Source organism: Companilactobacillus insicii (assembly GCF_003946015.1).
Taxonomy (GTDB): Bacteria; Bacillota; Bacilli; order Lactobacillales; family Lactobacillaceae; genus Companilactobacillus; species Companilactobacillus insicii.
Window position 1 is genome coordinate 57672 of the sequence record NZ_RHNU01000003.1, and the last position, 57671, is coordinate 115342.

At 33.8% G+C, this 57671-nt stretch carries 48 protein-coding genes, 2 pseudogenes and 1 riboswitch (2 of these 51 cut by a window edge); of the genes and pseudogenes, 13 read left to right on the forward strand and 37 right to left on the reverse strand.

Annotated elements, in window-relative coordinates; genetic code table 11:
- The 3 genes in view from EKM79_RS01660 to EKM79_RS01670 are tightly spaced (at most 10 nt apart) and all read right to left on the reverse strand, a layout consistent with a single transcriptional unit that may run on beyond the window.
- Window positions 1-674, reverse strand: partial view of a hypothetical protein gene (locus EKM79_RS01660; protein WP_125565400.1) — the 5' portion only. Its footprint begins 28 nt before the window's first position; only the first 674 of its 702 coding nucleotides appear in the window; the start codon lies at window positions 672-674; the stop codon falls past the left edge of the window.
- Window positions 667-1059, reverse strand: coding sequence for a MerR family transcriptional regulator (locus EKM79_RS01665; protein WP_125565401.1), 393 nt, complete (start codon window positions 1057-1059; stop codon window positions 667-669). The genes EKM79_RS01660 and EKM79_RS01665 overlap by 8 nt, the downstream gene beginning before the upstream one ends.
- A 10-nt stretch (window positions 1060-1069) precedes the next feature.
- Window positions 1070-1669 carry an NAD(P)H-binding protein gene (locus EKM79_RS01670; RefSeq protein ID WP_281273194.1) on the reverse strand — a complete coding sequence of 200 codons (600 nt, stop codon included), beginning with the start codon at window positions 1667-1669 and terminating at the stop codon, window positions 1070-1072.
- A 292-nt stretch (window positions 1670-1961) separates the two neighbouring features.
- On the opposite strand from EKM79_RS01670, the gene EKM79_RS01675 reads away from it, so the two are divergent.
- Window positions 1962-2303: a Rossmann-fold NAD(P)-binding domain-containing protein gene (locus EKM79_RS01675; RefSeq protein WP_125565403.1), complete on the forward strand. Its 342-nt coding sequence runs from the start codon at window positions 1962-1964 to the stop codon at window positions 2301-2303.
- Between the two features lie 31 nt (window positions 2304-2334).
- The gene (locus EKM79_RS01680) at window positions 2335-2781 is read left to right on the forward strand and encodes a flavodoxin (RefSeq protein ID WP_164505974.1); all 447 of its coding nucleotides are present in this window, start codon (window positions 2335-2337) and stop codon (window positions 2779-2781) included.
- Between the two features lie 235 nt (window positions 2782-3016).
- On the opposite strand, the gene EKM79_RS01685 is transcribed toward EKM79_RS01680, so the two are convergent.
- Complete coding sequence (locus EKM79_RS01685; RefSeq protein WP_125565405.1) at window positions 3017-3910, reverse strand: MDR/zinc-dependent alcohol dehydrogenase-like family protein; 894 nt, start codon at window positions 3908-3910, stop codon at window positions 3017-3019.
- A gap of 136 nt (window positions 3911-4046) precedes the next feature.
- Between EKM79_RS01685 and EKM79_RS01690 the strand changes: the two genes are divergently transcribed.
- Complete coding sequence (locus EKM79_RS01690) at window positions 4047-4871, forward strand: helix-turn-helix domain-containing protein (RefSeq protein ID WP_125565406.1); 825 nt, start codon at window positions 4047-4049, stop codon at window positions 4869-4871.
- Window positions 4872-4900: 29 nt separating this feature from the next.
- Here the strand turns inward: EKM79_RS01690 and gntK are convergent, their stop codons facing one another.
- The 5 genes from gntK to EKM79_RS01715 form a co-directional block, all read right to left on the reverse strand.
- Window positions 4901-6397, reverse strand: coding sequence for a gluconokinase (gene gntK, locus EKM79_RS01695; protein WP_125565407.1), 1497 nt, complete (start codon window positions 6395-6397; stop codon window positions 4901-4903).
- Window positions 6398-6492: 95 nt separating this feature from the next.
- Window positions 6493-7722 carry a dicarboxylate/amino acid:cation symporter gene (locus EKM79_RS01700; protein WP_125565408.1) on the reverse strand — a complete coding sequence of 410 codons (1230 nt, stop codon included), beginning with the start codon at window positions 7720-7722 and terminating at the stop codon, window positions 6493-6495.
- A gap of 145 nt (window positions 7723-7867) precedes the next feature.
- Window positions 7868-9151, reverse strand: a complete 1284-nt coding sequence (locus EKM79_RS01705; RefSeq protein ID WP_125565409.1) for an MFS transporter — start codon at window positions 9149-9151, stop codon at window positions 7868-7870.
- Window positions 9144-10007 carry an oxamate carbamoyltransferase subunit AllH family protein gene (locus EKM79_RS01710; RefSeq protein ID WP_125565410.1) on the reverse strand — a complete coding sequence of 288 codons (864 nt, stop codon included), beginning with the start codon at window positions 10005-10007 and terminating at the stop codon, window positions 9144-9146. Before EKM79_RS01710 ends, EKM79_RS01705 begins: the two co-directional genes overlap by 8 nt.
- Window positions 9976-13014: a bifunctional FdrA/YlbE family protein gene (locus tag EKM79_RS01715; RefSeq protein ID WP_125565411.1), complete on the reverse strand. Its 3039-nt coding sequence runs from the start codon at window positions 13012-13014 to the stop codon at window positions 9976-9978. Before EKM79_RS01715 ends, EKM79_RS01710 begins: the two co-directional genes overlap by 32 nt.
- Before the next feature lie 165 nt (window positions 13015-13179).
- Here EKM79_RS01715 and EKM79_RS01720 point away from each other — a divergent pair, with 165 nt between their 5' ends.
- Both EKM79_RS01720 and EKM79_RS01725 read left to right on the forward strand, forming a co-directional pair.
- The gene (locus tag EKM79_RS01720; protein ID WP_125565412.1) at window positions 13180-14790 is read left to right on the forward strand and encodes a PucR family transcriptional regulator; all 1611 of its coding nucleotides are present in this window, start codon (window positions 13180-13182) and stop codon (window positions 14788-14790) included.
- 10 nt (window positions 14791-14800) lie between these two features.
- The gene (locus tag EKM79_RS01725; protein WP_125565413.1) at window positions 14801-15622 is read left to right on the forward strand and encodes an alpha/beta hydrolase; all 822 of its coding nucleotides are present in this window, start codon (window positions 14801-14803) and stop codon (window positions 15620-15622) included.
- A 153-nt stretch (window positions 15623-15775) separates the two neighbouring features.
- Here EKM79_RS01725 and EKM79_RS01730 read toward each other — a convergent pair whose 3' ends face one another.
- The 3 genes from EKM79_RS01730 to EKM79_RS01740 form a co-directional block, all read right to left on the reverse strand.
- Window positions 15776-16930 carry a M20 metallopeptidase family protein gene (locus EKM79_RS01730; protein ID WP_164505975.1) on the reverse strand — a complete coding sequence of 385 codons (1155 nt, stop codon included), beginning with the start codon at window positions 16928-16930 and terminating at the stop codon, window positions 15776-15778.
- Between the two features lie 123 nt (window positions 16931-17053).
- Window positions 17054-17656, reverse strand: coding sequence for a pentapeptide repeat-containing protein (locus EKM79_RS01735; RefSeq protein WP_164505976.1), 603 nt, complete (start codon window positions 17654-17656; stop codon window positions 17054-17056).
- 111 nt (window positions 17657-17767) lie between these two features.
- Entirely contained in the window at window positions 17768-19753 is a 1986-nt protein-coding gene (locus EKM79_RS01740) for a PTS sugar transporter subunit IIABC (RefSeq protein ID WP_125565416.1), read from the reverse strand.
- A gap of 239 nt (window positions 19754-19992) precedes the next feature.
- On the opposite strand from EKM79_RS01740, the gene EKM79_RS01745 reads away from it, so the two are divergent.
- The gene (locus EKM79_RS01745; protein WP_125565417.1) at window positions 19993-22704 is read left to right on the forward strand and encodes a glycoside hydrolase family 65 protein; all 2712 of its coding nucleotides are present in this window, start codon (window positions 19993-19995) and stop codon (window positions 22702-22704) included.
- A 74-nt stretch (window positions 22705-22778) separates the two neighbouring features.
- Complete coding sequence (locus EKM79_RS01750) at window positions 22779-24143, forward strand: MATE family efflux transporter (protein WP_125565418.1); 1365 nt, start codon at window positions 22779-22781, stop codon at window positions 24141-24143.
- A gap of 299 nt (window positions 24144-24442) precedes the next feature.
- Here the strand turns inward: EKM79_RS01750 and EKM79_RS01755 are convergent, their stop codons facing one another.
- From EKM79_RS01755 to EKM79_RS01790, 8 genes are all read right to left on the reverse strand, one after another.
- Window positions 24443-25480, reverse strand: a complete 1038-nt coding sequence (locus EKM79_RS01755) for an alpha/beta hydrolase fold domain-containing protein (RefSeq protein ID WP_125565419.1) — start codon at window positions 25478-25480, stop codon at window positions 24443-24445.
- Between the two features lie 21 nt (window positions 25481-25501).
- Window positions 25502-26878 carry an MFS transporter gene (locus EKM79_RS01760; protein ID WP_125565420.1) on the reverse strand — a complete coding sequence of 459 codons (1377 nt, stop codon included), beginning with the start codon at window positions 26876-26878 and terminating at the stop codon, window positions 25502-25504.
- Window positions 26879-27101: 223 nt separating this feature from the next.
- On the reverse strand, window positions 27102-27956 hold the full coding sequence (locus tag EKM79_RS01765) for an AraC family transcriptional regulator (RefSeq protein ID WP_125565421.1): 855 nt from the start codon (window positions 27954-27956) through the stop codon (window positions 27102-27104).
- Between the two features lie 69 nt (window positions 27957-28025).
- A complete protein-coding gene (locus EKM79_RS01770) occupies window positions 28026-28823 on the reverse strand; it encodes a Cof-type HAD-IIB family hydrolase (RefSeq protein ID WP_125565422.1) in 798 nt (265 codons plus the stop codon).
- A 9-nt stretch (window positions 28824-28832) separates the two neighbouring features.
- Window positions 28833-29441 carry a sugar O-acetyltransferase gene (locus tag EKM79_RS01775; protein WP_125565423.1) on the reverse strand — a complete coding sequence of 203 codons (609 nt, stop codon included), beginning with the start codon at window positions 29439-29441 and terminating at the stop codon, window positions 28833-28835.
- Window positions 29442-29550: 109 nt separating this feature from the next.
- Window positions 29551-30747 carry an MFS transporter gene (locus EKM79_RS01780; protein ID WP_125565424.1) on the reverse strand — a complete coding sequence of 399 codons (1197 nt, stop codon included), beginning with the start codon at window positions 30745-30747 and terminating at the stop codon, window positions 29551-29553.
- 49 nt (window positions 30748-30796) lie between these two features.
- Entirely contained in the window at window positions 30797-31363 is a 567-nt protein-coding gene (locus EKM79_RS01785; RefSeq protein ID WP_125565425.1) for a cob(I)yrinic acid a,c-diamide adenosyltransferase, read from the reverse strand.
- A gap of 3 nt (window positions 31364-31366) precedes the next feature.
- Complete coding sequence (locus tag EKM79_RS01790; protein WP_125565426.1) at window positions 31367-32044, reverse strand: ECF transporter S component family protein; 678 nt, start codon at window positions 32042-32044, stop codon at window positions 31367-31369.
- A gap of 209 nt (window positions 32045-32253) precedes the next feature.
- On the opposite strand from EKM79_RS01790, the gene EKM79_RS01795 reads away from it, so the two are divergent.
- A complete protein-coding gene (locus tag EKM79_RS01795) occupies window positions 32254-32973 on the forward strand; it encodes an MIP/aquaporin family protein (RefSeq protein WP_125565427.1) in 720 nt (239 codons plus the stop codon).
- A gap of 35 nt (window positions 32974-33008) precedes the next feature.
- On the opposite strand, the gene EKM79_RS01800 is transcribed toward EKM79_RS01795, so the two are convergent.
- On the reverse strand, window positions 33009-34613 hold the full coding sequence (locus EKM79_RS01800; RefSeq protein ID WP_125565428.1) for an ABC transporter ATP-binding protein: 1605 nt from the start codon (window positions 34611-34613) through the stop codon (window positions 33009-33011).
- The gene (locus tag EKM79_RS01805; RefSeq protein ID WP_125565429.1) at window positions 34547-35470 is read right to left on the reverse strand and encodes an energy-coupling factor transporter transmembrane component T; all 924 of its coding nucleotides are present in this window, start codon (window positions 35468-35470) and stop codon (window positions 34547-34549) included. The genes EKM79_RS01800 and EKM79_RS01805 overlap by 67 nt, the downstream gene beginning before the upstream one ends.
- A gap of 156 nt (window positions 35471-35626) precedes the next feature.
- On the opposite strand from EKM79_RS01805, the gene EKM79_RS01810 reads away from it, so the two are divergent.
- Window positions 35627-36007 (forward strand): DUF4430 domain-containing protein, encoded by a 381-nt coding sequence (locus EKM79_RS01810; RefSeq protein ID WP_125565430.1) that lies wholly within the window; start codon window positions 35627-35629, stop codon window positions 36005-36007.
- A 58-nt stretch (window positions 36008-36065) separates the two neighbouring features.
- Here EKM79_RS01810 and ribH read toward each other — a convergent pair whose 3' ends face one another.
- The 5 genes and pseudogenes from ribH to EKM79_RS01835 form a co-directional block, all read right to left on the reverse strand.
- Entirely contained in the window at window positions 36066-36539 is a 474-nt protein-coding gene (ribH, locus tag EKM79_RS01815; RefSeq protein WP_125565431.1) for a 6,7-dimethyl-8-ribityllumazine synthase, read from the reverse strand.
- 1 nt (window position 36540) lies between these two features.
- A pseudogene (gene ribA, locus EKM79_RS01820) lies at window positions 36541-37755 on the reverse strand (GTP cyclohydrolase II).
- Window positions 37748-38353, reverse strand: coding sequence for a riboflavin synthase (locus EKM79_RS01825; protein WP_125565432.1), 606 nt, complete (start codon window positions 38351-38353; stop codon window positions 37748-37750). Before EKM79_RS01825 ends, ribA begins: the two are co-directional and overlap by 8 nt.
- Window positions 38353-39399, reverse strand: a complete 1047-nt coding sequence (gene ribD / locus EKM79_RS01830) for a bifunctional diaminohydroxyphosphoribosylaminopyrimidine deaminase/5-amino-6-(5-phosphoribosylamino)uracil reductase RibD (RefSeq protein ID WP_125565433.1) — start codon at window positions 39397-39399, stop codon at window positions 38353-38355. Before ribD ends, EKM79_RS01825 begins: the two co-directional genes overlap by 1 nt.
- Before the next feature lie 121 nt (window positions 39400-39520).
- A riboswitch (FMN riboswitch) is annotated at window positions 39521-39653 on the reverse strand.
- A gap of 82 nt (window positions 39654-39735) precedes the next feature.
- Complete coding sequence (locus tag EKM79_RS01835) at window positions 39736-40314, reverse strand: TetR/AcrR family transcriptional regulator (RefSeq protein WP_125565434.1); 579 nt, start codon at window positions 40312-40314, stop codon at window positions 39736-39738.
- Window positions 40315-40468: 154 nt separating this feature from the next.
- On the opposite strand from EKM79_RS01835, the gene EKM79_RS01840 reads away from it, so the two are divergent.
- Both EKM79_RS01840 and EKM79_RS01845 read left to right on the forward strand, forming a co-directional pair.
- Window positions 40469-41449 (forward strand): SIR2 family NAD-dependent protein deacylase, encoded by a 981-nt coding sequence (locus EKM79_RS01840; protein ID WP_125565435.1) that lies wholly within the window; start codon window positions 40469-40471, stop codon window positions 41447-41449.
- A complete protein-coding gene (locus tag EKM79_RS01845) occupies window positions 41439-42293 on the forward strand; it encodes a hypothetical protein (protein ID WP_125565436.1) in 855 nt (284 codons plus the stop codon). The genes EKM79_RS01840 and EKM79_RS01845 overlap by 11 nt, the downstream gene beginning before the upstream one ends.
- A gap of 62 nt (window positions 42294-42355) precedes the next feature.
- Here EKM79_RS01845 and EKM79_RS01850 read toward each other — a convergent pair whose 3' ends face one another.
- The 3 genes from EKM79_RS01850 to EKM79_RS01860 form a co-directional block, all read right to left on the reverse strand.
- Window positions 42356-43708, reverse strand: coding sequence for an NCS2 family permease (locus EKM79_RS01850; protein ID WP_425454016.1), 1353 nt, complete (start codon window positions 43706-43708; stop codon window positions 42356-42358).
- Window positions 43709-44013: 305 nt separating this feature from the next.
- The gene (locus tag EKM79_RS01855; RefSeq protein ID WP_125565438.1) at window positions 44014-46113 is read right to left on the reverse strand and encodes an ATP-dependent Clp protease ATP-binding subunit; all 2100 of its coding nucleotides are present in this window, start codon (window positions 46111-46113) and stop codon (window positions 44014-44016) included.
- A gap of 55 nt (window positions 46114-46168) precedes the next feature.
- Window positions 46169-46390, reverse strand: a complete 222-nt coding sequence (locus EKM79_RS01860; protein WP_125565439.1) for a transcriptional regulator — start codon at window positions 46388-46390, stop codon at window positions 46169-46171.
- Between the two features lie 143 nt (window positions 46391-46533).
- On the opposite strand from EKM79_RS01860, the gene EKM79_RS01865 reads away from it, so the two are divergent.
- Entirely contained in the window at window positions 46534-48243 is a 1710-nt protein-coding gene (locus EKM79_RS01865; RefSeq protein WP_125565440.1) for a DUF6792 domain-containing protein, read from the forward strand.
- 26 nt (window positions 48244-48269) lie between these two features.
- Here EKM79_RS01865 and EKM79_RS01870 read toward each other — a convergent pair whose 3' ends face one another.
- From EKM79_RS01870 to EKM79_RS01900, 7 genes and pseudogenes are all read right to left on the reverse strand, one after another.
- Entirely contained in the window at window positions 48270-48878 is a 609-nt protein-coding gene (locus EKM79_RS01870; protein WP_164505977.1) for a TetR/AcrR family transcriptional regulator, read from the reverse strand.
- Between the two features lie 13 nt (window positions 48879-48891).
- Window positions 48892-50284, reverse strand: a pseudogene (locus EKM79_RS01875) (Nramp family divalent metal transporter).
- A 286-nt stretch (window positions 50285-50570) separates the two neighbouring features.
- Window positions 50571-51638, reverse strand: a complete 1068-nt coding sequence (gene rsgA / locus EKM79_RS01880) for a ribosome small subunit-dependent GTPase A (protein ID WP_125565442.1) — start codon at window positions 51636-51638, stop codon at window positions 50571-50573.
- Window positions 51639-51875: 237 nt separating this feature from the next.
- Window positions 51876-52472 (reverse strand): L,D-transpeptidase, encoded by a 597-nt coding sequence (locus tag EKM79_RS01885; RefSeq protein WP_125565443.1) that lies wholly within the window; start codon window positions 52470-52472, stop codon window positions 51876-51878.
- 102 nt (window positions 52473-52574) lie between these two features.
- A complete protein-coding gene (locus EKM79_RS01890; protein WP_125565444.1) occupies window positions 52575-53396 on the reverse strand; it encodes a Cof-type HAD-IIB family hydrolase in 822 nt (273 codons plus the stop codon).
- A gap of 168 nt (window positions 53397-53564) precedes the next feature.
- Window positions 53565-54905, reverse strand: a complete 1341-nt coding sequence (locus EKM79_RS01895) for a glucose-6-phosphate isomerase (RefSeq protein ID WP_125565445.1) — start codon at window positions 54903-54905, stop codon at window positions 53565-53567.
- A 51-nt stretch (window positions 54906-54956) separates the two neighbouring features.
- Window positions 54957-55586 carry a VanZ family protein gene (locus tag EKM79_RS01900; RefSeq protein ID WP_342769514.1) on the reverse strand — a complete coding sequence of 210 codons (630 nt, stop codon included), beginning with the start codon at window positions 55584-55586 and terminating at the stop codon, window positions 54957-54959.
- 100 nt (window positions 55587-55686) lie between these two features.
- Here EKM79_RS01900 and EKM79_RS01905 point away from each other — a divergent pair, with 100 nt between their 5' ends.
- Window positions 55687-57671, forward strand: the 5' portion of a protein-coding gene (locus EKM79_RS01905; RefSeq protein WP_164505978.1) for an LTA synthase family protein. Its footprint extends 163 nt past the window's final position; only the first 1985 of its 2148 coding nucleotides appear in the window; the start codon lies at window positions 55687-55689; its stop codon lies beyond the right edge, outside the window.

The window sequence follows — 57671 nt, forward strand, 5'->3', positions numbered from 1 at the left end:
CTCATTCTAATAAGCTCAAACGAATGTTGGTTTTGCAATTTATTCAAGGATAAAGTATTATTACTCATTTTTCTTAACTCATTTAGATCCTGAAATGCCTTTGCTACTAAATTATATTCGAATAATTCAGGCCCAAAGTAAGTAGAGTAAATTCGATTTTGTTCTACGAATGGCGCACCGTATGGCTTTTCTAGTAATTTATCAAAAAACTCACTGTCAAATTGTTCCCAATCATTACCAGGATAATCTAAAACAAAATTGGCTAGTTTGGAGCTTTGAGTAGAAATAAAGGATGTCATCAAGATCCAGCTCATTTTTTGAGATGTTTGCATTTTCTTAGCCAGAGCTGTTGCTAAATAGATTTCAAATGAATATTTGGAATCTTTAATACCATACTTTAACTCCAAATCATCAATCAAAGTAAAGGCATTATCTAAATAAACATCCCCACAAGTTTTTTCATTCATAAAATCATCCATCGTTTCCTGATCATAAATGCTCAACTTGCCAATATCGATCAAATCATCTAATGATAATCTCGAGTTACCTTTTAAACTTATAAGAACACCCTTACTATCGCGTTTCAAAGTTTGAATTACTTCCCTGCTACTCTTAGTCCACGGTTGAATCAATGAATCATTCTTCATCACTGAATAATAAGTTACATTAGACATTTTCTTTTTGATTCTCTAATTCCTCTTCAAATTTTGCCAAGTGTTCATCGTAAGTATCTATCTTCATAGAAATACGATCGTATGTATTCTGCATATCATCAAGCTTAGACTTGATCAAAGAACGTTGCTCCTCAAGAATTTCCTTGCGACGAGCTACTGTAGAATCACCTTGACCAAAAAGCGAAATATATTCAGCTAATGATTCAACCGACATTCCAGACATTCTCATGCATTTGGCAAAATTGATCCAATTTTCGTCTTCTTGTGTAAAATCTCGATAACCAACATTATTACGATGAACAGGTGGGATCAAACCAACCTTCTCATAGTATCTAATTGTTGCTTCACTGAGTTCATATTTTTTAGCTACTTCTTTTATATTCATTTAAACACCTCTAAGCTCTTGATATTCCAAGACTTTCATTTTGATATAGCGTAGGTTCATTAATAATACGAGTTGCTAAATCTGCAACACTTCTTCTCGAAACATTTCTACCGACAAACGTCTCGCCCTTAAATGTAATTTGATAATTCAGGTCAGTATTATTATCGAACCAACTCGGTCGAATAACTGTTGAATCAAGATCAGATTCTTCTATAATATCTGCTGCTTTACGATAAGGAACTAATACGGGTTCAATATTTTCACTATCATTATCCGAAATTTCATTATAAATTCCCATAGAACTAATCAAAATAACTCGTTTTACCTCATTATTATGCATGGCATCCACAACATTTTGAGTAATTAATGGCAAATACCCAGTTACGCTAATAAAAACAACATCCTGATTTTCGACCGCCACATTAACATCATTAGGATCTGTGGCATCTCCAGAAAATACCGTCTCACGTTTCTCATCAATTTCTCCCAGTCGACTGGAATCCCTCACGAACAAAGTCAAATGATTATCACTCGAATTCAATAAATCTCTTCTAACTACTGAACCGATTGATCCACTAGCACCAATCAATAATACATTTTCCATTATAATCGCCTCTTGTTTCCTTCTCGATTCATTCTATGATATTAATATAAACCTTAAACTACACTTTAAAGCAAGACATTTATTTATATTTATTTATTCTAATAACTATTGCTATAAAGCCTACTTGAAGGTTTATTATTATAATGAATTATTGGAATTCATCTTTATCCTTTTTTCAAATCTGTTAACTTAGACAGACTAGCAAAACATACTTCGAATAATAATGAATGTGAAAATAATCACCATTTCATATTCTTATTGGTTTAAAATATAAATATAGCTAATGAAGGAGCAGCTTATGAATAATGTTTTAATTTTGGGAACCCCAGTAACAAATAATTCAGAAATATATAATCTAATTGATAGTCGATCTAGAACCACTATTATAGGAAGAAACTTTTTAAATCGAAATGTACTAGATCCTGCTATGAAGGGTCAAGATACTGTCATAGTAACTCTAGATGAAAGTTCCAACATAGATTTAATTCCTACGATTGTTGAATCAATGAAAATTTATCAAGTAAAAGAATTAATTTTACTTGATAAACTCTCCAACACAAATTCTAGGGTGGATAATATTTCAACTGAGTTTTTAAAATTATCAGGATTAAACTACAAAATACTAGATCCCATTGATTGATACGCTGTTCTTAATTAAAGGAGGAATTATTTTGAAATCTATTGTTATTTATTTTTCGTTATCAGGAAATACCAAAAATGCCGCTGAATCAATTGCCAAAAAAACTGGTTCTGATATTAAACCTTTAAATGTTAATCAAGCTTGGCCAACAAACTTTGATGACTTAGCTGCACTCGCACAAAAGCAACGTGACACTGACACTCATCCCGAAATTTCTAGTGAAATAAACTTAGACAATTATGACAAAATCTATTTAGGATATCCCACTTGGTACGAACAACCACCTATGGTAATAAATAGCTTCTTCGACAAATTCAACGTAAGCAACAAAACGATTGTACCATTTTCAACTAGTGGTTCGAGTACCTTCGAAATCACCGTTCCGTACGTGCAAAGAATGATAAAGGATAAAAATATTAAACTAGAAAAAGGCTTCAGAGCTAACTCTGAAGATGAAATTACAAATGGATTAAAGTAATGTTTATAATCAAAACATGAAAAAGACCAGATCGTGAAAATCTCTGAAGATTTCTCGAACTGGTCTTTTTGTATAAAAATATAGACACTATAATAACAAACTACTTATCCATTCTTTTCTTAAAATATAGAAATACTCCAACAATCAAACCTATTCGTACTATTTGAATAACCAGGTACGAACTAAAAAGTGTCCAAACTAATTGTTCTATTTCAATAATTGTCATATTTACACCCTAATACTTCAAAAGAGTTCTACCTTTCGAGTGATTATTTTTGGCCGTCGTTTGTGCTAATCTAACATCCTTATAATCATATATATTTTGAATATAGGAATGTAATTCTTTGTTTTTTAACATATCTAACAATTTTTCGTAATCCTTCGGAAAAATATTAGGTTGAATAAATTGACCTATCAAATTAGTCGCTATTGAAACTATTTTTGCATTACTTAACATGCGTGAAATAACGTTTAATAATTCTACACTACCGGCTGTATCGATAACTTTAGTAATATCCTTATTCTGTAAAAGTAGTTCAGATATATTTGTAGTGTAATCAATAGACACATCAGCCCCAACATTTTTCAAAAAATCCATATTTTCCGTATGACCAATAGCAACTACTTGAACATTTCTTAGTTTTAATAACTGTATTAAATACGTTCCAATCCCACCTGAAGCACCGGTAATCAGAACTTTATCAGGATTATTAATATTTAATTTGTTTATAATACCCAGTGCAGTATCAGCGCCACCAATAATAGTGGTCGCTGCGGATAAATCAACACTCTCTGGTACTTTAAATAATAATGGTGGAATTCTTGAATCTACAAATGTACTATTAGAACCCGACATAGTGGCACCAATTACCTTTTGACCAATCAAATTGTTACTTCGTAAGCTGCCCACATCTTTAATAATTCCCCCAAATCCATAGCCGATAACTATGGGTAATTTAACTGGACGAATAGATTTCAATTCACCATTTTCAGTCCGCCAATCATATGGCAATACCGGAGTAAATTTTGTTTCTATTAGTGCCGATAACGGACTTACTTTAGGATCCGATATCTCTTTTACTTTTAAACCTTCAATTCCATCATAAGTATCTTGAATAATTGCTTGCATTTACTATCTCTCCTTTTCTTTAGGGAAAATATAGCAATTAACATTATTTATCGATAATAAGAGTTCTTATATTCATTGCGGTTCAATTAAGACATAGTTATACTTATTTCAAAATACGTTTAAATTTGGAGATCAAATGAATAATCTAGGTGAAATTTTTAGAGCACGTAGAATTGAATTGAAATTATCACAAAAAAACACGTGTGAAAATATTTGTTCTCAACCAATGTTATCTTCCATTGAGCAAGGCAAATACATTCCCAATTCCCAAATTCTAATCTCATTATGCAAAAGACTAAAAATTGACATGAATTCATTAAGCCTTCATGATAATTATCAAATCAGCAATCTAAATGATTTTAATAATACAATTGAGAATCTTTGTAATAATCATAAGTATGTTGAATTGAAAGAATTTCTACTATCTGAAACAACAATTAAAAACATAAATAACGAACAACAGGCTCAAGCTTATTATTACTATCTAAGTATTTCATATATACAAGCAGACAATGACCTGGACAACTTTGAGTATAATTTAAAGTTAGCAATGGCTGAACATAAAAATCCTACTAAATTAACAACATTGGATAGATTAATTTTTATTTCAATGTCTACACTTTATGCTAAAAAGAAAGATAAGAATAAATCGCTGGAATATCTAACTGAGGCTTTTAAAAAATTTGAAATTTCTAATTTTGAACACAATCAGATTATAATTTTTTATTTGGCCGCATATTCTAATATCTTACTAGAAAAAAATATCGATGCCCTTAATTGGATTAACCAAGGCATCGACTTTGCTACAAAAAATAATTCTCATTATATGCTAGCTAATTTATACTACTTACTTGCAAAAACTCTAGTAATAGAAGGCAAAGATACTTTAGCTCTAAACTCTAAAAATAGAGCTGAAATATTCACCGAATTGTTCAAAGAAAAAATCTTTGAATTTAATTGATTTTTACTTAATTTGATTGCTTACGCAATTTATAAATCTTGCTGGAATTCTGTAATCATTTTATATTCTGGTTCTAGCGATTCAGTAACTCGTTTCCAAATTGGAAACAGTTTCTCATAAATCTTTGCATTATCAGCATTAGGACGCAAAACATCAGTAATTCCAATCATATTCTTTACTTCTGAAATATTATCAATATATCCTAAGCTATAAAATCCTAGAACCACCGCACCCAAACAAGAACTCTCGAAACTTTCAGGTATTGTCACATTTTGATTAAAGATATCAGCTAACATCTGACGCCACAATTCAGACCTAGCGAACCCACCAGTTGCTTGTATTCTAGCAGGCTTACCAGTAATACTTTCAATCAAACACATAACTGAATACAAATTAAAAACAATTCCCTCAAGAGCTGAACGAATCATATGAGCTCTAGTATGTTGCCGGGTTAGTCCAAAATATGATCCACGTGCATATGCATTCCAAATCAGTGCTCTCTCACCACCTAAATATGGTTGAAATAGTAAGCCATTTGAGCCGGCCGGAATTTTACTTGCCATTTTAGTCAACTGATCATAACTAAACTCTGAATTGAATAATTGATCACGAACCCAGCGAAAAACAATTCCACCATTATTGACTGGGCCGCCAATTACCCATTTATCCTTAGTAAGTGCATAACAAAATAACTTTTCATTAGGATCAATTATTGGTTTATCTACAACAACACGTACAGCTCCACTAGTGCCAATCGTTACGGCGACAACTCCATTTTCGATAGCATTGACACCTAGATTAGATAAGACTCCATCACTAGCACCTAATACAAACGGAACAGTTGAACTAATATTTAAAATATCACTATACTCTTTATTAATTCCTGTCACATAATCTGTCGTATTAACAACATCAGGCAAACGTGTTTCTTCTATATTAAGTAAGTTCAAAACTTGCGGTTCCCACTTTAAATTAAAAATATTAAATATCCCGGTCGCTGATGCAATTGAATAATCAACTTTATAAATTCCGAATAATTTATAGAAAATATAGGACTTAATATCAATGAATTTTTTAGCTTGACTATACAACGTTGGCTTTTCATTTTTTAACCACAGAAGTTTTGACAATGGGGACATGGGATGAATAGGTGTCCCTGTTTTTGCATATATCTCTGAACCAAGTCCATTTTTACTTAATTCATCTGAGTATTTGGCAGCTCGATTATCTGCCCACGTAATTGCACGAGTTAAAGGACGATTATTTTCATCCATTAAAATCAAACTGTGCATAGCCGTCGAAAATGAGACAAATTTTATTTTACTGGTATCGATATTAATAACAACTTCTTTAATAGTGGCAATCACTGCTGAAAAAATCTCATCAGGATCTTCTTCAGCCATACCTGGTTCAGTCTGATACAACTTATATCCCTTGTTGGAATGAGATATTACTTTGCCCTTTAAATCATATAACACACACTTCGTACTAGTTGTTCCAACATCAACACCAATTACATAACCCATATTTAATCTCCTAATCAACAATGTAATTTACATTTTAAAGCTAATTATCGTGGAATACAAAAAATCTATTACGATTTAAACGTAATAGATTTTTGTTAATTATTGTTATAAAAAACCCTTGTATCAATTCCATCATTCTTATGTGCAACAAGTATAGATGAAAATACATCTGAATCAACATTCAATATGGTTCTCAACATACCTACAAACCAATCAACACCTGCAAATAATGCTATGCTTTCAACCGGTAATCCCATTTGTGGAATAACTATAGCTAACGAAACCAGTGCAGCACCCGGTACAACTGCATTAGCTAGTGAAGCTAATGTTGCTAGCAGAACAATATACATATAAGTTTGCACATTATAATGAATACCATAAATTTGTGCAATGGTTATGATTGTAATAGACATATGCATAGCTGATCCATTAGAGTTTAGAGACATACCTAAACTCAAAACAATTTGAGCAATTTTATCTTTAATCCCCAATTTTTCCTTTGCATCTTCCAATTCTGTTGGAAAAGTAACTGCAGATGATGTAGTAGCTAAGGCCATCAATGACATATTCCACATATTTTTAATCAAATTTAAGAAGTTTAGCTTTGTTACTATTGTAATACATAAAATCCAGAATATTAAATAAGTCAAAGTTGCAAATCCATAAACTAATAGATACTTAATCATTGGAACAACTACCTTGATACCTAATTTTCCGATAGCTGAAGCAATCAAGGCAAATATACCAACTGGCGCTATTTTCATAATCAATGAAATCATTTTGAGGATAACTTGATTAAATTGTTTTAAAATATCTAACAATTGAAATTCATTGGTAGAATGACAAAAAGCTGATAATGCTATACCAAATATAATGGAGAAAACTATGACTTGTACAATAGATCCTTTCGACATTGATTCAAATATATTACTAGGGAAAAAGTCAGCAATGACTTTTGAAAACGACATTGATTGATTAGCCTTAATATTATTGTTTGACAATCCATTTATTGAAATTCCTATTCCAGGTTTAAATAAAATAACCATCAAGACGCCCCATAATGCTGCCAAAATAGACGATGTGAAAAAAACAATAATAGTTTGCCTAATCATTCTTCCAAATTGACTTAGGTTAATATTACCAACCGCTTCAATTACCTGACCCATAACAAGCAATATAATTCCCATTTGAATCAACTTTATAAAAATATCACCAATTATTTTCAAATTGCTAGAAAATGATTTAAAAGTTAAGCCTATTATTATTCCCAATATCATGGCAATTAAGATTTGACCTGACATTGAGATCTTTATTTTTTTAGTCATGATTTTCACCTCTCATGGCGCTAACATTCGACTGATTTAACCTTAATTAAGAACTATTAAATTACTGAATAATTATGTCGCAAAAAAGCTGATAATCGAAACACCTATCATACTTACTTCCAGAGCATGATAGGTGTTTTTTATACTATGCAGCATTTACATTATTTTTGTCACTTGTAAATCCAAATAAAATCATTCCGATTAGTAATAAGGCAGCTGCTAAATAGAATCCTATCTTCATTGAACCAAAACTATCAGAAATCCAACCTGTAACATATGGTGCTAAAATTGAACCTGACATACCAATAAAGTTATAGGCGCTTAAAGCAGTGGATAAAGATGATCTTGGTGCATTTTTTGTAACAAAGGCAACAAGAATTGGATCAATTGCCAATTTTCCAGTGAGTCCATAAACAATTAACACCAAAATTAATAGTGTCTTGTTTGTAACAAATGCAATACCAAATACTGAAATTAATGACAACGGAACTAAGAAGAACATTAAAGCTTTAGTTTTCTTTGTCTTATCGTAAATATGTGCAAATAAAATTGCACCAGGAATTGATGCCCAAGGAACTAATGAAGCAATGAATCCAACACTTGTTCCCTTAAAGCCTCTTTCAACTTGAAGAAATTGTGGTAACCAAGTAATAATAACGAAGTTAGCATAAATAGAGCAGAAACACATTATGTAAGCAAAAACTAAATTACGATTTTTAAAAAGTGAGCCAACACTGACCTTTTCAGTTGGTACTTCAACATTTTCTGATTTTTCTTTTGTCTTACCTTGATCCTCAGGTCTGATAACACGTTCTTTTAGAATGAAGTAGAACAATACACCAACAATAACAGTAGGAACTGACATAATATAAAACGGTGTTTGCCAAGACATGCCATTTTGTAGTACCAATGTACTTGATAATAAATAACCACCTGAGGTACCAAATGCCATACCACTATTGATAATAGCTGTACCTAATGTTAGATCCTTTGTAGGAATTGCTTCAGTAGATAAGGCATATTGAGGTCCATAATACGAACCTTGACCAATACCAGCAATTGCTCTAATAATTAAAAACAAAGCAAAACTAGTAACAATACCACTTACAAAGGTCATTATTCCGAATACAACAAATCCAATCATAATGACCAAACGTCTTCCAAATTTATCCCCTAGCATACCAAATGGTATTTGCGTAACAGCGTATGTTAAGAAGAAAATACTGTTAACTATTCCTAATTGAGTATTACTAATATTAAACTGTGATGCTAATTGTGTCTGTACTGGATTAAGAATCGTTCTATCTGCATACATTAATATCCAGCCAAAGAAACATAAAGCTACTACTTTCCACCAATATTTCTGTGAAACATTCATTGCTTTATAGCGATCCGTAATGCTTAATGGTTTCGTTGCTTCACTATCCATTATTGCTCCCTCCAATTATTTCATTAATTGCCAAATTCATCCCAAATAGCGTATCTGCTCCTGAAGTATGTCCCATTTGAAGAACATCTTGCATGCCATGAATTACTTCTGACTTATCATTTTTCATATTTAACATTAATTTTTTTATGTCCTTGCTTATATAGCCGTTCTTAACGGCTTCCAAGTATGCTGTACTAACTTTTGTAGTTCCAAATTTTGAAAAACTATTTAGAACACCAAGCCATCTAGAAGTTAACTCATTGCCACTGCTAATCAACACTGACGAAAAACCAACTAGCATATCATCTCCACTGGGAGTTAAGCCTTTGCCTCTACCTAACATATAACCTATCAACTGTCGTAAATCAGAATTATTTAAATCATCAATTCTATTAAATCTAGGAATTATATAATTTAGTGATATGTCATCCAAACCAATCTTGGATCTTATTTTTAGCTCTTTAAAAGAGTCTCTAACTACTACACATTCACTTAACGACAAATTAACTTTAGGAATGTTCAAATTGACTTCTTCTAAATCTAGCAAATCAATTTGAAATATTTTATTAGATGAATAAATTTTCAATACGTTATTCTTATATATAACTAAATCATCCAATGAAATATTATCTAATATTTCATTCAATTCCGTTGAATTAACGGTTATACCTAATACCGATAATCCTCCTGAGTAATTACCTATATGAAAATACAAATTTTGGAATTGGATATTAAAACTATGTTGAAAAATACTATCAATAATTCCTGACTGCTCATTCTCCACAAAAGAGCGAAGCATATTACTTCGCTCACCTTTTAATTCATTATGCTTCTGTAGCAAACTCTTTTTCATCATCGACTAAGCCCATCTTCTTACCATAAGCAACTAGTGCCTTTTCAAAACAAGCAAGTGGAGCATGAACTGTTCCGGCACCAACTTGACCAGTACCAGCAATCTTACCAGCAATACCTGTATTGATAATTGGTGTGATGCCAGTTTCAACAACTTTACAAATATCAATACCAAGTGGTGTTCCTTTAAAGTCCCAAGTAGGAATTGTGAAGTTAGGATTGTGTTCTGTACAAATCTTCATCATTTCATTGGATACACGTTGAGCATCTTCAAAACCACCAGCACCAACAAATCTTGTAACACCTGGTGCAGCAATCATTGACATACCACCAAATCCAACTGTTTCAGCAATCGCACTATCACCAATGTCTGGGTTAGCATCATCTTGACTAAATCCTGTAAAGAATAATCCTTCAGGAGTATTAACAGGAGCTTCGAACCATTTATCGCCTAAGCCACTGACTTTAATTCCAAAATTAATACCATTTCTAGACATTGTTGTCACGATAGTTCCTTCTTCTTGAACACGTGCGGCATCAACAATTGACTTACCAGTTGCCATCATGATATTTAAGAAGAATTGATCTGTGTCAGCTAAGAACTTGATAACTTGTTGTTTAATATCATCACTAATGGATAATTTGATAATCAACGGTGCAACTTCCTTAAGGAATACCAAACTGGCAGCTATATTACGTTGATGGAATTCATCACCCATTGTGATAGCTTTAGCCATCATAACTGTAATATTTAATCCACCTTCTGTTTGTTTAATTGCTTTACTCAAAGTTGGTCCAAGTACATCTCTCATCCAAATCAATCTATCAACAACTTCTTGTGAATAAGCGCCAAAACGCAATACTTTACCAATACCTTCATTTAAGGTACAGAATGCTTGATTATTCTTTAGACGATTTTCAATTACTAGAACCGGCATATTAGCAGAAGTAATTCCACCCATAGGTCCAACTGCACGAACTGAATGACATGGCATGAATCTTACTTCACCAGAATCCAATAGTTCTTTAGCTTCATCTTCATCCTTAGCCCAACCTTCAAACAAGGCAGCACCAATACATGATCCCTGCATAGGTTCAGTCATATCCTTAAATGCTATTGGAGGACCAGCGTGTAACAAGGTCTTATGATTTTCATCTGCTAATTCTTTAATAACATTTTTAGCAGGAACAACATCAACTAGGTATGGTTCTGATTTCTTGAATGAACTAAGAATCTCTTCATTTTGTTTCTTTAATCCATCTAATTGACGAACTTGTTTTAGAAGCTTAATCATCTTAGGATTACCACCGGCAACGGGCTTCCAATCAAATTGAACTGATTTTCCGTTGTATTTATTAATAGGTTCATTAAAGCTTTCAACACCAACATTAACTACACGTGGTTTTGTATAAAGTAAATCAAGAATTGCCTCACTAGATTCTGGAACTGGATCATGTGGTTGTGTGTAAGGAACTACTTCTTTATCGGGTTCATTAATATCCATTCCTACTAAATTAAGTCCATAACGAACTGCTTCAGCATTAGTATCACAAACAGTAACTCCAGCTGCTTCAAGAATGTGATGTTGTTCGTCATAATCCTGAGGGTCTTCATTTGTACCAACAATAGTTGCAACAAATGCTAATTCACGACCGTCATCATGTGCTGTTTTAATAGCTGCTTTAATTGATGGTGCTAAGGCAGATGCCATATCATCTGTAGTACCATATCCAAGAACATCATCTAGAAGAATTACACCAGTTTGTTCATCGTGTGATAATTTTTCAATTTGCTGAATTCTAATACTTGGATCAATCATTGGATGTGGACGACCCTGTGTATAAATATCATCACCTAAATCAATAACATCATATCCATCTGATTTAAGAACATAACCATTATCGGTAATAATTCCACCCAAGTTTAATGATTCTGAAATTAGCATCCCGGCTTCATATGCTAAAGTACCTCCAGAATACAATCCTTTAATTTTCTTACCTTTAAGTTTTTGATTTACATCAGTTATTGGATCAGCAGTATAATAATTTTTCTTTACTTCTTTATTCAATGAAAGATCCATGGCAATTTTTGCTGTTTCTTCCAAAGTATGTGCAAGATATACACCTTGTTCGTGGTGATCTGGTTTCTCACCCAAGAAAATGGCAACTACTGGTTTGTCAATATCGTGCAATAACTTAACTACTTCATCACGCACTTCTTTTGCTGGTGGCTTTGAAATAATTCCTAACACTTCTGAAGGATCATGATGTGCCAAGCCAACAAGAGCATCAATCATTGTACGAGCTCCAACTTTATCAGATAAATCACGTCCACCAGTACCAATGGCGTGGATAACACCACCACCCATACGTTCGATGGCAGCTGTAACTTCCTGAATACCCGTACCTGAAGCACCAACCAAACTAATATTTCCGGATCTAATAACATTAGCAAATGCCATTGGCACACCACTTATAATTCCAGTACCACAATCCGGACCCATTACTAGTAAACCTTTTTTATGTGCTTTATTTTTAAGTCTGGATTCATCTTCAATTGATACATTGTCACTAAAAACAAATGCATTTAAATTATGATCCAAAGCATTATCGATTTCATCAGCTGCATAAACACCAGGCACTGAAATCAATGCTGTATTTGCATCTGGTAATTTGTCCATTGCCTCATCCCAAGATGTGGCATGTGAAGATCCACCTGATTGTTTAGTTTTTTTATTTGAAAGATCGTCTATAAATTTATCAATAGCTTTTAAAACATCATCCATAATAGATTTATCATCTGTATCAAGGACAATCATCATGTCACTTGGTTTAGCTTCCTTAGCTTCATCAGTAAGAAGACCAGCACTATTAAAGATATCCTTGTTAGCATCAGTTCCCATCATTACTTGAACTTTATTAACACCTTCCATTTTGCTAATTTCTGTTGTTAATAACATCAAATTGATAGAATCTTGGTAACTATTATTTTTCAAAACCGTATACAACATTTGTGTCACCCTTTCTTGATTACAAATTCAATGGTAACCGCTAACATAAAAATATTCATTTACCAAAAAAGTAAAAAGAATGCCAGCCTCTTTATCCACTATGGATAAAGAAACTGGCATTCTGTGGTTTTATAATATATATATACTGGATAAGGAGATATCTATATGGACACTTCATTAGAAGAAATTTTGAATTTAGATGCTTTATCTACAGCAAAAATTATTGCTGGTAAAAGTGATATCAAAAAAAATGTCACAAATATAATGATTATGGAAGGTCATGATGTAGAAAAATGGGTTAAACCCGGATATATAATTTTAACAAGTCTTTATGGTTATACGGAAAAGAATCAAAAGGAATTTATTGATTTATTTCATAAATTATTTAATTTAAAATGTAGTGCCATAATTGTCAAACTTAATCGCGCTATAAAAATGGTTCCTCAAAAGTTAATAGATGTTTGTAATGAATTGAATCTGATTTTAATAACAATTGATGACAATATAGGTTATAAGGATATAATTCTTCCAGTTATGCAACTGTTGTTCAATCAAAACAATTTATTATTAAACCATTATAAAAATGTAAACCAAAAATATATTGAGCTAGCTGCATCAGATGCAAAAATAGAAAACTTAATTCAACAATTGGATGTTATTATTAATAATCCTGTTGGAATTATTTCGGGAATCAATTCAATAGATTATGTTATATCTAGTCGTACGTACTCCTCACAAATATTAGGTACGAGTAATGCAAAGTTACTAAGATCAGATCAATTTCAAAATTACGATTACTATGTTCGAAATATTACACAATATGATCACCTTAACCCAAATGTAAAACAAATTTTGGTTAAATTGGATAATGACGATAATAATAAACAATACCTTTGTATAACTGAGAGCAATCAAACATTAAAAAGTGAAGATTACATTGCAATTGAAATTGCTCTTAATTTTATTAATTTAGAAATTTTAAAATCAAACGCATTAAAAAATGCAAAAAAAGATACGGTAAACGAGCAATTTGACGAATTCTTATCTGGAAATCTACCTTTAAATGGCGTTGTTCCAGAGATTTTTGAAGAAAAGAATTTTCAGATGAATAAAGAATATCGTTCATTTTATTGTAAAATTTTTAATTATAATCAATCAAAAAAAAGTTTATTGAACAAAAAAATTGCCATTTCTAACTTAAAAAGTAGATGTAAAGTATACTGGCCTAAAGTTGCTTACCGAAGCTGGATGGATCAAATTTACATTCTTGTAGAAAGTGATGAATCAATCGTCGAATTCAAAAATAAAATACGTACGATAGTAAATTACATTCAAAAAACGTCTGATAGTAAACTAACTATTCAAATATCTATTAGTAACAAAGAGAAGCTACAATCTATTCCGAAGATTTCAAAAACATGCCTAAACAATCTGCAAATCGAGTCAAAATTAGAAAATGGTGATTTCATAATATCTGAGGATGACTTGGGAATCCTTCAACTATTATCACTTCCAATAAATAAAAATGAAATATTAAATCTCTTACCCAATGAACTTATATACATGAATAATAAAGAACCCGAACTGACCAATACACTTGATGCATACGTAAAAAATCAAACTAACATTACTCAAAGTGCAGAATATCTATATATTCATCCCAAAACTATGAGATACAGACTAAAAAAAATTAAATCTAAATACGCAATAGATTTAGATAATCCTAATAACATTATGAATATGGGAATAAATATTAAGTTACTAAAATTGCTTTAAGGAGGATAAAATGAAACAAATAATCATTAATCAACAACAAAAAATAAACTTTTACAAAGCAGTGAAAAACAGAAAAGACAAAACTATTATCTATATTCACGGTGGTGGTCTACTTTATGGGAATCTGAATGATTTGCCTAACGAATACATCGATTTATTTTTAAATAACGGTTATGATTTTCTATCAATGGATTACCTATTAGCTCCGGAATCAAAACTACCTGAAATACAAAAGAGTATCTTTGATGCATTCACTTGGTTTCAACAAAATTTCTCAGCCAAATTGAATTTATCGAGTTCCAAATATATACTGTTTGGGCGTTCGGCAGGTTCATACCTCTGTTATCAACTAATAGCACAATTGGATAAATCTAAATTTGATCTACCAATCGCTATGTTAGATTTTTATGGTTTTTTTGATCTAAATTCACCAAAGCTAAAAGTACTTAGTAAGTACTACCAACAGTACCCTGTCCCGCCTGATAATATTCTCAATTCATTAATTGAGGACCATAAAATATACGAGGGAGATATACAAAAAAGATTCTTACTATATGTTGCAAGTCGTCAAAAAGGCAATTGGCAGAAACTTTTATTAAACTCAACAAATGATCAAATTATATTAAACTTTAAACAAGTTCCTCCAACTTACATTGTCCATTGTACGGAAGATTTTGATGTTCCCTTTTCAATTTCTCTGAGTAAAAAATTCAAAATAGAAAATACTAATTTAGTCTCTATAAATAAAAAAAGTCATGACTTCGATCGAGAAGTAACAAATGATAATATTAAAATTTATAACGATATGATTGATTGGTTAAATAACATATAAATACGTTGGAACCGATGAGTCAACGTACATTTTCCTAGTATTTTGATTTTTAACACGAACATAACCCAATACTCCAAAAATAAATACTAATATAACGAATGATACTATAATGGTCTTTTTCTTTAAACTATTCATAATTCTGTTCCTTAGTAATTACAATTTTAAAATATACTTATGCAATACTGCTACAGACTTCCACAAAATATTCTCATCAATATCAAAATTTCCATTATGGAGTGGATAATTATGTTCATTTGGTTTTTCGGCAGTAAAAACGAAAAAAATTCCTCTAGCAAAATTAAAGTAATCAGCGGCACTGTCTCCTGATAAGTATTCACTATCAACAAGTCTTGATTCATTACCAAAAACTTCGTCACCAGCTAATAAACCTATATCTACCAAATTAGAATCACTAATTATAGGTAATATCGGTGGGTCAGTAATCTCAATTTCAATCTTTGCTTTAGTATTTTTTTGAATTTTATCAATTCCACTTAATAACAATTCACGCAATTCATTGTAATCAGACACTTTAATCGCTCTTAAAGTTCCTTCCAATAATGTCTCATCGGCAATCACATTCGATGCACGCCCGCCATTAATTCTCCCTATTCCAATGACAAAAGGCGATTCCGACTTATATTGATCATTCAAACTATATATTAAATCTAATACCTTTCGAGAAATATCAATCGTATCTACTCCGTTATCTGGTAATGCCCAATGACTGGCTACTCCTGAAATATTTATTTTGATAGAACCAATTGCAGCCGATGAAGCTCCCTTATTGAGTTCTACTCCTAATGGTGCATCATTTGCAAAGTGCAGCATAGTAAAATAATCAACCTTAGGATCACTCATTACCCCTCCATCAATCATAATATCCGTACCTTTGCCATTTTCCTCTGCCGGTTGAAAAAATACTTTGACATTATTATTTAATAATTTACGATTTTGAACGCAAACCTTCGTAGTAACGAGTACTGAAGCCATAATGGCATCATGACCACAGGCATGCATTAATCCATCATTTTTTGATTTCCATGCAAAATCATTTTCCTCTTGAACAGGAATGGCATCCATTTCGGCACGTAACCCGATTGTCTTAGCATTAGGATTATTTGACCAGATCATGGCAACTATTCCATTTTCACCGATTCTTTTTGTTTCTAATCCTAAATCATTAAGGTATTCCTCAACAAATCTTGATGTCTCTGTCTCTTGTAAACTTGATTCTGGTTGACTATGCAACTGTCTCCTCAAGTTCACCACTTCATCCTGAAATTCTTGATAGCGTATTTTATCCAATATCTTTTCTCCATTTCAAATGAATTTGACTACGTACTGTAATTATAATTGGAAACAATATAAAAGACTCCATTATTTAGAATAAAAAAATAAGCTTGCGTCGATATTCACGCAAACTTATCTTTACTCAACTTTGATACCAAATAATCCTATCAATGTTGCCGCTTGATACTGATTAACAATCAGGCCACGTGCCAACTCTGGACTAATTACTAATGTTTCAAACTCTGATTCCTTCAAATCAAATCCCTTAAGCTTAGTCTCACTGAAATTAGCTTCAGTTAGGATAGAACCTGAGTACGAGATACTCTTTTTTACTTTTAATGCTTGAAAAAAGCTGCCAGTCAAATCACAGTCAACAAAACTAATACCTTCAAATCGACTTTCTGTGAAATTAGCGTATGGCATTTTGCAATCCTTAAAATCCGTATTCTTAAAATATGAATTATTAAAATCCGCTCCTGATAATTGCATACTACTTATCTTGCAGTTATACCAATTACTTTGACTAAAATCACTACCAGCAAGTTGGCTATGATGCCATTCAACGTTTCCAAAACTAACACGACTGAAGTCAGTCTGTTCAAAATCACAATGATCAAAAATTATATCCGTATAATTCATCGTGTCACCATAAGAAGTGAAATGGCATCTTTTATACAAATATCCATCCTCAATATCATTCATAGATAGTGTCTTATCAACTACTGTTTCAATGGGTTCCATTATTTTATTGCACATCCTAACCAGTTAACTATTATTTTAGAGTATATCATTAATGAATATTTCGATAAATCAAAAAAGATTACAGACATTTTTCTGTAATCTTTTTAATTTTTAACCTTTATTAACTGCTGGCTCACGACTACCAAGTCTTACTTTGCCAACTTCATGCACATTGTCTTCCAAGTCTTGTTCCTTGAATCCAAATAAGTATGTACATGTAAATGAGACGATAATTGCAGCAGCGGATGCAATTAGGTAACCTGTAAAACTACTATCGATACCTTTAGGATTGATAAATGAGGCAAAACCGATAAGTGATCCAGCGAATCCCCACATATCAACATGTAATAATCCTGTCAGTAATCCTCCCACTGCACCACCGATATTAGCAGTCCAAAAGATTCTTCCGTACTTCAAGTTAATACCATACATAGCTGGCTCTGTAATTCCTGAAAAGGCTGAGATAGTAGCGGCACCAGCAATTTGCTTCATCCCTATATTCTTCTTGGTCTTAAAGAACACTGCCATTACGGCAGCACCTTGAGCAACCATCGTAGCTGAAACAATTGCATTTAGTGCACTATGTCCAGTTGTAGCAATTTGATTGGCAACAACTGGAATAACCGCCCAATGTAGTCCAAAGATAACCAAGCATTGATAGAATGCACCAATTATTAAACCTGAAAGTGCTGGACTGAATTTTAATAAAGCTACAATTCCCATTGCTAAGTATGAACTTAACAAAGTAATAACAGGTCCAACAATTACTAAGATAATCGCACTAACTACGAATACCTCTACTAAAGGACTCACAATCATTCTGACTGTTGCAGGAATGTGTTTTTTCAACCATGGTTCAACTATTGATGCCAACCATGCTGCAGCAATCATTGGGAAAATAGAATAAGTATAATTTGCGACATGAATAGGAAGTCCGAAAAAGTCAGCATTCATATTCATCTGAACTGAACTAGTTTTGGAAGCTAACTGTACTAATGTCGGATATGCAAGAACACCACCGATAACTCCGACTATTATCTGATTTGCACCTAAACGTCTTGCAGCTGTGAAACCTACTAATATTGGCAAGAAATAAAATACTGAATCACCCATAGCATTAATGATCATATAGGTAGAGCTAGTTGCCGACAACCACTTAGCAGAGACTATTAAAGATAATAATCCTTTTAGAATACCAGCTGCAGCAAGTAACCCAATAATTGGCATCATACTAGCAGTAATAACACCAATCAGGGAACTGAAATAATATTTAGTCTTAGGCCAGACCCCTTTGGGTGCTGGTTCTTTTTTTGCATTTGCTTCATTATCATTGGTTCCAATACCAGGCCCTAAATGATCAACAACTGCATCAAATACATCTTCAACAGCGGGTCCTATAACTACTTGATATTGCCCACCGGCTTTTGCAACATCCAAGACCCCATTGAGGTTCTTGATAACTTCATCATTGGCTTTGGACTCATCTTTTAAATAGAATCGTACACGAGTAATACAGTGAATAACATTGTCTACATTACTTACACCGCCGACATTTTTTACTATTTCTTTAGCTAGAGCATCAAAGTCGACTTTTTTATTATTCGATGTATCAGGAATTTCTTTCTCACCATTAGCAAATTTGCTAACTGTAGCAGCACTGTCACCACCGTCTACATTACCAACATGGACATTTATTTCTTTAAGAATACTAGCCGTATTAGTAATCGCAACTATAACATCCGTTACCTTACCAGCATCTTTAACTTTAGCGATATCCATTGTAGCCAGCTTTTGACCGGCTTTAATGGTATCTCCTTCTTTGACATAGACATTAAATGGCTCACCGTCCATCTCAACTGTATCTACTCCCATATGTACCAACACTTCAAGTCCATCATCGGTATCAATACCAATTGCATGTTTCGTACTTGCGACAAGTACTACTTTACCAGAAACTGGTGAAACAATATTACTATCACTAGGTACAACTCCAAACCCATCGCCCATAGCCTTTTCAGAGAACATAGGGTCGTGAACATCGGTTATCTTCACGAGAACTCCGCTGACTGGGGAGAGCATGTTTATAGTGTTTTTCATGTTAGGACACCCTCCTAGTTCTTATTTGTAAAAAGCGGCAGATAAGTTGTAATCAAGAATTCTTTTCTTATCTGTCGTTTTTGTTTACACATATAAGATACTATATTCAAAACATGTTTAAACATCATATTTGGATAAATATTTTTATAAAAACTGTACCATTTGTTTAAACAAATAATAATATAATATCAATAAGATTACATGTGTTTAAACATGTATAAAATGATTGGAGGGTAATCATGACACCACTATACTTAACCGTTACCGACAAACATATTAAATACTCATATGAAGATCAAAATACTACTGCTACGGTTCAACAAGATTACAATATTAACCCTAAGCTTCCATTAACTGAAAACTTTACCAACTTTAAATTAAAACTACCGGAATATTTTGATGTTATCGTAATTCTTAATCCTATTGACGTTGAAATGAAAGACACAATTGTCAGTTGTCAAAATCAACCTATAGATATTGGACTATATATGGAAAACATTTTTCATATTCCAACTGTTGGTATTCATCAAGTAGCTAAGTTAGGTCTTAAACAAGCAGCCTCAATTGAAGCAGAGTATGCTGGCTGGCATCTAGACTACTATGGATATGAAAGTGGCAAAACACAGTACTCTCAAGAAGCAATGCAAACATTAGGTAATGGGTATTTTGGATTGCGTGGCGCCTATGTTGAATCAAAGGCCGACAAGAATAATTATCCAGGAACTTACGTTGCAGGAGTTTACAATCAACTAACTACTAGTATTAATAGTAAAGAAATCGTGAACGAAGATTTGGTGAACCTACCAAATGCACAGTATATTACCTTCAGCATCGACGATACCGAGAAATTCAAACTCAATGGTGATGAACTAGAAGACGTCTTCCGTTCACTAGACATGAGAACTGGTCTGTTAACAACTACAATGTTATTACAGTTAAAGAATGGTAAACGTCTAAAAGTTGTTAGTCGTAAAGTCGCTGATATGAAAAACTATCATAGCTATTCATTACAGTACACCGTTCAACCTCTTAACTTCTCCGGAGAGATGAAAATCCATACAGAAATTGATGGACGGGTAGTTAACGCTAATGTTGAACGTTATAAAAATCTTGATAGCCATCATCTAGTAACGGATAAAACTATCAATGAACAAAACACGGCAATACTTCTCGCACATACACGTCACTCAAACATAAATATTGCTGTTGGTTCTAAACTAGACTCACCTAACTTAAACGATTTGAATGTCCATACCGACAAAGCACATGACAAAGTATCACAATCAGTAAAATTCGATGTCGTCGAGGGGAATTCATATACTCTAGAAAAAACAGTAAGTGTCTATACTTCTCTAGAAACCAAAGGTGATTTGGTTGAGGCGGTTAAGTCACATTCGTACCACAAAACATTCGCCGATGCAGTTAATAATTCGATGGAATGCTGGCAAGATATTTGGAGTAATGAATACCTTGAAATTGATGGAGATATTACATCCCAAAAATTACTGCATCTCAACGCCTTTCACGCGACTGTTTATGCTCAACAAAATGTTAATAAAGATCTTGATGTATCGGTTGGAGCTCGTGGTCTACACGGTGAGGCATACCGTGGTCATGTTTTTTGGGATGAATTATTTATCTTACCGTATTACAACCTACACTACCCTGATTTAACTAAGTCGTTATTAATGTATCGATACAATCGTCTAGGTGCCGCAAAAGAATATGCTAAGTCAAATGGAAATGTTGGTGCCATGTTCCCTTGGCAAAGTGGTATGAAGGGTGACGAACAATCACAAATAATGCATTTGAACCCTATTACCAATCAATGGGATCCTGATAATTCGCGTAAACAACGCCATGTTTCATTGTCAATTGCCTACAATATCTGGAATTATTACAGCATGACAAATGATGAAGAATTCATACGTGACTACGGATTAGAAATGCTTCTTAACATCACTAAATTCTGGATCAGTATGACTGATTACAATGAAGAAACTGGAAAATATTCAATATCAAATGTCATGGGACCAGATGAGTTTCATGAGGGTTATCCTGATAATGAGGAAAGTGGTTTAACTAATAATGCTTATACAAATATAATGACTAGCTGGGTATTCAAAAAAGTTGATTATTTTTCCAGTCATGAACCTCAGGATATTCTCGATGATAATTACAAACGAGCCGATTTCTCAGAGAAAGATTTGGAATTAACAAAAAAAATCAGACATAATCTAGAATTAGAGTTTAACAAGGACGATATACTCGCTCAATTTGATGGTTACTTCAATCTCAAACCAATCGATTTTGACTACTATCGCCGTCAATATGGTGATATTTCCAGAATGGATCGTATTCTAAAAGCTGAAGGAGATAATCCTGATGACTATCAAGTAGCGAAACAAGCCGATTCTTTGATGGCACTTTACGCTTTAAGAGAACCAACTTTTTTTCACATAATGTCTGATTTAGGTTATGAAATCAAAGACAAGCATGATTTCATAACAAAGAATATCGAATACTATCTAAGTCGGACAACCCACGGTTCTACCCTTTCGAGAATTGTTTACGCTATGTTGGCTCTAAAGGTTAACAACAATGACCTCGCTTGGGAACTGTTCTCACAAGCCTTAACATCTGACTACTATGATATTCAAGGTGGAACAACCGCTGAAGGAATCCACCTTGGAGTCATGGGGGCAACTCTTAACGTTGTAACTTGTTTCTTCGCCGGAATCGATTACCGCGGTCCAGAAATTGAAATTGATCCGCATGTTCCCCCATCATGGCAAAGTATCAAGTTCAACATGTCATTTAAAGGAACACACTTCTACTTCACCGTAACTCACGATCAAGTACGTGTAATTCCTGACAACGATATTGTTGTAGTATTTAAAGGCAAAAAAGTTCAATTAGATGCTCATAAAGAAAAAATGTTAAATTATTAAAACAAATTTATTGATTAACCTTCACAAAAGTATATGATAGAGTGATTGTGATTACTTTTGAGGGGGTTATTTTTATGACTGATTTAACAACTGGAAGACCCATCAAAGTTATCTTTTTATATACAATTCCATTGTTATTAGGTAACTTCTTCCAACAATTCTACAATTTTATCGACACACTCATTGTTGGTAAAACTATTAGTGTCAATGCTCTAGCCAGTGTTGGTGCTACCGGTGGCTTGACTAGCTTGGTCGTCGGATTTGCGATGGGAATGACAAGTGGTCTTACTATTCTAACGGCTCGACGGTATGGTGCCGGTGATGAGAGAGGTGTAACAAAGAGTTTTGCTTCTGGAATTTTGATTTCACTCTTTATCACTGTTATCTTTACTGCTATTGCAATGTTAGTAGCATATCCACTATTGGTAATAATGCAAACACCAAAGGTTTTGTTGCACAATGCTTTTGTATTTCTAGAAATAATCTTTGCTGGAATATTTGCATTCGTTGGTTTCGATTTCTTAGGTAATACTATGCGTGCACTAGGAAATTCCCGTGTTCCATTATTCTTCTTAATGGTAAGTACTGTTTTAAATATCTTACTTGAATTAATCTTCATTTTGTATTTACACATGGGCGTGGCTGGTGCTGGTTTAGCAACTGTCCTAGCCCAAACTATTACGATGGTTATATTGTGGTTCTATATTAGAAGAAAAATTCCATATCTAGTTATTGGATTCTCAGACTTCAAAATCGATAAGGATGAACTCAAAGAATTATTAAGAATGAGTTTACCAATGGGATTTCAATCTTCAATTATTGCCATTGGATCAATTATTTTGCAATTTATGCTTAACACCTTAGGTGCTCAAGCAGTTGCTGCCTACACCGTTGCTGGTCGTGTCGAACAAATTGCCACCCTTCCAGCCATGAGTTTTGGTATTGCCTTGGTTAACTATACCGCTCAGAACCTTGGAGCTAAGAATTACTCACGGATCTTGGAGGGTGTCAAAAAAGGACTTATCATGTCCATAACATCCAGTATTATTATTGGTGCTTTACTAGTTTTATTTGGTAGGAACATTTCACACTTGTTCATGAATGGACCCGAAACACACGTTTTAAATTTGATCCAAATTTACTATTGGTTTAACGGTACTATGTACTTTATGCTTTCAATTCTATTCATTGTAAGATATACCTTACAGGGACTAGGTAATCAAAAGGCACCAACGATTGCTGGTGTAGCAGAACTATTAATGAGAATATTTGCTAGCGTTGTTATGATTCGCTTCTTCGGATTCTATGGTGCAGCAATGGCTAGTCCACTAGCTTGGATCGGCTCCGTATTGGTTTTGGTAAGTACTTGGAATATCGAACTACGCCGACTTAAAAAACTTCAAGATGAGTCAGAACAAATTGAAAATGCAACAGACTAAAAAGAACTTTATTAACTTAAAAATAATAGTTAATAAAGTTCTTTTTGTTTGACTAATAATTAGTATTAAATATCGTTACGTAAATAAATCACTATCTTAATAGTAATAATTAACTGTAGATTGTCAGTGAAGGAACCAGCTGTGAAAATTTTGTTAGGTCGGTGATTTTTCGGCCTTACAAAATGGACGAACTTTAAGCTTTGCTTTGCAAATCTTAAAGTCGAAGTCCCAGACCGATTTTTGGCTGGGACTGGTCCCACAGCAGATGGAATCACTGACAATCGGAAGCAGAAAACAATCTACAATCTCTTAGCACACTCATAAATAGCATCTTCACTAGCAGCAGCTTTGCCAACTAAATTCAAGAATGCATGTGACATACCACCATAGCGAATATACGTTGCATCGCACCCTGCCATTCCTAATTTCTCAATAAATGCTTCATCTTGAAGGCGGAATGGATCATATTCACCAGTTAACACAGTTACCTTTTTATATAGTGACGGATCTGAATACATTGGTGAAAGTATCGGTGATGTCAAATCTATATCTTGTTCAGGCAAATACAACTCTGTCATTTTTTTATCCAACTGCTTGAATACTTCATAACTTGCATGAAGAACATCACGTTGTTCATCAATGATTGGAATACGCGAATCATCCCATAAGCCACCGTTAAGATCAGAACCATGAATAACTGTTGGATAAAATAGCAACTGACTAGAAATATCGCATATACCCATGTAATGACTTAATTGACTCAGCCCCAAAGCCATTGAACCACCGGCGGAATCACCAGCTAATGTAATATCATGTTTTGTTTTTACAACTAATGATAATACTGAGAGGCAGTCCCAAAGTCCAAATGGATATGGATTTTCTGGAGCCAATCCATAATCAACGGTGTAAATAGTTCCATTAAATCTAGTTGCCAATAGTCGCAATGGAATTAGTGAGTCTTCTGCACTACCACCGTAATAAGCACCACCATGGATATAAATTAATGCACGGTCATTATTTGCGCAGCCTTTTTTGAATATTCTTAAATAACGTACCTTACGACCTAATTCATATGAATAACGAGAATCAACACAAATATTTGGGTACTGCATTTCAGGAATTGGTGCAGGTTCTGTTCCCGCACGAAGTACAGTTAAATCATTTGATAATACTGGGTTGTCTACAACTCCCTTTAAATCATTCCACGTATTTGTCTCATATGAATGAGCGTCCACACGATCTTTGATGACCATATTTACGTCTTCTAATCTTGGAACCTCAACAGGTTCAACACGTTTGAGACGATTTAATTCAGTCAAATAATTACTTGTGATCATAATATCCTCCCTATCAATTTATTAAGCTTCAGCAACATTAGATTGATGCTTCTTTGCTTCAATCTCTTTCATTTCTTTCTTTTCATTCAAATTGTAAAATACCAAGATTCCAATGATCAAAATAGCTAATAAAATTGGAAGCCAAACGAAGTTAATATTAATGGCCAATTGAGCCTTAGCAGCTTGTGTCTTAGCAGTTGATTGGAAGCCACCCCATGTTAGAATCCATCCTGATAGAGCGCCACCAATACCCATACCAATCTTTGCTCCAACAACTGGAACTGATGATAAGAATCCTGGTTCTTCAATGTGCAAATGAGTTCTTGCATATTCAACAGTATCAGCAATCATTACGAAGGCAATTGTAAAGACGGAACCCATGGCGATCATTGCAATACCATTACCAATGAACAATAATGGTAGATTCTGTGATTTTTCACCTAAAGGCATTAGTATTTCACCGATAACGAAGACAACTAATGACATATCCATAACATCACGGTTCTTAAACTTCTTTGAAAGAATAGGAGCTAACAAGTTACCAGGTACAGCAAAGATTGTCATACCTAAGAATAAACCAACAATTGCAGGGTTCTTGTATACATAGTTAATATAGAAAACACCTGAAGCCATTCTGACTACCCAGAATGTTTGAATACAAATGAAGCTCAATGTAAGAATTACCCAAGGACGATTCTTGAATGCACCTCTGAATGATTCAATAACACCCAAATGACCTTTGATTTCTTCTTGGCCTTCTTCTTCAGCAATGTCTCTTTCTCTCAAATTTAAGAATGCAAGGAAGAAACAAGCAGCAATTACCAATCCAACAACGGCTCCCCAAATTGCGAAACCTGTTTGTTGATTCTTACCACCAAAGAAACTAACCATTGGTAATGTGATGGCACCAATAACAGCTGTACCAGTATTTGTCAAAACCATTCTGGCAGATGCAAGATTAGCACGTTCATCAGCATCATCAGTTAAACTAGGTAAGATAGCAGTAATAGGTGTATTAGATCCTGAATATACCAAACTAAAGACGGTATAAATAACACTGATCCAAATCATTTGAATAGTCTTATTGCCACCAAATGATGGGTTAAAGAATAATAGAAATGCTAGAATTCCTAACGGAATACCAAACCATAAGAAGTATGGTCTTGCCTTACCGTATTTTGAATGAGTGTGATCAATTAAAAATCCGAAGAACATTCCATCAAAGGCATCGACGAAACGAACTAATAAGAATAATGTTCCGACAAATGCGGCTGATATTCCTAAAACAGTTGTGTAATAGAATAATAAATATAATCCAACCATTTGCCAGATAAGATTTCCAGCCATATCAGTCATTCCATAAAATATACGTTGTTTCCATAGCTGTAACTTGTTCATAGTATTTCCTCCTTCCAATAGCAAGATATTAACAATTCTTTTTAAATCATCAATATCTTGATATCTTTTTCACCTACATTATATATCCTGTTTAAACATATTCAAGACGGATTGTGTAATTTTTTTTTACTGAAATTGAGTATTCACTTATATGGCGGCGTTTACATAAATATTTTAGTAAATAAAAAAGCTTGCACATGGCAAACTTTTACTAAAACATTATTTATAAAATTGGAGTCCATATTTCACTATAAGCACTTTGTTGTTCGTCTTTGAATATAGTAAACGAAAAACTAGGAATGTCTCGTATCTTAAAATCAGTTGACGGTAACCATTCTGAATAAATCCTTCCAGTAACATCCTGCATAGCTTGTGGAAATTCTCCTGTCACATAAAATACCGCCCATTTACTATCCGGTACAACTATTTCCTCTAGATCATCAAAAATGTTTTCCTCAGTAGTAGCCATCCCTATCATATGAGTTAAAGAGCCCTCCTTTTCAGGATAACTATCATCAAAATCATAAGATACATTTAATGGATGGTTAAGATCCATATCAGCTAATTGATGCATTTCATCCCTTTGTTCAGCGGTTATAGACTTTGCTAACTCCAATATACTATTATTCTCACCCTTAAATTGCATCGGTATTTTTCTAGATACTCCCACAATATTAAACTTTGGCATTGATTTGATTTTGTATTCCATGGGTATTCCTCCTTTAATATCAATGAAAAACACAAACTTCGGTACCTCTTTTTGAATTTTGTTTTTCATAACATCTGAAGGTAAGAAACCGCTCCATTCTTTGAACGCACGAGCAAATCCGTCAATGGACTGATAACCATATTTATATGCAACATCAGTGACTCGACTACCAGAAATCAGTTCTCTATTAGCTGAAGACAAACGACGATTTTTTATATACTCATAAAAACTCATATTAGCTAAATAAGAAAACATTCTTTTAAAATGATAACTCGACATCCCTACTATCTTTGATATATCATCATCCAAAATTTTTTCTGTCAAATGTTCTTCAATGTAATCCATCAATTGGTTAAATTCCTTAAGCATTATCTTACCCCCATGTATTACATTTTAATTCGAACATTAATATCAAACTCGACAATTAATGAACCAGATTTATCGAATTATCATCTTACGAATATAGTCCACGACTCCATTTTGATTATTGCTATTTGTAACATGACTTGCAGCACTTTTTACCTCATCCGTTGCATTACCCATTGCAACACCATCACCAACATACTCCAACATTTCAATGTCATTTCCACCGTCTCCAAAGGCACACATTTCTTCAGGACTAATGTTCAAAAGCTCACTTAGTTTCTTCAATCCTGTGGCCTTATTGACTCCCGGTTTAATAATATCAATTGAACCATGACCACTAGATACTGGTATAGCAATACCGTCCAATGAAACCATCAACTCAATAACCAATTTATCGGTTACTTCATTCGGACAGTTAGATGCAAATTTCAAAATTTCATCATCTACGTCTTTAAAGCTCGTAACCTTTTTCAATCTAAAATAATACTTATTAATGTCCTTAAATAATTCATCGGAAATAGTATCTAAGACATACGCACTCTTCTTACCACATGCCACCAATTGTAAATTTGGTATTTGTGAAGCAATATCAACAACTTTCATATAATTAATTGGTGTAAAACTTGATGACCAGTATTCTGTACCATTGAACATTATCAACGCACCATTTTCGGAAACGTAGATTGTTTCAGGATATTTCTCAAAAAAAGAACGTAACTGAAAATATTGATTTCCACTGGCCACAACAAACTTTATATCATTGGCATCTATTAACTTGTGCACTTCTTCAAATGACTCAAAATCATAACTGTTCTGGCTATTCAAAAAAGTCCCATCCATATCAGTTGCAATCAATTTAATTTTAGACATTAGTTACCTCTAATTCTCAAAATATTTTTGCTTTTCCAATTCCCAAGTTTTGTGATCTTCTTCAGTGATTTCCCGTAATACGCGGCATGGATTTCCAACGGCAATAACATTATCAGGAATATCTTTAGTAACTACTGAGCCTGATCCAATAACAACATTACTTCCAATAGTAACTCCTGGATTGATAATGGCACTAGCACCAATCCAGACATCATTTCCAATCGTTATTGGTTTCCCATACTCATATTCTTGGTTACGAACAATTGCATCGATAGGATGTCCAGCCGTATACAGTCCAACACGTGGACCAAACATTACATTATTACCAATTGTAATGGGTGCAATATCTAGAAATATACAATCATAGTTCGCATAAAAATCCTCACCAATAGTTGTATGAATTCCATAGTCAGTATGAAATGGTGGTTCAAAATAAATATTTTCTCCAGTTTTTCCAAATAACTTTTTAAGTATATCTTTACGAATCTCACCGTCATCTTCAGTCGTACGATTATATAAACGAGTTAAACTTTTTGCGCGATGTGAATCACTCGCTAATTCAGGATCACTGGCAATATAAAGATCACCAGCTAACATTTTTTCTTTTTGTGACCGCATATTCTTCTACCTCTCATATTTGTAAATCGGTTACATTTTAAATTCTATCATTTTTGGGCAAAGAAAAAACACCCACAATTGTGAGTGTTTGGATACTGAAGTATTCTTATTAATCTTTAACTAGCAATGAAGTAAATGCTCCAAGCAACAATGAAATCGCCATAAAAATAAAGGCATTAGCAAAGTTACCACCAGATTGTTGAACAATACTACCAATCAATATTGGAGCAATAAAACCACCTAGTGTACCACCAGTACCAACGATTCCTGAAGCGGATCCAATGATTTCCTCAGGAAAAATCTTCTGTGGCCATGAAGCAGTGGCCGCAAAAGTAGAAACAATAAACATCCCACTTATTGCAACACTTATAATTGCAACGACCAGACTCTTAGCCAAAATCAGACCAACAATTCCGATTACGGCAATAATTGCACTACCAATAATAAATTGTTTCTGTTTACCTGCGAAAACTCTTGTCAAAATAATACCAGTTCCCAAACTACCAATAATTTGCATAATAGCACTAACGGCCATAATTGCTCCAGCTTGAGCAACAGTCAAATTAAAAGTATGAGTCAAATAACTAGGCATCCATGACATAGCTCCATAGGTAACGATATTTTCAAGTAGTAATATTATAAAAATCAGAATCACACTGCGATTTTTAATCGTCTGACTAAAAGGCATTTTCTTCTGTATTTTGACCTCAGATCTAACCTCACCTGAATCATTTGGAAGCATAAATAAAACACAGATGAACGCTATAACGAATAAGGTACCCAGCATATAATATCCATAACGCCAATTAGCAGAAATAACATTTGCACCTAGTGTATAAGCTAAAATTCCACCAATACCAGTTGTCGTTAAAATACCGGACTGTGCAAGAACTCTCTTCTTTGGTTCAAAGTTCTCAGCAATAGCCTTAGAAGTAGATGGCGGATAACCTCCGTGACCCAATCCTGCTAAAAATCTAATACCTATAAATAAGACCAAACTACTTACAATACCAAAGAAATACGAAGTTACTGCAATACTTGCTAATGATATTAACAAGATTCTCTTAGCTCCAACTTTATCAGCCAACCATCCACCAGGGATTTGCATACATGAATATGCTAAGAAAAAAGCACTCATGATTAATCCTGTTTCAGTAGTTGAAAGATTGAAATCTTTAGCAATTGGAATTACAGCCGTTGAAATCATGGTTTTATCCATATAAACCATCGTATAACCAATCATCAAAGCTACAATAACTTTCATATTGCTTCCCGACATTCTCGGTTTAGTTGATTCTTTTCCCATAATATCACCGCCCTTCAAATATATTTATTTAAAGAAAATCGTGTTTAGATTATCTAAACACGGGTTTGCTGTTACGATACAACACATCTTCGACGCCTTCAAGAACATTGGCATACCTGGCAGCAGCAAAGAAATAATCTGACAGGCGATTAATAAATTTCAGTACTTCACCATTAATTGACTCGTCTTGCATTAAAGATACTATTTCTCTTTCTGCTCGTCGAGTAACTGTTCTCGCCACGTGAAGATATGATGCCACAACTGAGCCACCTGGTAAAATAAACTTTTTTACTTGTGGTGCTGCAGCCATATATTTATCAATTTTTTTCTCCAACCAATCAACAGTTTCATCATTTTTGAATATATATTCATGTTTATCATCGTCATCCGGCGTTGCTAGATCTGTCCCACAATCAAATAATAATTGCTGTATTTCTTGTAATTCATCTTTTAATTCCGAAGTTTTATCATTCAAACTTGCTGCAACAAGACCAACTAATGAGTTAAGTTCGTCAACTGTTCCGTAAGAATCAATACGCTTATCAGATTTGTACAAAACGTCATTTCCAATAATACGAGTCTGCCCTTTATCACCTGTTCTTGTATATATCCTCATTAGTTACTCCTTCTTGATAAATAAATTATATTTTTCTTTGTAGTTATTAAACATTTTAATCCAACGTTTGCCGACTAACAATAATAATACTGCTGTAAATACGGCATGTATTAAATCAAAGTAAAAACTTCCTGCGATTGAAATACCTACACTTTTCCAAGTAATCGGATTTACAAATCCAATAATATAGTAAATATCCATGATCCATCCCATAATAAAACCTGAAACAAATCCCCAAACAGTCAGAACCCAACGTTGCATGAATTTACTAGACATTAATCCCGATACCAATCCAATTATCCCCAAAGCAAACATCTGCCATGGAGTCCATGCACCTTGACCAAAATACATATTAGATGTCAGGGCAATTATTGTACCCATCAAGAACCCCGTTTCCGGTCCACTAACGATTGCTCCCATAATTAAAATAAATAATTCTGGTTTGACAGATGGTAAACTTGCAAATAAAACTCGTCCTCCAACAGCTAATGCACAAATAATGGCAATAAATACTATCTCACGAGAGTTTTTGTGAGAATGCTCAAATTTTAAAAAGTAAATTCCAATAGTCAACGCTAAAAAAATAAACGATAGTAACAAATAATTCTTACTCCCAAAAATTGCTAACAATACCAAAATAATAATTGAGATGGCAATTAGTGAGATTGATTTCTTGTTCAAAAAAAGTTCCTCCTTCAATCATCATCAAATAATAGTTTAATTTAAATCAAGCCATAATTCTTAGTTTTTTTTAAAATAACTCTTAAAAATGGTAATTATGTTGTCAACTATGTATAATATCTGTAAGCGATGGCATTACTAATAAAATGGTAATTATATCGAATTCTAATATATTTTTATGCAATTATTTGCACAAAGGGGTGTATTTTATGCAAGATAGTTTAACTTTACAATTACTAGGTGAATTTATTGGAACTTTAGTTCTAATTTTACTTGGTGACGGTGTTGTTGCAGCTGTTAGTTTAAAAAAATCAAAAGCTGAGGGTGCGGGTTGGATTGCAATTGCACTTGGCTGGGGACTTGCAGTAACTCTTGGGGTTTACTGTTCTGGATTCTTAAGCCCAGCTCATCTTAATCCAGCGGTTACTTTAGGAATGGCAATTGCGGGATTATTCCCGTGGTCATCAGTAATTCCTTACATTATTGCTCAAACATTAGGTGGTATCGTTGGTGCGGTATTAGTATGGATTAACTACTACCCACATTGGGCAGAAACAAAAGATCCAGATGCAATCCGTGGTATATTTGCAACTGGACCTGCAATCAGAAACTATCCAATGAACTTCATCAGTGAGTTCATTGGAACATTCGTTTTAGTATTTGCACTACTAGCATTTACTCGTGGTAAATTCACAGATGGATTAAATCCAATGGTTGTTGGTGTATTGATCACATCAATCGGATTCTCTCTCGGTGGTACAACTGGTTACGCCATTAATCCTGCCAGAGACTTAGGACCAAGAATTGCTCATCAAATCTTACCTATCGCTAACAAGGGTGATTCCGACTGGGCATATAGTTGGGTTCCAATCTTAGGACCTATGGCTGGTGGTGCCGTGGGTGCACTTGTCTACTTATTAATTCCTTAAAACAAAAAGATATAGGACAAATTTTATTATTTGTTCTATATCTTTTTTAGATTATCCCACGTTAAAGCATCCGGAAAACTATCTCTGGATGCTTTATTTATTTCGGTTGTATAAAAAAATTTATCTTTAAAAAAATCAACTGGCTTCTTAAATTCACTTAATGTTCCATCAAACATCATTGATACATAATTAAATCTTGTAGCGAACACCAGATCATGACTATTACAAAAAAGAACTCCACCCGTTGCCAAATAGTCATCTAACAACTCATTCAACTTCAAAATCATATTAGGATCTAAGCCCTTAGTTGGTTCATCTAAGAACAATACTTCAGGATTTTTAATTAATCCGATTATCAATGCTAAAAACTCTTGTTGACCACCGCTTAAATCATATGGACTCACATCTTTTAATTTCAACAGACCATATTGCATCAGTATCAAATCAACTTGCTGCGAGGTTATTTCGGGATTATGTTGCTTAAGTTGAAATTCTATCTCTCCGAAGACAGTATCTGCAATAAACAGCAAAGCCGGATTTTGAGGTAAAACAAAAAGTTTTTTGTAAATATCGTTACTTTTATTCTTAACCGTCTTCCCATTTAAAATAACTTTTCCAGATTGTTGCTTCAGCTGTTGTGAAATAACCTTGATTAGGGTAGATTTACCAACACCGTTAGGACCAACGAGACAATAAGAAATCCCTCTCTTTAGTTTAAAACTAACTTTATCAACGATCTTTCTAGATTCAAAACCAAATCTGAACGATAGATTCTTCGCCTCTAATACATTTTCTGTATCTAACACATTTTTAGAATTATCAATATAGTGAATTTCATTTTCGTGCTTCATAAGTACTTGGCTAAATTGACTATTACTTAATGGTAAGGAAACTGAATCATTATCCAATAATTCAAGATATGCACGATCAATTTGAGATAAATAATTCTTATAAAAATCGTCTTTGAACATTTTTTTTAATGCTGAATTAACGTTATCATCCAACAATATTGATCCGTCTTCAATTATCGCCAAACGACTGGCATAAAATATATTTCGTTCCAATGAGTGTTCTACTAAAACAACCGTTATATTTAATTCTAAGTTGACCTTATGAATCATTTGGATGAGCTTCTCAGCAGAAATTGGGTCGAGTTGAGATGTCGGTTCATCTAGTAGTAAAATATCTGGACTTGTGATCAAAGCTGCAGCCAAATTTATTAACTGTTTTTGACCGCCTGAAAGTTCCTGTTCAGTTAAATCCAGCAAATCAATAATTCCAAAGTAACTAGCTACTTCAGCAATTTTCATATGGCGTTCATCTATTGAATAACCCATGTTTTCTAATATAAAGTTAAACTCATCCCTAGCACATTCAGTTATCATCTGATTATCCACAAATTGAGAAATATAAGCTACGTTCTTATCTTCTACCTGACAACTCAAATTCCCTTTAACAACATTGCCAACCACTAGACCAGACTTCAATTGCTTCAACAGAGTACTTTTTCCGCTACCAGTTTTGCCGATTAATAATAAAAAATCACCCTTATTAATTCTCAAATTAACATTATTTAACGAAAGTTTTTGACTGTTGGCGTATTTAAAACTGTAGTTCTCGAAATGTACCATTTCCACCATAAGTATTGAAACACTCCTATTAATATTGGCATTAGAATCATAATTACGTTTATTAAACAAATTACTAAAATATTACTGTTAATTAGAAAAGCAATTTTTGCTGAACCAAAATTGACTTTCCCTATTTTTAAAAATGACATTATTAAATCAAATAGGATCGCAGATCCGCTAATCAATAATAGTATATAGTCACTTATATTATTTAATATTTCTTTTGAGACCTTACTTCGATTGTTATAACCCTTAGTTATTAGTACATCCGATACATTCATAAAGTTAGCAATCGATTTATTCAACACAATTTCGATCAAATCCATCTTTTGGGTAATCTTAGCTTCATCATTGTTACTTTGATAATAACGAAAATTGTATAAATAATTAGTATTTTTAAATATCTCAATAGTCTTAGGTATGAACTTTATTGTTAAGATAAAAATAATTGCAATGCTACGAAAACTACGTGATATTAAATCAAAAATGATTTTTACATTGGTCAGCGCATCATAGATGTAAAAAGCTAATAATAAATTCACAAATGAAAATGCTAAAATACCAGCATTCATTAATGATTCAAAAGTTACTTTTAAAAAGGGTATTTGAAAAATAACATTGGTTCCCCTTTGATTGATAATTATATTAAATAAAAAAGTAGTAATAAAAATAATCAATGAAAACTTAAAATAGCCTTTTGATTCTTCCCTCTTAACGAAGTTCACCATTATCAAAAGTGATAAGAAAATTGCCATAATAATAAGCGGATTAGTAAATACAAGTGATGAAATAATGACTGACAACAAATAAATTAACATTGAAAAATTATTCGTTGAATTTCTAAAACCAAAATAAATTTTTTTCAATTATCCATCACTCTCCTATCTACTCACTAGCACTTTTAAGAATAACACAGTTCAAAGATATAATTGCTCCTACAAAATCCTTATATATTGATAAACAAATTCTCTGATATAATTAGAAACCGTTGAACAAATTTTATCTACGAGGGAGTATTAATCATGAAAAAAAGAATCACGATTTTATTAATGTCATTGTTATTGCTAGTTGGTGTTATCGCACCCGCTGCCACAACAACTGCAGATGCAAAGACTAAAAACATTAAGGTTACTTATGTTTTGAAAAAAAATAAAAAGAAAATTGCTAAGAAGACTGTCACCTTAAAGAAAAATGCTTCTGTTATGACTGGTGTTAAGAAGGCTTGGACTGTTAAAGAAAAGAACAACTTCATTACTTCAATAAATGGCAAAGCTCAAAATAACAAGAAAAAGATGTACTGGACATTTACTGTAAATGGTAAAAAAGTAAATGTTGCTGCTAATAAGAAAAAATTAAAGAACAAAGATAAAGTTACCTTTACACTTGCAAAATATAACGGTTAATAAAAAGATAGCAGGAATAACTTTAATATAGTTATTTCTGCTATCTTTTTTTTGCAATTTACTTCAATTCATCTATTTGTGATTCTACACTAAGCATTTGTACGATCCCAATAGCACATTCAGTCCCCTTATTACCTGACTTACCACCAGCACGGTCAACAGCTTGAGCTAAAGATTCAGTCGTTAAAACACCGAACATAACTGGAACATCACCCTGTAATGAAACCTGACTTAATCCTGACGCCGTTTCTTTGCAGACATAATCATAATGGTTAGTTTCACCTCTAATAACTGCGCCTAACGCAATGATTCCATCAACTAGGCCGCTCTTTGATAATTTTTGAACAACTCGGGCTAATTCCATTGCACCAGGAACATGTACAACTAGGATCTGATCCGAAGTGACAAAATTTTCTTTGAGTTTCTGAACAGTACCCATTAACAATGCATTAGTAACGATACTGTTAAAATCCGCTACCACAATTCCTATTTTTTTAGAATTTTTAATTTGTTTAGTAGTAATTTCTTGCATTTTAATTTACCTCATTCAATATATGATGAAATTTTTCTTTCTTGGTTTTTAAATAAGATTGATTTTCTTTAGTTAGACCAACTTCTAATGGAATTCTTTCAACAACTTCAATCCCCAACTCCTGCAATTGATTGATCTTATCAGGATTATTGGTCATTAGTCTTATTCGGCTAACACCCTTAGATTTGAGTATTTTAGCAGCGAGATCATAATGGCGAGCATCTGCTGGTAATCCAAGCACATGATTAGCCTCAACTGTGTCCATACCCTGATCCTACAAATGATAAGCTCGTAATTTATTAGTCAATCCTATTCCACGACCTTCTTGTCGCAAATATATAACTGCACCACGTCCTTGTTCTTCAATTCTACGCAAGGACTCTTGTAACTGTGACCCACAATCACAGCGAAGTGAACCTAGAGTATCACCAGTCAAACATTCACTGTGAACGCGTACTAATAATGGTTCCTCACCGGTTATATCTCCCTTGGAAATTAGTAAACTTGGTTCCTTCATGCCATCACCATATGCTTGCAACTGAAAATGACCATAAGTAGTTGGCAAATCAACGGTTGAATAAGGTTTAATATCGAGATTATCCTGATACTCTCGATATTTTAAAATGTCGCCAATTGTTAAAAATTGAAGTTCATTTTGTTTAGCAAGCAATTGCAGATCTTTTGTTCTTGCCATCTTGCCACTATCCTTAACTATCTCGCAAATATATGCCACCGGTGTCGCTCCTGAAAGTCTTGCTAAATCAACTGCCGCTTCAGTATGACCACCACGAACTTTGACTCCACCTTCTCTAGCAATAAGTGGAAAAATATGTCCTGGATGATAAAAACCATCCCAATTACTATCTGGATCTGCCAAAGCTTTGATAGTATCAGCACGGTCATAAGCTGATATCCCAGTAGTGGTTGTTTTAGTATCAAGGGTAATCGTAAAAGCTGTTCCAAAGGCATCTGTTCCATGCGAAATCATCGGTTCTAGTGATAATCTATGAGCTACTTGCGGACTCATTGGAGCACACAATAATCCTTTGGCTTGACTAATCATCATATTGACAGAATTAGGTGTCACAAAATCTGCCAAGCCGATCATGTCTCCTTCTCCTTCACGATCAACTGAATCGGCGACAACAACCAAGTTACCCTTCTTTAACTCTTCAATGGCTGATTCAACTCTTTTAATAACTTCACTTTTACTCATAATTAGCTACCTCTTTATTCATCTTCACAGCGTATTTACCTAAAATATCTGTCTCAATATTTACTCTTTTTCCACAAGCTAAATTTCCTAATGTTGTTTCACTTAATGTGTAAGGAATCAATGCTACTTGGAACCAATCTGCTCCAACGGACACAACGGTTAAACTGACGCCATTGATTCCAACTGATCCTTTCTCAACAATAAAGGGCATCTGATTTGAATTTATTTTAAAAGTAAAAACCTTTGAAGTTGATTGCTTCTCAATATTGCTTACCACAGCTGTTGTATCGATATGTCCTAAAAGAAAATGTCCGTTTAAACGTTCTGTCACTTTTAAAGCCGGTTCCAAATTGACTAAACTACCTGATTGAAGTTCATCAAAAGTAGTTCTTCTTAAAGTTTCTGGCATCGCATCAACCCCAAAATCATTATTTTGAAACTTAGTAATTGTTAGACATACGCCATTAATAGAAATACTTTCACCAATTGAGAAGTCCTTCGAATTGATTATTTTTGATGCAATCCTAATTTGCTTTGTTCCATGGTCTTCTTGAAATTGAACAACTTTTCCCTGTCCTTTGACAATTCCTGTGAACATCAATACACCCTCTTTGCAAAAACTTTTAAATCTGATCCTAATTGAGAAACTTTTTCGATTTTAAAATTCACCATATCAGAAATTCCTTTACCCCAAACACTAGGAAGCCCAGATCCTCCAATCAATTTTGGTGCAACATATGTAATCAATTGATCTACTAAACCACTCTCAATAAAATCCGCATGAATGTGACTTCCACCTTCAATTAACAAAGATTGAATTCCTTGTTTCGTCAAAAAGTCGATAATTTCTTTGGGAGTCCAGATATCATCTACTACCACATGGACATTTTCTGGTAAATATTGTTCATTTTTATGATTAGTTAAAATATAAATGGAACCTTTTTCTTTAAATATTGATTGTTGTAAATTCAATTTTCGAGCATCACGTACTAATACGACTCTATACGGTGGAAATAAAGGATTAGTGCGAACCGTTAATTTTGGATTATCAATCTTTAGAGTATTTTCACCAATTAAAATTGCTTGATTCATCGATCGTAATTTTTGAGTATCTTCAAAACTATCTTTTCCAGTTAATTTAGTTCTATAACCATTTTCCTGATTAATTTTCCCATCTAAAGACATTGCATATTTCAAAGTAATAAGTGGTCTGCCATTTTGAAAGAAAAAATTATAGGCTTGATTTAGCGATTCGCTATTATCCAAGTTAGTTACTTGAATACCATGTTCTTTCATACGGTCAACACTCTTACCAGAAACTTGTGGATTAGGATCAATTTGACCGATAACTACTCTCTTAAAGCCCAGTTCAATTATTTTATTAACACATGGTGGCGTCTTTCCTTGATGACTACAAGGTTCCAAAGTCACATAAATTGTCGCCCCAGTAGCCTCTTTCTCGTTTTTTAAATGACTAATAGCGTCAATTTCAGCATGTTTTTCACCAAAGCGATGGTGATAACCTTTTGCTAAAATTTGACCATTTTTAACAATAACTGCACCAACCAAAGGATTCTGCCAAGTTTGACCGAATCCCTTTTTAGCTTGATTCATTGCTATTTCTAAATACTGTTGATCTGTCAATCTTATTCACCCCACAAAAAAAGACCCCGCATAAAATGCGGGGCCCCATTATTTTTATTAAGCCAAATAAGACTTCTTTCGAAGACAATCTCAAACAAACGTACTGAGTACGAAAAAATCTTATTTTCTTCTCCCATCCAGACTATACTGTCGGTTCCAGACTCACACTGGATCCACCGCAAAAAGCGGGTCACGGACTTCAACATTTAGTTGTTACCGTCGGTCGGGAATTGCACCCTGCCCCGAAGAAATCATTATTTAGTTTTCACAGGAGATAGTATCACAGTAAAAAAACAATTGCAATTATGCATGGTGATAATTAATTACATAAATGAATCAATTAGTATTATTAATATGACGTTCATGAAAAGCCTTATAACCGTGCTCTACAAAATAGTTCATTAGTTTTACATCATGCTTCCAAGCCGTTGTTCTTTGCCAATGATGTTGATAATTAACATAAAATGAGCCTCGTAAAGTGTACTGAAATAACAAATCTGCATCTTTTTGATTGAGACTGGTCTTTTTCATAATATCCGGAATCATTTTCTCTTTTTCATGTGCATAAATTCGACCAATAATATACTCCGTCAAATTTGAGTCCATAAATAAGGCTTGATATTTACCCGATTTAGCAACCCTTTGACATGCCGGAATAAACGATTCATTGTTAAATGACATATTTTCAGAAACAAGTTCAAAATCAAGCGCATCATCTAATACAGAATTTAACAATGAGGTCACATTATCAAAATGTAAGTAAAAGGTAGTACGAGTAATACCAGCTTTTCGACACAATTTTGCTACTGTTATTTTTGAATATCCATTCTCATCAACTAACTTCAAAAACGAATCTTTCACTATTTGTATTGTATATAAAGTTCTACGATCAACTTTTCTATTTATATTCACCATTCTAAACTCCATTACACTTTCCAAGTTATGTCCATAAAAGTACAGCTTTATAATAACTGTTATTAACTTTTACTTTCCATTGGTTAGAATAAACTTTATTAATTTCATTACACTGTGTCAAGAAGTTAATAAATAACTTTTGGAGGAAACCTTCATGACTTTTTATGAACAATTAGTTTTACAATCACAACAGAGCTTTCAAAGTAATTATCCTATTTATGCTCAGGGGAAAACTCCCATAAAATTAAGTACCAAACGACAGGATTCGTATGAAACACAAATCGAAAAATTTAGCCAAATGATCAACGAGGCAGAATATATTGTAATTGGCGGTGCATCAGGTTTGTCAGCTGCAGGTGGTGGTGATTTTTATTATACTGACACTCCCTCGTTTTATGAAAATTTTGGAAAGTTTTCAAAAAAATACGTCTTTAAGGGCGCTTTTGCTGGTATGCAATATCCCTTCCCAAATCGTGAGACTTACTGGGGATATTTAGCAACATTCTTACACACAACTTTAAACGCCCCAATAAGACAGCCATATCATGACTTAGCGGCAATTTTAAATGATAAAAATTTTGATATTGTAACTACCAATCAAGATACACAATTTATAAAAACATTCGATGAAGATAAAGTTTCTGAAATTCAGGGAGATCATCGCTATTTTCAGTGTTCTAATGCTTGTACTGATGATGTTTGGGATGCAACTGAATCCATCGAACAAATGATTGAGGCTATGGGTGATGATACTCAAATACCTACTGAATTAATTCCACATTGTCCGCACTGTGGTGCCGAAGCTTTTCCATGGGTACGTGGCTATGGTAACTTCTTGGAAGGAAAAAAATATCAAGCTGAGTATACCAAGATATCGAATGCACTTCTAAAGCATCAAGGTGCAAAAACTCTATTCATCGAGCTCGGGGTGGGACGTATGACACCTATGTTTATTCAAGAACCCTTCTGGACTTTGAGCTATAATTTACCAAATGCCAATTATATTTCAGTAAACCGCGACAATGCTTTCATACCTGAACAAATAGAGAATAAAGGTTTAGCTATTCAAAATGATATTGCTAAAGTATTGCACGACGTGCGGAATCAAATAGTGGAGATCAAAAATGGCAAATAAATTAGACCAAGTTAAACAAATCTTGAATTCACCTACTCCCATTCTAGTTACCGCTAGCAATGGTTTTTCAATTAGTGAGGGCGTCAATATTTTCCAAAATAACGCTGATTTTCAAAAGATATTAGGCGATCTTGTTCCCAAATATCATTTTAATTCTATACTTTCAGCTATATCATATCCGTACAATAATCTATTAGATGCCTGGCAAGTTTGGGCTCGTTTGATAAATTATTTTATTGGTAATTACCAAATTAGTCCACAAATGAAATATTTAAAGCAATTACTAAAAGACAAAGATTATCTGATTGCCACGTCTAACGGTGAATATCATTTTAATCTTGCTGGTTTCAATGACGAATCTATTTTAGCTACTGAGGGTGATTGGGGAACACTTCAATGTTTTGGTGAGCATGATAATCGTCGGCTAATTAGATCATTACCTATTGCTCAGAAAATTGTAGATGCTGAAAATAAAGATCAACTTAACTCTGACTTATTACCAAAATGTGAAATTTGTGGAAATGTACTGCTGCCACATCTGCCATTTAATTCACAATATATAAATCCTGTACAAAGTCAAAATACATTCTCAAAATTTTTAAATTCAGCAATTTCTATGCATAAACCCTTAACCGTTTTAGAGTTAGGAGTTGGACAAAATCATCCCAATTTGCGTAAGCCAATATTTGATATGATGAGATCTGCCACACAGGTCAACTATATTATTATTAATCGAGACCACATCGTTGTTCCAAATTCAATTGAAAAACAAACTACGGAATTAGCCGGAAATATTGAAGATATTTTATGTGAGCTAACATTACCAAACACGAATAAATCGTAATAAAAAGATAGCATGAATAACTATATTAAAGTTATTCATACTATCTTTTTGATGTTTACTTTTTAATTATGTGGCAAAACATTAATGATATAGAGCAGTAATAAGAAGACAAAAAATAGTCCGTACATAATACCATTAACTTCTTTTCTTCTACCTGCTGCCATCATTGTCAATGGATAAGCTATGAATCCAAAGGCAATACCATAAGTAATATTATATGTAAGTGGCATTGCTAAAACAGTTAAAAAAGCTGGTAAAGCAATCTCAAATTTCTCCCAATGAATTCCCTTCATTGATTGCGCCATTAAGGCACCAACGATAATCAATACTGGCGCAGTAACGTTTGATGTGACCACAGTCAATAATGGTGAAAAGAACATGGAAATAGCGAAGAAAACACCAACTACAACTGACGTTAATCCTGTTCTACCACCGACAGCAATACCGGCACTAGATTCAACATAAGCAGTTGGAGGAGTTGTACCAAAGACGGCCCCACTAACCATGGAAATTGAATCAGCCATCAATGCACGACCGATTCTTGGCATCTTACCATTCTTCATAATACTTGCTTGTTCAGCTAGTCCAATCAATGTACCTGCTGTATCAAAGAATGCCACAAGTAAGAAGATAATGACAACAGCCCACATTTGTGGTTTATCAATGATTTCACCAACATGTGAAATACCAACGCCAAATGTTGGTTTCAAACTTGGAATACCTGAAATAATGTGCTTAGGCATGGGAATTAATCCCGTAACCAATCCGGCAATAGTAGTAAATACCATTCCGATAAAAATTGAACCTGGAACCTTACGACACATAAGTCCTGCCGTAACAATCAATCCAACAATCGTCAACAAAGTCGTGGGATTTGTGAATGATCCAATTTCAACTAGTGATGATTTACTAGCTTCAATCAATCCACCACCTTGTAAGCCAACAAAGGCAATGAATAATCCTAACCCTGCTGAAACGGCAAGTTTCAAATCTTGTGGGATTGAATTAATAACTAGTTCACGTAGTTTTAATAACGAAACAATCAAGAAAATAATACTAGCAACGAAAACCCCTGCCATAGCTGTTTGCCATGGAATACCCATCGCAATAACAACTGAATAACTAAAGAATGCATTGTCCCCAAGACCTGGTGCAATAGCAATTGGATAATTTGCCAAAATACCCATCAAAACAGATCCAACAATTGCCGTCAAAGCTGTAGCGGTGAACAATGATCCTTTGTCCATTCCTGAATCCCCTAGTACTTGAGGATTAACGAATAAAATGTATGCCATAGATACAAAAGTTGTTAATCCTGCTAGAATTTCACGTCTAACAGTTGTATTAGCTTCTTTTAGATGAAACAATCGCTCTAAGAAACTCAAGTTCTTTCTATCGTCTAATGATTCCAATATAAACGCCCCTAATCAATACTTTTTTCACGAACTTATATAGTATTGCAAAGTTTTATAATTTTTTCAATAGAAATAGAAACATTTTTTTAATTAATTTATTTATAGTTCGTGTTTTACTGAAATTTTAAATATTAGTAAGTATTATTTCAGAAATTAAGTTGATATACCATAAATACACATACAATTGGTGAACATTATTTTAATTATAAAAGTAACTTTGTTGATTCTAATAAAGCATTAAAATACGAACTTTCTCACAAAAAAAAGAGAATCAAGGAATTTTCTTGATTCTCTTTTCTATTAAATTATTTATTCTCAGAAATCTTAATTGTTCCATCTACCAAGTCAGCCTTAAGATTCTTTACATCCAAGTTATCCAAGTAGAATTCAGCAACCTTATCTCTGATTTGTTGCTCGATAACACGACGTAATGGTCTTGCACCCATTGCTTCATCGTATCCTTCGTCAATCAACCATTCCTTAGCTTCAGGAGTTACTTCAAGTGTAATATTCTTCTTAGCTAAGTTCTTATTAACATCATTCAACAATAAATCAACAATTTGATTCAAGTCATCCTTTGAAAGGTGAGTGAATTCAACAATTCCGTTGAATCTATTCAAGAACTCTGGACGGAAGTATGGTGTTAATTTATCCATTAGTTTTTCATTCTTCGTTGCTTTATCACCGAATCCGGCATTTGATGTGGCAATGATAATTGTATTCTTGAAATCAACCACATTACCTTGACCGTCAGTTAAACGGCCATCATCCATAACTTGTAATAACAACGTCAAAACTTGTGGATTAGCCTTTTCGATTTCGTCTAACAAGACAATTGAGTATGGATTACGTCTTACACGTTCAGTCAATGTATTACCATTATCTTCATATCCAACGTATCCAGCAGATGTACCGATCAACTTAGATACAGCAGTTAAATCTGAATATTCACTCATATCCAAACGAACAATTGCATCCTTGCTACCAAACATATCACTTGCTAATTGTTTTACTAATTCAGTCTTACCAACACCAGTAGGTCCAACGAATAAGAAACTACCAATTGGACGATTACCTTCGTCAAATCCAGCACGATTACGACGGATAGCACGAACAACCATATCGACAGCTTCATCTTGGCCAATTACATGCCCCTTGAGACGCTTGCCCATATCCTTTAATCTTTCAATATCGCTAGCGCCCATTTGTGATACAGGTACACCAGTTAATCTTTGAACAGATTCAGCAATATCGTTCACAGTTGCAATTGGTTCAGCTTTGCTACCCTTATCGTCCTTCAATTTAGCATTCAAATCTTCAATCTTGCTCTTCAAATCAGCAGCTTTTTCAAAGTCCTCTTTCTTAGCAGCTTCGTCTTTTTGTGCTTCAGCTTCTTTCAAAGCTTTTTCCAAACTTACCTTATCAGTTACTGGATTCTTAGCAGCTAAGTGAGCAGCGGTCATATCAATCAAGTCGATTGCTTTATCAGGGAGTGATCTCTGTGGAATATATTGTACTGAATAATCCACAGCGGCTTTCAAAACTTCATCAGGTAACTTAACGTTATGATGATCTTCATATGCTTTACGCAATCCCTTTAGAATCGCCACAGTAGCATCTTTACTTGGTTCATTGATAGTTACATCATTGAATCTTCTTGCTAAAGCAGCATCCTTCATGATTGTATTACGATACTCATCTTGAGTTGTAGCACCAATAATTGAAATCTCACCACGACTTAAAGATGGTTTGATGATATCAGATAATCCCTTGCTACCGGCTTCTCCACCAGCAGCACCAGTTCCGATAATCTGGTGAATTTCATCGAAGAACAATACTACATTGCCTGCTTTTTTAACTTCTTTAAGTAAGTTCTGAATATTCTCTTCAAATGATCCACGATATTGAGTACCTGCTTCAAGAGCAGACACATCAACAGAAATAATCTGCTTATCTTTAATTGCTGCAGGAACATCGCCCTTAACAATTGCTTGAGCTAATCCTTCAACAACCGCAGTCTTACCAACACCAGCATCACCAACCAAAATTGGATTATTCTTAGTACGACGGCTTAAGACTTCAGCTGTCTCTTGAATTTCTTTATCACGCCCAATGACGGGATCAAGTAAACCATCACGAGCCTCTTGTGTCAAATTACGTCCTAATTTATCTAATAGTTTCCCGTTACTACCAGTGCCAGTCTTCTGTGCTTCATCATTAACAGGTACTTGTCTACCAGCAGTACGCATTTCCTGATATCTAGCCAATTCTTCAGGTGTTAACTCATGACCATTGACATAATATTTAGTGCCATTACCATTGTTATTTTCACCCATTAGTCTATTAAAAATATCATCCATATCATTGCTTGAAAATAAATCGTCATCCCAAAATGATCTTGCCATATATACTACCTCCTAAAAAGAGTCACAAGAAACATTTTCGTTCCGTGCGACTCTCCTATTTTAGATAATGCAATTCCAAGTCACGTAGAACACGCCACATCTCAATATCTTGCGCTTTCGCTAATGCTTCAATATCGCGCAAATTTAGCGGCGTTGCGGAAGATTGTTCCTTATTAAAGGACTTATGCAGAGTGGTATAACCGTATCCACTCTTCTTCGCTATGAAGTAGATTGTTAAATGCTTATCCTCTAAATAGGTTTTAATGTCTATTTCCATATCTCCAACCTCCACAAATACATTATAGCACGTCTGTGATATAACGCAAGTGTGAAGTACCACAAATGTGCTATATTTTATAAAAATTATACTTTAATATCAATACTTTGGTACACTGAGAATAGAGATCTCGAGGTGATTTTATGAAAGAACTACTCAAATCTTTAGACAGATTAAACAAGATATATGAACAATTTGATCTGTTAAACTTTCGAGCACATAAGGCAATGCCACTGACCTTTGATAAAAATGACAGTAAGGAATTATTGCGTCAAAACAAACGTATGAGTTTCAGCTATTCATATTTAAATAAAGAAAAAACCAGACTTACCAATTTGATACTGTCTCAAACAGTAAATTTAAAGGATCCAATTTTTAAGCAATCAAAAATGTTCCATCCTGAATTAATCGACAAAGCATTGAAATTAAAAAATATTGACGAAACACATACTAAAGAAATGGATACCATTCCTAATCGTAATCGTAAAATCAACAAGTTAAAGCGTCTCATTGCAATGATTCAAGACGAAAATATTGGCTTATGCAGAGGTTACTTAACTCAGATGAAAGTATTGATTTACCAGAATAAAACCACTTTATTTGAGACACGAACTGAGAAGTATCAACCTAAAGAACTATTAGATGATTTGGACTTTAGAACTAGAATTATGCAATTTGATTATGATCGATACATGTTCGAAGAATTTACACCAGAAAGTTTTTTAGATTATTTGATTTTTGAAAAAGTCCACCGCCATGCAACATACATTCGTTCGTATGATGCTAGAGTCTTAATTCCAGGAGCTGATGCATGTGGATTCTCAGGAATTGCTTACGAAATCGAAATCGATGGTGTACGTGAATGCTATGTAACCTTCAAAGGAACCGAAGCTGATATGGACTATACTGAGCGTTCACGGCGCAAACGTCTTGATAAATTCTTGATTGAGGGATATAAAGACTGGAATTACAATGTTAATGCAATTTTAATTGGTAACGATACTGAGAATCGTCAAATATTAGTTGCCAGAGACTTTATCAACTATCTCCAGAACAATATTCAAAGAAACTGTTCCCTATATGGCCTTGGCCACTCACTAGGTGGACATTTTGTTCAAACCTTACAATTGATGGATGATTGTTTCAGTGCCGGTTATACACTAAATTCTGCCCCAATAAACCTAAAACAAATCAAACTTATTAAACCTGATTTGTTTACTTCTGAGATTTGGAATAAACTCTTCAATTTGACGAAAGACAAGACTAACGACAATATTCGTAACAATGAAATAAAAAAATTATTACCTAGAGAATATCCAGAAATAATTAATCAAAGTTTTGAACAAGATCTAACTCAAGTATTTTACGAAATACCCTATACTATCTGGATTGGACATAAGTGGGAATACAATTTGAATAATTGGAAATATCCGTTCAAGAATCATTTAGCATCATACTTAAATGCTGGAGAAATACATTCATATCAGCATTTCTTTGAACAATTATTTGCATATTTACAAGATTCTGAAACTGGTAGTCAACTTATGCGTAATTCATTAGGATTCATTCGTGCCCGCGTTAAAATCTTACACGATGACATAGATAAACCTGAAACGATTGAGTTCTTCTATGCTTATTCTAATTACTTGTTTGAATCAAAGATCTTCTTAGATCGCCCACAGCAAATCACAGAGGACTTTACTAAATCACAGCCATCTATGTGGCAATCTTCAAGAAAAGAATGGCCATTTCTAAAGAGTTTGAATATGGATATGTTAGACTTATCAGTCTATTTTCATATTATTAATGGTGTTAAATACTTTTTGAGCCGTAAGCCTAATAAAATAGAATAAAAAAAGAAAGTCAAAATACGACTTCCTTACTTAGAAATCAATTGAACAAATAAGTGTACTTGCGATATAGTACGTTTCCTTATTTCAGGTTCAATTGTTTTTTTATTCTTAATTAACAATTCCTCATAAATAGATCTTTGCATTATAGCTATTATCAAATCAGTCAACGTCGAAACATCACTGTCTGATATTCGTAATTGATTCTTAACAGACTTTACACCAACCACTAGATTCTCTCTTATGCGTGTCAAAACCTGAGATATCCATTCAGACTGTTTATTGGATAGAATGGCACGTTCACGAATTGTTATCATAAATGCACGATACCCATCATCATCAGAAAATATTTCACAAATTTCATCATATATATTTAAAATTTGGTTTTCAAAGTCTTCTAAATTATCGACTTTCAAGACCGTTCTATTAACAGATTGCTCACGCTGAACAACACCATTTTCAACTATCATATCTAATATTTGTTTTTTTCCATTAGGAAAATAATAGTATAAAGAACCGTCAGAAATTCCAACGGCTCTATTTATTTCTCTAGTAGTAGTTGCTTCAAAGCCCTTTTTGGCAAATAGATCTTGAGCGGCTTTTAATATCTTTTGTTTTTGAATGTCACTCTTCTTCACTATTTTCACTCCCTTAGGCTTCAGCGATAGTTTGGACAATTAAATAAATATTCAAAATTATCAAAACGATTGTTGCAAACCAAGCACAGTACTTGACCCACTTCTTATTCTTGAATTGCCCCATTATCTTCTCATCACTAGTAAAAAGAACCAATGGGATGATAGCAAATGGTAAGGCAACACTTAAGAATACCTGTGAGAATGTCAGCAAGTTTTCAATTTTGGCTTCATTATCATGATAATAAAATGCAAAAATCAAAACTGGGGTAACTGACAAAAGTCTTGTCAACAAACGTTGCGCCCATAAAGGCATCTTCAATCTGATAAAACCTTCCATAATAATCTGACCAGAAAGTGTACCAGTAATTGTTGAACTTTGACCTGATGATAGCAAAGCTACGGCGAATAACATACTTAAAATCGGACTAGCGATTGCACCAACCACTTGCTTGTTACTCAAGGCGTTGAATAAATCAACGAAACGACCTAGCTCACTGTTTGTTCCATAGAACAATGCGGCACCTAAGATCAAAAGTAGACTGTTAACGATAAAAGCTAAGAACAATTGGATATTTGAATCAATTGTAGAGAACTTGATAGCTTTAGCGATTTCTTTTTTATCTTTACGATTAACTTTTCTAGTTTGAGAAATCGATGAACCTAAGTACAAATCGTGAGGCATAACAGTTGCTCCGACAATACCAAGTGACAAATACAACATACCATTATTTGTAATTATATTGCTTTGTGGAAAATATCCTTCAATAATTCCTGTAACACTAGGTTTAGCTAAAAATACTTCGTATAAGAACACTAATAAAATAACTGAAACTAATGTAGCAACGATTGCTTCAATCTTACGGAATCCTAACTTCATAAGTAGTAACAGGATCAAAACATCGGCAGCTGTGATTAAGATACCAATTATCAAAGGTATATTGAACAACAGCTTAATCGCAATACCAGAACCGATAATCTCGGCAATATCAGTCGCCATAATTGCTAATTCAGCGATTATCCAAAGAATAATACCACCTGTCTTAGAGGTTTTTTCTCTGGTTAATTGTGCCAAATCTTTCCCTGTAACAATACCAAGTTTTGCAGCCATTGACTTGCAATAACATGGCAATCAAACTTGATATAAGTACAACTGACAAGAGTGTGTATTTATATTGAGCACCACCAGCAATTGAGGTGATCCAATTACCAGGATCCATATAACCTACGGCAATCAAAATACCAGGACCCGTGTAAGTCATTAACGTTCTCCAGAATCCAGCACCCTCTGGTACTTCGATACTTCCGTTAATTTCATCCAAACTCTTATTTTCTGCAGAGTTTGAACTTACAAACTTACCACGCTTAGCGGTTGTCTCGTTTGCTTCTACTTCACCACTATCTTTCATAGCAGTACCTCTTTTCTATTGGTTTAGAAATTCGGCGATATATTATCATTTATAACTTATGATGCTATCTCCGTATTTTTCATAGTTATTGGGTGCACGATTAAGTCATACATTACTTATAATTGTATTAATATTGAATAATTTGAGCGTGCGCTCAATTGACCATTGATATAATATCATGATTTATAAAAAATTAAAATATTTTTTTGGTTAATCTAAGAATATTTTTGTATAAATCAAAAATAAAGCCGTTTAAGATCAACATTAATGATCTCAAACGACTTTATTATTTATGTTTGTTCTTCACACTTTTAATTAAGCGATTCATTTCTTTTTTACTACCAAACATTCGATTTATCTTTTCATTTTCCAGTTGACGTGCATTCATGCCATTGTATGACATCTCTCTTTGAAGTTTTTGATAACTATCAAAACGTTCTTGTGTCAACTGTCCATTTTTAATTGCCGATTTAATAGCACAACCTGGTTCAGAAATGTGTGTACAATTTCTAAACTTACACTGTGCTGCTAATTCTTCGATATCCTCAAATGTCTTCGACAAATCACCTGTATAAATTTGTAATTCACGCATTCCTGGAGTATCAATAACTACTCCACCATTTGGAACCAGTAACATTTGCCTATGAGTAGTCGTGTGACGTCCCTTATCATCATCTTCACGAATAGAACTGGTTGTCAAAACATTGGTTCCTATCAAATGATTTATTATCGTTGATTTGCCAACTCCAGAGGACCCAACGAATGCAACTGTTTTACCTTCCTCAATATATTTAACAATTTGTTCAAATCCTTCCTCGTTCTCGGATGAACAAATGACGGTATCAATACCTAAACTAACCTCGTCTAATTCTGCTAACCGTTCAGATAAGTCATCACATAAGTCTGACTTAGTCAAAATAATGACTGGTGTAGCACCACCGTCCCAAGCAACTGTTAAGTAACGTTCTACCCTACGAACGTTAAAATTATCATTCAATGACATACATATAAAAATATAATCTACGTTCGTAGCAATAACCTGACCACCACCGCCAGATCCAGAAGATGCCCTGATCATAGTGCTGCTTCTATTTAATAAACTATTAATAGTTGCTTGATTATTTTCAACATTAGATAACATTACCCAATCGCCAACAGCTGGGTAATCGGTTTGATTATCAGTTTCATATATAAATTTGCCAGAAACTGTTGCTTCTAATTCTCCCAGTTCACTCATTACTTTATAACTACTTCTTTGTTGTTCAATAACTCGAGCTAATGTTAACTCGCCGTGCTTTTCGGACTCTTTTTTAATTTTTTCTGTTAGTCCATATTTTTTTAAATTATTATTCAATTTGATTGTTCCCTTCGCAAGTGTATGTACCCACAAGCTTGCGACAAAAAAGGCACAGTTACCCACTGTGCCTTAAAGAAGTAATAAAGAGATATACTCCTTCGGTCATCCATAAGGTGGGTACACTAAACAAGGCAGGACTATCCTGCTTTCTATTTTGTGTATAAAACTACCTTATTGAATATCCGACATCAAGCATACCTCTCATTTGTTATTAACAATAAAATATCATATTTATTATTTCACTACAACCTTCATACCATCTGGAACCGATGTATTGATCCACTTAGCATCAGGTATAGTTAATCTAACACAACCATGACTAGATCGTGTACCAAGCATTTGTGCTTCACTTTCAACATACTTGCCATCCTTATTAGTTGGTACCGAATGGAATAAGTAAACTCCCCAATCCTTGAACGAGGTCCAATAATTAGCGCCTTCTTTTGATTCAGCGTTGTAAAAAGAATCTCCACGATTTTGGATCTCAAAAGTTCCTTTAGGTGTTGGAGATTTTTTCTCTCTGGTTGCTGCTTTCATAGTATATAATGTTTCATTACCGTTCATTATATATACTCTTTGTTTAGCAATCGACACTTTAATATAAGCATCCTTATACTTATCCAAATCTGGATAAGCCTTCTTTTCAGATGGATGTTTCCATGCATCTGCATTTTCCTTTTTGGTAGTAACTTTCTTAGCCACTTTAGTAGACTTTGACTCTGCCTCAACTGATTTAGTACTATTAGCATGAATCGAAAAAGCAATAACCAAAATTGTAATAACTCCTACAATTGAAATTATTGCCGTAATTATCTTTTTATTTTTAAGCATAAAATCCCCCGTATATTTAATCATAATATACATTATGACGAGGAACAACGAGCTTATCAGTTATGTAATACAAATATAATGAAACTAATTTTTAATATTAAATTACAAAACAAATTTATTAATTACTTCAGCTAATGCATCTTGATTATTATCAGCCTTCGTTACGTACTTAGCGGCATCCCTTACCTCATCAATTCCATTAGCGACACTAACGGGCAATCCAACAACTTTTAACATTGGCAAATCATTACCGTTATCTCCGGCCGCAATAATTTCATCAGGATTAATATTCAGTAACTTCCCCAACTGAATTGCTGCACTTCCCTTATTCACACCTGCAGGATTGAATTCCACATATCGACCAGATGAAAATGTCACCGTCAATTTACTAGGATCAACTTTGTTTTGAACCGAACCACGCATGGCTTGACGTTCTGATTCAGTTGGTAATGCCATGATGATTTTCATAATATTTTGATTTTTGAACTTATCAAAATTTGGTGTATCCATAACTTTATAAGATACTCCCCGATTACTCAAATAATCCACATCATAAGGTAGTGGATTGTAAATATATAACTCGTCCTGAGTATAAACATGAGTAACAGCACTATGATCAGCAATCCCAACCTCAAATATATCTTTTGCAACATCAAATGCCATTGAATTAACAATCAATGGTCGATTATTCTTATTTTCTAAAACTAAACCACCATTGTACGAAATAGAATACTGATTAGACTTATCACGTAAGTTCATTTTATCTAAAGTATTTTGAAATGACGCATAACCACGGCCTGAATTAACTACAAAGTAAACGCCCTTAGCCGTTGCAGCTTGAATGGCTTCAGCATTCTTATCAGACAAACTTCCGTCATCATTCATCAATGTTTCGTCAAGATCACAAACTATCATTTTATACATAATTAAACCTCTTCATTTTTAAAGATCACTTATTAACTTTATAGAAGAATGGCAACAATCTCAACCGATAACTTAAAATTTATACCTTATCATAAAACAAAAAAGGCATTATCAAACTCATCCCTAAAAAGGATAAGATCTGATAATGACTTATTAAAAATCATCTTATTATAGACGTTCGTTTAATTCTTTACCTAATTCTTCAAAGCCTGGTTTGCCAAGCAATGCGAACATGTTCTTCTTATAAGCTTCAACACCAGGTTGGTTGAATGGGTTAATTCCATTCAAGTAACCTGAAACGCCAACAGCAATTTCAAAGAAGTAGATCAAGTAACCTAATGTGTAGGCATTTTGTTCTGGAATGTGAACGCTCATTACAGGAACGCCACCGTCAGTATGAGCAAGTACAACACCTTCGTAAGCACGCTTGTTTACGTAGTCCATTGACTTACCTTCAAGATAACCTAAGCCATCAAGATCTTCTTTTTCGCTAGGAATTTCCATTTCAAAACGAGGTTTGTCAATGACAACAACTGTTTCCATCAAGTTACGACGTCCTTCTTGGATGTATTGACCTAATGAGTGAAGATCAGTTGAGAAGTTAGCTGATGATGGGTAGATACCCTTTTGGTCTTTACCTTCTGATTCACCCATCAATTGCTTCCACCATTCACCAAAGTATTGTAGGTTTGGTTCGTAGTTCTCAAGCAATTCTGTTGTGTAACCTTTACGGTACAAAATATTTCTTAATGCAGCATATTTGTATGCATCGTTCTTTGATAGATCAGCATCTGAGAAGTCTTCACGAGCCTTAGCAGCACCTTCCATCAACTTGTCAATATCAATACCAGCAACGGCGATTGGCAATAGACCAACGGCTGTAAGTACTGAGAAACGTCCACCGATATCATCAGGAACAACGAATTCCTCGTAGCCTTCAGCATCTGATTCTGTCTTCAAAGCACCCTTAGCACGGTCAGTAGTAGCGTAGATACGTTCCTTAGCGCCTTCAACACCATACTTTTCAACCAACTTAGCTTTCAAGATACGGAAAGCAATTGAAGGTTCTGTAGTTGTACCTGACTTAGAAATAACGTTAATACTAAAGTCACGATCTCCGATAACTTCAATCAAGTCAGCAAGGTAGTTAGGAGAAATTGAGTTACCTGCAAAGTAAACTTCTGGAACATCCTTGTTGTTCTTAACGTTATAGAATGATGAACTTAGAAAATCAATAGCAGCACGAGCACCTAAATATGAACCACCAATACCGATTCCAACAAATACCTCTGAATCTGATTGGATCTTCTTAGCAGCTTTCTTAATGCGAGCAAATTCATCCTTGTCATAATCAACTGGTAAATCAATAAAACCACGGAAATCAGCACCAGCACCAGTACCGCTACGTAGTTCACTATCAGCAGCGTTTACAAGGTTTTGCATTTCGCCTAGTTCATTTTCGTGAACGAACTTGCTTAATTTTGAATCATCAAATTTAATATGTGTCATTTTCTCTCCTCCATTTATCCTAAAACTAGATTATCATTTCCACTGAAAATTTCAAATCTTTATGTGATTTTTCAACCAATTTCCAACAAAATATATCAAATATCCAATTGCTGCACCAATTGTATTCAAAATCACATCATCAATATCCGTCACACCGGTGTTTAAAATGAATTGTAGACCTTCGATAGAAATTGAAATCAAGGCACCAATCAAAACTACCTTGATAAACTTCCGGTCCTTCTTGCCCAAAGCAGGAATGAAAATTCCCATCGGAACGAACCATACAATATTACCATATAAATTATAAAAGAAATCCACTAAAGACTTGGCATTTAATAATTTAAACGTTTGTACAAATGGTATCGTGTTGATTTCTGAAAACGGCCGATGGAAAAAGAACTTGAATTCCCACAAAAAGTATCCATCCCTAAAGACAGTTAATGCAAAAAGTAGGAATACATAAAAAGCAAACACTGTTAGCCAAAACTCATGGGTCAGACTTGTTTTTTTATGTTTCCACTTAATCCAAATAAATCTTAATATAATGAAGAAAAGCGTATATAATATAGCTTTATCAGCACCATAAAAAGATAAGCGAATTAACGGAAAATGATTAATTCTAGTGGCATACATATTTGATACATAATTATACAAAGGTCCTAAAAATATCATTTTTCTCATTCTTTCCCACTTTTTACTTAATACGTATTATACTAACAATTAAGTAATTTATTTAGAAGAATATAAATTTATTAAAGAAATTTTACAAAAAAGGATTTTTATGAATAAAATTAAATCACTATTAAATAAGCGTATCGGCTTTGTCGGCTTATTAGTCTTTTTCTTATGGCTAAAAACTGTTATTGCCTACTACGCCGAATTTTCACTGGGATTAAATGACTTATTGCAACATTTCATTTTAATCATTAATCCTATCGCCACTACACTCGTACTATTGAGCATAGCTTTGTATATCAACAAGGCCATTGTATCGTACATTGTGATGGGTGTTATATATGTTTTAGAAAATATTTTATTATATGCAAATATTTTATACTACCGAGAATTTTCAGATTTTATTTCATTTAATACAATTGCCGGTGCATCCAAAGTTACTAAGGGATTAGGAACTAGTAGTGCCAGTTTAATGCAAGGTCACGACTTCTTATACTTCTTAGATTTCGTTCTTATTGTTATTTTATTTACTAGCCACTACATCAAGATTGATAAGACCAAGATTCGTAAACTAACTGCCCTTGCTACTACCATGCTAGGATTATTTCTATTCTCGCTCAATCTGATGTTAGCCGAAACTAATCGTCCGCAACTTTTGGGTAGAACTTTCGATAATAGTTATATCGTAAAATACCTAGGATTCAATAGTTTTCTAGGTTATGATGCCATTAAGTCGGCTCAAAATAACCAAGTTAGGTCAACGGCTGTTGGTACTGATATGGACAATGTTTTAGACTTTGTTAATCAACATTATGCGTCACCAAATAAAACATACTTTGGCAAAGCCAGAGGAAAAAATATCATTATCATTCATTTAGAAAGTTTCCAACAATTCTTGATTGGGATGAAGGTTAATGATCAAGAAGTCACACCTTTCTTAAATAGTTTGTATAACGACAAGAATACGATGTCATTTGACAATTTCTTCCACGAAGTTGGTAGTGGTAGAACTAGTGATGCGGAGAATATGATGGAAACTAGTCTTTATGGATTACCTGAAGGTTCATTATTCTCCAAGTTGGGATCTGACAACACTTTCCAAGCCGCGCCAGCAATTCTTAAACAAAAAGAAAACTATACTAGTGCCGTCTTCCATGGAAATGTCGGTAGTTTCTGGAACCGAGACGATGTCTACAAAAATATGGGCTATGACTATTTCTTTGATTTGAATTACTTCAATCAAAGTGATGATTCAAGTATCGGTTATGGTATGAAAGACAAATTAATGTTATCTGAGAGTGTTAAATACTTAGAACAGTTACAACAACCTTTCTACACCAAATTCATTACTGTCACTAACCATACTCCATACGATCTTGGTGATGAAGATCAAGCTCCTGACTTTCCCAAAACTGATAGTGGTAACAGCGTTGTAGATAATTACTTTGTCACAGCGCATTATCTAGATAGTGCATTGAAAGAATTCTTCACTTATCTAAAAGATAGTGGTATCTATGATAATTCAATGATTGTATTATATGGTGATCACTATGGACTTAATGCTGGTCAAGACAAAGTAGTAGCTCCAATGCTTGGATACGATACTAATAACAGTGACTTTAATGAAGTTCAAATGCAGCGTGTACCATTTATGATTCATATGAAGGGATTAAGGGGCGGTATAAATAACACTTACGGCGGTGAGATTGATGCTCTACCAACCATTCTTCACCTCGCAGGTGTTCATACCAAGGGATATGTTCAGCTCGGAACAGATCTATTATCAAAACAACACAGTGATATCGTTGCTTTCCGTGATAAGGAATTCATAACTACCAAGTACACTGTTATTCGCGGTAATGATGGTGGACATATTGTTTACGATAATAGTACTGGCTCTCAAATTAACTTAAATGAAAATGAACAATTATACAAAAAGATTGATAAGTGGCAAGATGAGGTTAATCAAAAATTAAAAACCTCTGATACTCTTAATAACAAAAATCTATTAAGATTCTATACACCAACTGGCTTCACGCCAGTTGATCCTTCAGAATACAGTTATCAAAATGAAATTCAAAAGTTAGTTAA

Coding starts and splice junctions, on each gene's coding strand:
- EKM79_RS01665 (WP_125565401.1), bottom strand. CDS start 1,059: ATGAATATAAAAGAAGTAGCTAAAAAATATGAACTCAGTGAAGCAACA.
- EKM79_RS01675 (WP_125565403.1), top strand. CDS start 1,962: ATGAATAATGTTTTAATTTTGGGAACCCCAGTAACAAATAATTCAGAA.
- EKM79_RS01685 (WP_125565405.1), bottom strand. CDS start 3,910: ATGCAAGCAATTATTCAAGATACTTATGATGGAATTGAAGGTTTAAAA.
- EKM79_RS01690 (WP_125565406.1), top strand. CDS start 4,047: ATGAATAATCTAGGTGAAATTTTTAGAGCACGTAGAATTGAATTGAAA.
- gntK (WP_125565407.1), bottom strand. CDS start 6,397: ATGGGTTATGTAATTGGTGTTGATGTTGGAACAACTAGTACGAAGTGT.
- EKM79_RS01700 (WP_125565408.1), bottom strand. CDS start 7,722: ATGACTAAAAAAATAAAGATCTCAATGTCAGGTCAAATCTTAATTGCC.
- EKM79_RS01705 (WP_125565409.1), bottom strand. CDS start 9,151: ATGGATAGTGAAGCAACGAAACCATTAAGCATTACGGATCGCTATAAA.
- EKM79_RS01710 (WP_125565410.1), bottom strand. CDS start 10,007: ATGATGAAAAAGAGTTTGCTACAGAAGCATAATGAATTAAAAGGTGAG.
- EKM79_RS01715 (WP_125565411.1), bottom strand. CDS start 13,014: ATGTTGTATACGGTTTTGAAAAATAATAGTTACCAAGATTCTATCAAT.
- EKM79_RS01720 (WP_125565412.1), top strand. CDS start 13,180: ATGGACACTTCATTAGAAGAAATTTTGAATTTAGATGCTTTATCTACA.
- EKM79_RS01725 (WP_125565413.1), top strand. CDS start 14,801: ATGAAACAAATAATCATTAATCAACAACAAAAAATAAACTTTTACAAA.
- EKM79_RS01735 (WP_164505976.1), bottom strand. CDS start 17,656: ATGGAACCCATTGAAACAGTAGTTGATAAGACACTATCTATGAATGAT.
- EKM79_RS01740 (WP_125565416.1), bottom strand. CDS start 19,753: ATGAAAAACACTATAAACATGCTCTCCCCAGTCAGCGGAGTTCTCGTG.
- EKM79_RS01745 (WP_125565417.1), top strand. CDS start 19,993: ATGACACCACTATACTTAACCGTTACCGACAAACATATTAAATACTCA.
- EKM79_RS01750 (WP_125565418.1), top strand. CDS start 22,779: ATGACTGATTTAACAACTGGAAGACCCATCAAAGTTATCTTTTTATAT.
- EKM79_RS01755 (WP_125565419.1), bottom strand. CDS start 25,480: ATGATCACAAGTAATTATTTGACTGAATTAAATCGTCTCAAACGTGTT.
- EKM79_RS01760 (WP_125565420.1), bottom strand. CDS start 26,878: ATGAACAAGTTACAGCTATGGAAACAACGTATATTTTATGGAATGACT.
- EKM79_RS01765 (WP_125565421.1), bottom strand. CDS start 27,956: ATGCTTAAGGAATTTAACCAATTGATGGATTACATTGAAGAACATTTG.
- EKM79_RS01770 (WP_125565422.1), bottom strand. CDS start 28,823: ATGTCTAAAATTAAATTGATTGCAACTGATATGGATGGGACTTTTTTG.
- EKM79_RS01775 (WP_125565423.1), bottom strand. CDS start 29,441: ATGCGGTCACAAAAAGAAAAAATGTTAGCTGGTGATCTTTATATTGCC.
- EKM79_RS01780 (WP_125565424.1), bottom strand. CDS start 30,747: ATGGGAAAAGAATCAACTAAACCGAGAATGTCGGGAAGCAATATGAAA.
- EKM79_RS01785 (WP_125565425.1), bottom strand. CDS start 31,363: ATGAGGATATATACAAGAACAGGTGATAAAGGGCAGACTCGTATTATT.
- EKM79_RS01795 (WP_125565427.1), top strand. CDS start 32,254: ATGCAAGATAGTTTAACTTTACAATTACTAGGTGAATTTATTGGAACT.
- EKM79_RS01800 (WP_125565428.1), bottom strand. CDS start 34,613: ATGGTGGAAATGGTACATTTCGAGAACTACAGTTTTAAATACGCCAAC.
- EKM79_RS01810 (WP_125565430.1), top strand. CDS start 35,627: ATGAAAAAAAGAATCACGATTTTATTAATGTCATTGTTATTGCTAGTT.
- ribH (WP_125565431.1), bottom strand. CDS start 36,539: ATGCAAGAAATTACTACTAAACAAATTAAAAATTCTAAAAAAATAGGA.
- EKM79_RS01825 (WP_125565432.1), bottom strand. CDS start 38,353: ATGTTCACAGGAATTGTCAAAGGACAGGGAAAAGTTGTTCAATTTCAA.
- EKM79_RS01835 (WP_125565434.1), bottom strand. CDS start 40,314: ATGGTGAATATAAATAGAAAAGTTGATCGTAGAACTTTATATACAATA.
- EKM79_RS01840 (WP_125565435.1), top strand. CDS start 40,469: ATGACTTTTTATGAACAATTAGTTTTACAATCACAACAGAGCTTTCAA.
- EKM79_RS01845 (WP_125565436.1), top strand. CDS start 41,439: ATGGCAAATAAATTAGACCAAGTTAAACAAATCTTGAATTCACCTACT.
- EKM79_RS01855 (WP_125565438.1), bottom strand. CDS start 46,113: ATGGCAAGATCATTTTGGGATGACGATTTATTTTCAAGCAATGATATG.
- EKM79_RS01860 (WP_125565439.1), bottom strand. CDS start 46,390: ATGGAAATAGACATTAAAACCTATTTAGAGGATAAGCATTTAACAATC.
- EKM79_RS01865 (WP_125565440.1), top strand. CDS start 46,534: ATGAAAGAACTACTCAAATCTTTAGACAGATTAAACAAGATATATGAA.
- EKM79_RS01885 (WP_125565443.1), bottom strand. CDS start 52,472: ATGCTTAAAAATAAAAAGATAATTACGGCAATAATTTCAATTGTAGGA.
- EKM79_RS01890 (WP_125565444.1), bottom strand. CDS start 53,396: ATGTATAAAATGATAGTTTGTGATCTTGACGAAACATTGATGAATGAT.
- EKM79_RS01895 (WP_125565445.1), bottom strand. CDS start 54,905: ATGACACATATTAAATTTGATGATTCAAAATTAAGCAAGTTCGTTCAC.
- EKM79_RS01900 (WP_342769514.1), bottom strand. CDS start 55,586: ATGAGAAAAATGATATTTTTAGGACCTTTGTATAATTATGTATCAAAT.